The sequence below is a fragment of the Pyxidicoccus caerfyrddinensis genome (assembly GCF_010894405.1).
GTDB classification, from domain to species: Bacteria; Myxococcota; Myxococcia; order Myxococcales; family Myxococcaceae; genus Myxococcus; species Myxococcus caerfyrddinensis.
On record NZ_JAAIYA010000007.1, the window covers coordinates 115,061 to 171,481 of the forward strand.

50 protein-coding genes (2 of these 50 only partly in view) are annotated in these 56,421 nt (G+C 70.5%); 25 read left to right on the forward strand and 25 right to left on the reverse strand.

Annotation, left to right across the window (positions count from 1 at the left end; translation table 11 throughout):
- Together G4D86_RS18235 and G4D86_RS18240 are read right to left on the reverse strand one after the other, a co-directional pair.
- Positions 1-571, reverse strand: the 5' portion of a protein-coding gene (locus G4D86_RS18235; protein WP_163995252.1) for a DUF58 domain-containing protein. Its footprint begins 311 nt before the window's first position; 571 of the gene's 882 nt are visible here — the first part of the coding sequence; the start codon lies at positions 569-571; its stop codon lies beyond the left edge, outside the window.
- Positions 572-599: 28 nt separating this feature from the next.
- Complete coding sequence (locus G4D86_RS18240; RefSeq protein WP_163995253.1) at positions 600-1,589, reverse strand: AAA family ATPase; 990 nt, start codon at positions 1,587-1,589, stop codon at positions 600-602.
- 190 nt (positions 1,590-1,779) lie between these two features.
- On the opposite strand from G4D86_RS18240, the gene G4D86_RS18245 reads away from it, so the two are divergent.
- Positions 1,780-2,709, forward strand: a complete 930-nt coding sequence (locus G4D86_RS18245) for an alpha/beta fold hydrolase (protein ID WP_240360325.1) — start codon at positions 1,780-1,782, stop codon at positions 2,707-2,709.
- Between the two features lie 52 nt (positions 2,710-2,761).
- Here the strand turns inward: G4D86_RS18245 and G4D86_RS18250 are convergent, their stop codons facing one another.
- Positions 2,762-3,865: an ankyrin repeat domain-containing protein gene (locus tag G4D86_RS18250; protein ID WP_163995255.1), complete on the reverse strand. Its 1,104-nt coding sequence runs from the start codon at positions 3,863-3,865 to the stop codon at positions 2,762-2,764.
- 37 nt (positions 3,866-3,902) lie between these two features.
- Positions 3,903-4,526 carry a cysteine hydrolase family protein gene (locus G4D86_RS18255; RefSeq protein WP_163995256.1) on the reverse strand — a complete coding sequence of 208 codons (624 nt, stop codon included), beginning with the start codon at positions 4,524-4,526 and terminating at the stop codon, positions 3,903-3,905.
- A gap of 226 nt (positions 4,527-4,752) precedes the next feature.
- Between G4D86_RS18255 and G4D86_RS18260 the strand changes: the two genes are divergently transcribed.
- Together G4D86_RS18260 and G4D86_RS18265 are read left to right on the forward strand one after the other, a co-directional pair.
- Positions 4,753-5,775, forward strand: coding sequence for a linear amide C-N hydrolase (locus tag G4D86_RS18260; protein ID WP_163995257.1), 1,023 nt, complete (start codon positions 4,753-4,755; stop codon positions 5,773-5,775).
- Positions 5,776-5,922: 147 nt separating this feature from the next.
- The gene (locus tag G4D86_RS18265; protein ID WP_163995258.1) at positions 5,923-7,419 is read left to right on the forward strand and encodes a glycosyltransferase family 4 protein; all 1,497 of its coding nucleotides are present in this window, start codon (positions 5,923-5,925) and stop codon (positions 7,417-7,419) included.
- 101 nt (positions 7,420-7,520) lie between these two features.
- Here the strand turns inward: G4D86_RS18265 and G4D86_RS18270 are convergent, their stop codons facing one another.
- Complete coding sequence (locus tag G4D86_RS18270) at positions 7,521-7,721, reverse strand: hypothetical protein (protein WP_163995259.1); 201 nt, start codon at positions 7,719-7,721, stop codon at positions 7,521-7,523.
- A gap of 115 nt (positions 7,722-7,836) precedes the next feature.
- On the opposite strand from G4D86_RS18270, the gene G4D86_RS18275 reads away from it, so the two are divergent.
- Positions 7,837-8,790: a LysR substrate-binding domain-containing protein gene (locus G4D86_RS18275; protein ID WP_163995260.1), complete on the forward strand. Its 954-nt coding sequence runs from the start codon at positions 7,837-7,839 to the stop codon at positions 8,788-8,790.
- A gap of 9 nt (positions 8,791-8,799) precedes the next feature.
- On the opposite strand, the gene G4D86_RS18280 is transcribed toward G4D86_RS18275, so the two are convergent.
- Positions 8,800-9,834, reverse strand: coding sequence for an NAD-dependent epimerase/dehydratase family protein (locus tag G4D86_RS18280; protein ID WP_163995261.1), 1,035 nt, complete (start codon positions 9,832-9,834; stop codon positions 8,800-8,802).
- Positions 9,835-9,935: 101 nt separating this feature from the next.
- On the opposite strand from G4D86_RS18280, the gene G4D86_RS18285 reads away from it, so the two are divergent.
- On the forward strand, positions 9,936-10,307 hold the full coding sequence (locus tag G4D86_RS18285) for a winged helix-turn-helix transcriptional regulator (RefSeq protein ID WP_163995262.1): 372 nt from the start codon (positions 9,936-9,938) through the stop codon (positions 10,305-10,307).
- A gap of 72 nt (positions 10,308-10,379) precedes the next feature.
- Positions 10,380-11,189 carry an SDR family NAD(P)-dependent oxidoreductase gene (locus tag G4D86_RS18290; RefSeq protein WP_240360326.1) on the forward strand — a complete coding sequence of 270 codons (810 nt, stop codon included), beginning with the start codon at positions 10,380-10,382 and terminating at the stop codon, positions 11,187-11,189.
- A 63-nt stretch (positions 11,190-11,252) separates the two neighbouring features.
- On the opposite strand, the gene G4D86_RS18295 is transcribed toward G4D86_RS18290, so the two are convergent.
- Positions 11,253-12,782 carry a S1 family peptidase gene (locus tag G4D86_RS18295; protein ID WP_240360327.1) on the reverse strand — a complete coding sequence of 510 codons (1,530 nt, stop codon included), beginning with the start codon at positions 12,780-12,782 and terminating at the stop codon, positions 11,253-11,255.
- A gap of 366 nt (positions 12,783-13,148) precedes the next feature.
- Between G4D86_RS18295 and G4D86_RS18300 the strand changes: the two genes are divergently transcribed.
- Both G4D86_RS18300 and G4D86_RS18305 read left to right on the forward strand, forming a co-directional pair.
- Positions 13,149-14,156, forward strand: a complete 1,008-nt coding sequence (locus G4D86_RS18300) for an Ig-like domain-containing protein (protein ID WP_163995263.1) — start codon at positions 13,149-13,151, stop codon at positions 14,154-14,156.
- Positions 14,157-14,349: 193 nt separating this feature from the next.
- A complete protein-coding gene (locus G4D86_RS18305) occupies positions 14,350-16,434 on the forward strand; it encodes a WD40 repeat domain-containing protein (protein WP_240360328.1) in 2,085 nt (694 codons plus the stop codon).
- Between the two features lie 18 nt (positions 16,435-16,452).
- Here G4D86_RS18305 and G4D86_RS18310 read toward each other — a convergent pair whose 3' ends face one another.
- Positions 16,453-17,763, reverse strand: a complete 1,311-nt coding sequence (locus G4D86_RS18310) for a M14 family metallopeptidase (protein WP_163995264.1) — start codon at positions 17,761-17,763, stop codon at positions 16,453-16,455.
- A 159-nt stretch (positions 17,764-17,922) separates the two neighbouring features.
- Between G4D86_RS18310 and G4D86_RS18315 the strand changes: the two genes are divergently transcribed.
- Positions 17,923-18,633 (forward strand): hypothetical protein, encoded by a 711-nt coding sequence (locus tag G4D86_RS18315; RefSeq protein ID WP_163995265.1) that lies wholly within the window; start codon positions 17,923-17,925, stop codon positions 18,631-18,633.
- A gap of 15 nt (positions 18,634-18,648) precedes the next feature.
- A complete protein-coding gene (locus tag G4D86_RS18320) occupies positions 18,649-19,155 on the forward strand; it encodes an ureidoglycolate lyase (RefSeq protein WP_163995266.1) in 507 nt (168 codons plus the stop codon).
- On the opposite strand, the gene G4D86_RS18325 is transcribed toward G4D86_RS18320, so the two are convergent.
- Positions 19,134-19,826, reverse strand: coding sequence for a Type 1 glutamine amidotransferase-like domain-containing protein (locus G4D86_RS18325; protein WP_163995267.1), 693 nt, complete (start codon positions 19,824-19,826; stop codon positions 19,134-19,136). The genes G4D86_RS18320 and G4D86_RS18325 overlap by 22 nt on opposite strands.
- A 215-nt stretch (positions 19,827-20,041) precedes the next feature.
- Between G4D86_RS18325 and G4D86_RS18330 the strand changes: the two genes are divergently transcribed.
- Positions 20,042-21,016, forward strand: coding sequence for a toll/interleukin-1 receptor domain-containing protein (locus tag G4D86_RS18330; protein WP_163995268.1), 975 nt, complete (start codon positions 20,042-20,044; stop codon positions 21,014-21,016).
- A gap of 88 nt (positions 21,017-21,104) precedes the next feature.
- Here G4D86_RS18330 and G4D86_RS18335 read toward each other — a convergent pair whose 3' ends face one another.
- Entirely contained in the window at positions 21,105-21,788 is a 684-nt protein-coding gene (locus G4D86_RS18335) for a fimbrial protein (protein WP_163995269.1), read from the reverse strand.
- 68 nt (positions 21,789-21,856) lie between these two features.
- Between G4D86_RS18335 and G4D86_RS18340 the strand changes: the two genes are divergently transcribed.
- The 5 genes from G4D86_RS18340 to G4D86_RS18360 all read left to right on the forward strand — a co-directional run bounded on the left by G4D86_RS18340 (position 21,857) and on the right by G4D86_RS18360 (position 25,606).
- A complete protein-coding gene (locus G4D86_RS18340; RefSeq protein WP_163995270.1) occupies positions 21,857-22,867 on the forward strand; it encodes a DUF2157 domain-containing protein in 1,011 nt (336 codons plus the stop codon).
- A 1-nt stretch (position 22,868) separates the two neighbouring features.
- The gene (locus G4D86_RS18345) at positions 22,869-23,966 is read left to right on the forward strand and encodes a DUF4401 domain-containing protein (protein ID WP_163995271.1); all 1,098 of its coding nucleotides are present in this window, start codon (positions 22,869-22,871) and stop codon (positions 23,964-23,966) included.
- Positions 23,963-24,460, forward strand: coding sequence for a GDYXXLXY domain-containing protein (locus G4D86_RS18350; protein WP_205519627.1), 498 nt, complete (start codon positions 23,963-23,965; stop codon positions 24,458-24,460). The genes G4D86_RS18345 and G4D86_RS18350 overlap by 4 nt, the downstream gene beginning before the upstream one ends.
- 103 nt (positions 24,461-24,563) lie before the next feature.
- Complete coding sequence (locus G4D86_RS18355; RefSeq protein WP_163995161.1) at positions 24,564-24,803, forward strand: hypothetical protein; 240 nt, start codon at positions 24,564-24,566, stop codon at positions 24,801-24,803.
- Positions 24,800-25,606, forward strand: coding sequence for a biliverdin-producing heme oxygenase (locus G4D86_RS18360; protein WP_163995273.1), 807 nt, complete (start codon positions 24,800-24,802; stop codon positions 25,604-25,606). Before G4D86_RS18355 ends, G4D86_RS18360 begins: the two co-directional genes overlap by 4 nt.
- Before the next feature lie 49 nt (positions 25,607-25,655).
- Here the strand turns inward: G4D86_RS18360 and G4D86_RS18365 are convergent, their stop codons facing one another.
- Positions 25,656-27,404, reverse strand: a complete 1,749-nt coding sequence (locus tag G4D86_RS18365; RefSeq protein ID WP_275899121.1) for a sigma-54-dependent transcriptional regulator — start codon at positions 27,402-27,404, stop codon at positions 25,656-25,658.
- Positions 27,405-27,716: 312 nt separating this feature from the next.
- Here G4D86_RS18365 and G4D86_RS18370 point away from each other — a divergent pair, with 312 nt between their 5' ends.
- From G4D86_RS18370 to G4D86_RS18385, 4 genes are read left to right on the forward strand one after another with little or no spacing between them, the layout of a single operon-like run.
- Complete coding sequence (locus tag G4D86_RS18370; protein WP_163995275.1) at positions 27,717-31,184, forward strand: serine/threonine-protein kinase; 3,468 nt, start codon at positions 27,717-27,719, stop codon at positions 31,182-31,184.
- A 42-nt stretch (positions 31,185-31,226) separates the two neighbouring features.
- Positions 31,227-31,922: a hypothetical protein gene (locus G4D86_RS18375; protein ID WP_163995276.1), complete on the forward strand. Its 696-nt coding sequence runs from the start codon at positions 31,227-31,229 to the stop codon at positions 31,920-31,922.
- On the forward strand, positions 31,922-33,193 hold the full coding sequence (locus tag G4D86_RS18380) for a YcaO-like family protein (RefSeq protein ID WP_163995277.1): 1,272 nt from the start codon (positions 31,922-31,924) through the stop codon (positions 33,191-33,193). Before G4D86_RS18375 ends, G4D86_RS18380 begins: the two co-directional genes overlap by 1 nt.
- A complete protein-coding gene (locus G4D86_RS18385) occupies positions 33,190-34,545 on the forward strand; it encodes a TfuA-like protein (protein WP_163995278.1) in 1,356 nt (451 codons plus the stop codon). The genes G4D86_RS18380 and G4D86_RS18385 overlap by 4 nt, the downstream gene beginning before the upstream one ends.
- Before the next feature lie 21 nt (positions 34,546-34,566).
- On the opposite strand, the gene G4D86_RS18390 is transcribed toward G4D86_RS18385, so the two are convergent.
- Positions 34,567-35,349, reverse strand: a complete 783-nt coding sequence (locus tag G4D86_RS18390) for a class I SAM-dependent methyltransferase (RefSeq protein ID WP_163995279.1) — start codon at positions 35,347-35,349, stop codon at positions 34,567-34,569.
- A 56-nt stretch (positions 35,350-35,405) separates the two neighbouring features.
- Positions 35,406-35,846 (reverse strand): CBS domain-containing protein, encoded by a 441-nt coding sequence (locus tag G4D86_RS18395; protein ID WP_163995280.1) that lies wholly within the window; start codon positions 35,844-35,846, stop codon positions 35,406-35,408.
- 254 nt (positions 35,847-36,100) lie between these two features.
- On the opposite strand from G4D86_RS18395, the gene G4D86_RS18400 reads away from it, so the two are divergent.
- Positions 36,101-36,484, forward strand: coding sequence for a response regulator (locus G4D86_RS18400; protein ID WP_163995281.1), 384 nt, complete (start codon positions 36,101-36,103; stop codon positions 36,482-36,484).
- A 98-nt stretch (positions 36,485-36,582) separates the two neighbouring features.
- On the opposite strand, the gene G4D86_RS18405 is transcribed toward G4D86_RS18400, so the two are convergent.
- The 6 genes from G4D86_RS18405 to G4D86_RS18430 all read right to left on the reverse strand — a co-directional run bounded on the left by G4D86_RS18405 (position 36,583) and on the right by G4D86_RS18430 (position 42,494).
- Positions 36,583-37,362, reverse strand: coding sequence for a ZIP family metal transporter (locus tag G4D86_RS18405; protein ID WP_163995282.1), 780 nt, complete (start codon positions 37,360-37,362; stop codon positions 36,583-36,585).
- Between the two features lie 82 nt (positions 37,363-37,444).
- Positions 37,445-38,695, reverse strand: coding sequence for a COG3014 family protein (locus G4D86_RS18410; RefSeq protein WP_163995283.1), 1,251 nt, complete (start codon positions 38,693-38,695; stop codon positions 37,445-37,447).
- A 4-nt stretch (positions 38,696-38,699) separates the two neighbouring features.
- A complete protein-coding gene (lpoB, locus tag G4D86_RS18415; protein WP_163995284.1) occupies positions 38,700-39,308 on the reverse strand; it encodes a penicillin-binding protein activator LpoB in 609 nt (202 codons plus the stop codon).
- Positions 39,309-39,321: 13 nt separating this feature from the next.
- Complete coding sequence (locus tag G4D86_RS18420) at positions 39,322-40,152, reverse strand: hypothetical protein (protein ID WP_163995285.1); 831 nt, start codon at positions 40,150-40,152, stop codon at positions 39,322-39,324.
- A gap of 12 nt (positions 40,153-40,164) precedes the next feature.
- Positions 40,165-40,731 (reverse strand): hypothetical protein, encoded by a 567-nt coding sequence (locus tag G4D86_RS18425; protein ID WP_163995286.1) that lies wholly within the window; start codon positions 40,729-40,731, stop codon positions 40,165-40,167.
- 125 nt (positions 40,732-40,856) lie between these two features.
- Positions 40,857-42,494 carry a mechanosensitive ion channel family protein gene (locus tag G4D86_RS18430; protein ID WP_163995287.1) on the reverse strand — a complete coding sequence of 546 codons (1,638 nt, stop codon included), beginning with the start codon at positions 42,492-42,494 and terminating at the stop codon, positions 40,857-40,859.
- 181 nt (positions 42,495-42,675) lie between these two features.
- Between G4D86_RS18430 and G4D86_RS18435 the strand changes: the two genes are divergently transcribed.
- The 4 genes from G4D86_RS18435 to G4D86_RS18450 all read left to right on the forward strand — a co-directional run bounded on the left by G4D86_RS18435 (position 42,676) and on the right by G4D86_RS18450 (position 47,759).
- Positions 42,676-43,059 (forward strand): response regulator, encoded by a 384-nt coding sequence (locus tag G4D86_RS18435; protein WP_120202605.1) that lies wholly within the window; start codon positions 42,676-42,678, stop codon positions 43,057-43,059.
- Between the two features lie 5 nt (positions 43,060-43,064).
- Entirely contained in the window at positions 43,065-44,636 is a 1,572-nt protein-coding gene (locus tag G4D86_RS18440) for a cytochrome c family protein (protein WP_163995288.1), read from the forward strand.
- Between the two features lie 208 nt (positions 44,637-44,844).
- Positions 44,845-46,725 (forward strand): LysM peptidoglycan-binding domain-containing protein, encoded by a 1,881-nt coding sequence (locus G4D86_RS18445; RefSeq protein WP_420821860.1) that lies wholly within the window; start codon positions 44,845-44,847, stop codon positions 46,723-46,725.
- A gap of 32 nt (positions 46,726-46,757) precedes the next feature.
- Positions 46,758-47,759: a L,D-transpeptidase family protein gene (locus tag G4D86_RS18450; protein WP_163995290.1), complete on the forward strand. Its 1,002-nt coding sequence runs from the start codon at positions 46,758-46,760 to the stop codon at positions 47,757-47,759.
- A gap of 12 nt (positions 47,760-47,771) precedes the next feature.
- Here G4D86_RS18450 and G4D86_RS18455 read toward each other — a convergent pair whose 3' ends face one another.
- The 6 genes from G4D86_RS18455 to G4D86_RS18480 all read right to left on the reverse strand — a co-directional run.
- A complete protein-coding gene (locus G4D86_RS18455) occupies positions 47,772-49,526 on the reverse strand; it encodes an ATP-binding protein (protein ID WP_163995291.1) in 1,755 nt (584 codons plus the stop codon).
- Positions 49,527-49,596: 70 nt separating this feature from the next.
- Positions 49,597-52,299 carry a serine/threonine protein kinase gene (locus tag G4D86_RS18460; RefSeq protein ID WP_163995292.1) on the reverse strand — a complete coding sequence of 901 codons (2,703 nt, stop codon included), beginning with the start codon at positions 52,297-52,299 and terminating at the stop codon, positions 49,597-49,599.
- Positions 52,300-52,420: 121 nt separating this feature from the next.
- Positions 52,421-53,191, reverse strand: a complete 771-nt coding sequence (locus G4D86_RS18465) for a hypothetical protein (RefSeq protein WP_163995293.1) — start codon at positions 53,189-53,191, stop codon at positions 52,421-52,423.
- Positions 53,188-54,468, reverse strand: coding sequence for an ABC transporter permease (locus G4D86_RS18470; RefSeq protein ID WP_163995294.1), 1,281 nt, complete (start codon positions 54,466-54,468; stop codon positions 53,188-53,190). The genes G4D86_RS18465 and G4D86_RS18470 overlap by 4 nt, the downstream gene beginning before the upstream one ends.
- Positions 54,465-55,166 carry an ABC transporter ATP-binding protein gene (locus G4D86_RS18475; protein ID WP_163995295.1) on the reverse strand — a complete coding sequence of 234 codons (702 nt, stop codon included), beginning with the start codon at positions 55,164-55,166 and terminating at the stop codon, positions 54,465-54,467. Before G4D86_RS18475 ends, G4D86_RS18470 begins: the two co-directional genes overlap by 4 nt.
- Positions 55,163-56,421 carry the 3' portion of a hypothetical protein gene (locus G4D86_RS18480; protein WP_163995296.1) on the reverse strand. 403 nt of this gene lie beyond the right edge of the window, so only the last 1,259 of its 1,662 coding nucleotides appear in the window; the start codon falls outside the window, past its right edge; the stop codon is at positions 55,163-55,165. The genes G4D86_RS18475 and G4D86_RS18480 overlap by 4 nt, the downstream gene beginning before the upstream one ends.

Sequence of the window (56,421 nt, forward strand, 5' to 3'; positions counted from 1 at the left end):
TCTCGTAGTCGCGCGCCTGGAAGTCGGAGATGAGGAACGTCACGGCCTTCCGCTTCGCCACCTGCCTCAGGTACGAGAGCCCCGCGGACAGGTCCGTCCCCTTCCCCTGCGGCTTGAAGGTCAGGATGTCGCTCACCAGCCGCAGCACGTGCGTGCGGCCCTTGCGCGGCGGCACCACCTTCTCCACCCGGTCGGAGAAGAGGATGAGCCCCACGCGGTCGTTGTTCGCAATCGCGCTGAAGGCAATCTGCGCGGCGACCTCGGCGGCAATCTCCGCCTTGGTGCGGTCCTTCGAGCCGAACTCCTTGGACGCGGACACGTCCACCAGGAGCATCACCGTCAGCTCGCGCTCCTCGGTGAAGACCTTGACGTAGGCCTCGTTCATGCGCGCGGTGACGTTCCAGTCGATGATGCGAATCTCGTCACCGGGCTGGTACTGGCGCACCTCGGAGAAGGCCATGCCGCGGCCCTTGAAGACCGAGTGGTACTGACCCGCGAGCATGTCGGAGACCACCTTGCGGGTGCGTATCTCCAGCTTGCGGATGCGGCGGATGAGGTCCTTGGGAAGCACGGGGGCGCCTGCGGTTCGGGAGGGTGCGTCAGGGGACTTCGACGCGGTCGAACACGCGCTGGATGATCTTCTCCGTGGTGAGCTCCTCCGCCTCCGCCTCGTACGTCATGGCGATGCGGTGGCGGAGCACGTCGAAGGCGATGGCCTTCACGTCCTCGGGGGTGACGAAGCCGCGGTGGCGCAGGAAGGCGTGGGCGCGCGCGGCCTGCGCGAGGGAGATGGTGGCGCGCGGCGAGGCGCCGAACTGGATGTAGTCCGCCAGGTCCTTGAGGCCGTACTTGTTGGGCTCACGCGTGGCGAACACCACGTTGAGGATGTACTCCTTCACCTTCTCGTCCATGTAGATGCTGTGGACGAGCTCGCGGGCGCGGACCAGGTGCTCCAGGTTGATGACCTTCTGGGCCCGGGGCATCGTGCCGCCGGACATCCGGTCCATGATGACCTTCTCCTCGTCGCGCGTGGGGTAGCCCACCTTCACCTTGAGCATGAAGCGGTCCACCTGCGCCTCGGGCAGCGGGTAGGTGCCTTCCTGCTCGATGGGGTTCTGGGTGGCCAGCACGAGGAACGGCGAGGGCAGACCGAAGGACTGGTCGCCGATGGTGACCTGGCGCTCGGCCATGGCCTCCAGGAGGGCGGACTGCACCTTGGCGGGGGCGCGGTTGATTTCGTCCGCGAGGACGATGTTCGCGAAGATGGGGCCCTTGCGAACGGTGAAGTTCGCGGCCTGCTGGTTGTAGATCATCGTGCCCACCACGTCCGCGGGCAGCAGGTCCGGGGTGAACTGGATGCGCATGAAGGTAGCGCTGAGCGCGTCCGCCACGGTGCGCACGGTGAGCGTCTTCGCGAGGCCGGGGACACCTTCGAGCAGCACGTGCCCGTTGCAGAGCAGACCGATGAGGATGCGCTCCAGCATGTAGCGCTGGCCGACGATGACCTTGCCGGTCTCCTGGTTGAGGATCTCGACGAAGCTGCTTTCCTGCTGCACGCGTTCGGTGAGCGCGCGGATGTCGGTGTTCAATGTCGCCTCGTGTCGGACTGGCGGCGGCAGCCTAGGGGTTACCGGGTATCGGGCTCAACACCGCAGAAGCCCGGCCATTCCAGTAAGTTGCGCGTCCGACCGCCCCTGCTGGAGCCCCTTTTCCCATGTCCCACCCTGCGCCGTCCCACCCCCGGACGTTCCACTCCCGGTGGAAGCCGGTCCGCCCCGCGTGTCCTGGGGGACGGCCGTGAAGGCCCCGGCGAAGGCTCCGGCGGTGGGGGCCGTCGAGGCGGGGCTGCTGGGACAGCTGGCCCCGGCGGTGACGGCGACGGTGCGCTGGCTGCCGGGGGGCGGGGCCCTGCGGGTGCTGGAGGGGGGCCAGGGCCGCACGGTGGTGCTGCTGCATGGCCGCGGCGGGGCCGCGTCCACCTGGTTCGTCTATCTGACGGCGCTGGCCCGGGGGCACCGGGTGCTGGCGGTGGACCTGCCCGGTTTTGGGATGTCCTCGGCGACGGAGGGGGCGCTGGAGTCGGCGGAGGACGGGGTGCGCTTCTTCACGGAGCCGGTGGAGGAGCTGTTGCTTCAGCTGGGGACGGGGCCGGTGGCGGTGGTGGGCCACTCGCTGGGCGGGCTGGTGGGGCTGGAACTGGCGCTGCGCGGCCGGGTGCCGGTGGAGCGGCTGGCGCTGGTGGATGCGATGGGGCTGGGGCCGGAGATGGTGCGCAAGGCGCGCCTGTTCTTCCGTGCCGGACCGGAGCGGCTGGCACGCTCGCTGGGGCCGTGGGCCTGGTCCCGGCTGATGCCGCCGCCTCCCACGCCGCTGGGCGAGCGACTGGGGGCGCTGGACTATGAGCTGGTCGCGGTGCCGGAAGGCCGGGACGCGGGGGCTCGGGCGTTCAACACGCTGGTGCCGATGACGGGGCCTGTGTTCCACCGGCGTGAACGGCTGGGCGAGGTGAAGGCGCCGGTGCTGCTCGTGTGGGGTGAGAAGGAGGATGTGCTGCCCCCGTCGCTCGCGGAGGAGGCGGCGCGGCTGTTTCCGACGGCGCGGCTGCTGCGCGTGGACGCGGGGCACAGTCCGCACCAGGAGCACCCCGAGCGCGTGCTCCCGGAGCTGAAGTCGTTCCTCGATGAGGGGCTGCCCACTCGCGAGTCGTAGCGACTGGCGGCGGACCCCAGCATCGGTGGAGCCCACGCCATCGTTTCCCACGCTACTTGTCGACTCGCTCCCTGACGTCGAACCGGCCCGCCGTCACCTGATGACGCTCCACCGTCAGCGTGTCGGCCTTCAGCACGCCACGCACCTCCAGGCTGTAGTCGTTGTAGTAGGCGTCGACGGCTCGGGCCCGGAGGTCTCCTCCAATCACCACGGGCCCCTCCGTGTAGAGCGTGTCGCACTCGAAGTCGCCGCCCACGAACAACTGGCGCCCCTGGCGGTTCGCGGCACTCCCCTTCACCGTCAGCCTGCCCGTCACCATCAGCGAGCCCACGCTCAGACTCCCATCCACCTCCAGGTCGCCATGGTGGATGTAGACGTTCTTGGAGACCTTCTTCACCTTCTTGGGCTTGGGCTCACGCGTCGAGACCTGCCGGATGAGGTCGATGCAGGCGAAGACGAAATGGGGCCGCGTACCGCCGTGCTCCTCGATGCTCTCGTAGAGCTGGTCGATGGTGACCGAGTGCTCCTCCACGAAGACGCTGTCCATGAACGCCCGGAGCGCCTCCCACTCACGGGGCTCCAGCGTCCCCGGCGCGGGGCCGGACAGGTAGCGGGTGACGCTCTCCTCGGAGAGTTCCTTCAGCTTCTTCGGAGGCGGCGGCCGCTCCGACTTCGTCTTCTTCAGGAGCTCGACCAGCAGGGGGACGACGTTCTTGCTGTGGCGCGAGCCGCGCGCTGTCGACAGGACGGACCTGCCTCCCGGAGTCCTTCCTCGCGGGTCCATTCCTTGTTCGATGAGGAACCGGACCACCCGGTCGGCGCCGAACTCCGCCGCCCGGTGCAGCGGCGTGTCGTAGCCCACCACCTCGTGGATGTCGGCACCGTGCTCCATCAGGAGCTGAATCAGCTCGACATTGTTGTGGGTCACCGCGACGGCCAGGGGCGTGTGGCCGTTGATGGTCTTGAAGTCGAGGCTCACGCCCTCAGAGAGGAGCTGCCGGATGCGCTCGAGCAGCGAGGCATTGCCGTCCTGGGCCTTGCGCAGGACCGCGAGGTACTCGGCCTCCGCCATCTCCACCCGGTCGTAGGTCTCGATGTAGTGAAGGTCGTTGACCTTCTGCATGAGGTGCGTCAGCTCGTTCTGCTGCTCCGTCATCCCCGGGAGTGTAGGCGACCGCGCGGCCCGTCCTGCATCACTTCGAGTCAGGAGGGCGCTTCACCGGCGTGCGCCGCCGCTTCGCGCTCAGCTTCAGCTCGTCGCTCCGGCAGACGCGCACGCGCAGGAAGCGCTGGAGCTGTGACAGCGCGAGGTCGTGGTCCTCGTCGCTCTCGGCGGCGCAACAGTCGCTCAGCACGGTGAGATTGTACTCGTGCATGTGCGCGTCGTGCGCGCTGAAGAAGATGCAGAGGTTGGTGGCCATCCCCGCGAGGATGAGCTTCTTCGTGCCCAGGTACTCCAGCAGCGGCACCAGCGACGTGGCGAAGAACGCCGAGTGCTTGGGCTTGAGGATGAAGTAGTCATCCGGCCCGGGCTTGAGGGCCCGCGCGACGTCGCGGCCCCGCACGCCCGGATGCGTACAGTGCTTGTAGATGTCGCTGAAGTTGCTGCGCCAGTAGCCGAAGTTGTCGTTGACGTAGATGACCGGCACGCCCGTCTTCCGCATCCGGGCGGCGAAGGGCCCCAGCCGCTCCACCATCTTCAGGGCCCACGGCAGGACCTTCTCGCCCCCGGGAAAGTCCAGGTCGTTGATGACGTCGATGATCAACAACGCGGTGTCGGAGCGCTTCCCGCTTCGCGGCTTCGCCTGCTTCGTCACGTCCACCTCACGCGGAGAAGAATAGTCACGCGGCAACGGGACGCAGGTGCTTCCCAGCAGGACGCAGCCTCCTTCCGTCCACTGCCGTGCCCAACAGCCAACGCCCCGAATTCCCTGGAGCCACTCCCTGGCAGGGAAGCTGGTGCGGCACGTGCACAGGGCCCCGGCATCGTGGACGACCCCGCCCCCGCGGGAAGGTCGGCTCCACGCAGGAGCCCTACACATCATGTGCACCGACTTCCTCATCACCGCCGCGGACAAGAGCGCGGTGAATGGCCGCAGCATGGAGTTTGGCGTGGACCTTCAATCCATGCTCCTGGTCCGCGCGCCCGGTACGAAGTTCCAATCCCTCTCACCGACGGGCCTCAATGGGCTGTCGTGGACGGTGAAGTACGGGTACGTCGGCCTCACCGCGTACTCCGACTTCCCCATGATGGTGGATGGCCTGAACACCCACGGGCTGTCGATTGGCTGTCTCTGGCTGCCCGGCTCCACCTACCAGAAGGTCACCAACACCTCTCTCGCCCTGGCCCTGGAGGACTTCGCCGGGTGGGTGCTCGGCAACTTCAAGGACGTGGACGAGGTGCGGCTCGCGCTCTCCACCGGACAGGTGCAGGTCTGGGAAGGCACCTGGCTCGCCAGGATGCTGCCGCTGCACTTCCCCATCCACGACGCCCGCGGCCAGAGCATCGTCGTGGAGTTCATCGACGGGAAGGCCAACGTCTACTCCAACCCCGTGGCCGTCCTCACCAACGACCCGCCCTTCCCGCAGCAGCTCGAGAACCTCGGCGGCTATTCGAATCTGTCGCCGTGGGATGCCCGGCCCGTGGAGATGGGCGGCAAGTCCTTCGCGCCCTCGGGACATGGCAGCGGCCTGCGCGGCCTGCCCGGTGACTCGACGCCGCCCGCGCGCTTCGTGCGCGCCGCCTACCTCAAGCAGTTCGCCCAGACTCCCGCGAACGCGGCGGACGCGTGCAACCTGGCGTTCCACATCCTCAACGACGTCGACATCCCGCTGGGTACCAGCCGCTCGCTCAGCCTGAAGACAGGCAAGGAGGAGGCCGACTACACGCAGTGGGCCGTGGTGAAGGACCTCACCCACACCGTCCTCAACGTGCGCATGTACGGCAACATGCTCGTGTACTCCGTCGACCTGAAGACGCTCGACTTCGGCAAGGCCGCTGGAAAGACGTTCGCCGTGCCGGCGAGCCCCACCTCCATCGATCTCACCGCGAAGCTGTCCGCCTGAGCTGCCCGAGGGCTCCCCGGCTGAAGGGGCGGGGAGTCCTCGGCGTGCGGGCAACCGACAGGTCCACCCGCCGACACCTTTCCAGCTTCTGTTACTTTGAGGTCACAAGAAGCGCCGGACCGGCATACCATGGGGCGCAATCGTCCCATGCGCATTCTTCTCGCGAATCATCAACTCGATCAGCGACAGGGCTCCGAGCTGTACTGCCTGGAACTGGCGACCGCGCTGACCCAGGCCGGTCACCAGGTGGCTCTCTTCACCTTCCGTCCTGGAGCCATCGCCGAGGCGGTCCGACGCCGCGGCGTCACCGTGTTCACGGCGGCGGAGGCCTCGGCGCTCGAGGCCTTCGATCCGGAGGTGCTCCATGTCCACCACGCGCCCTGTCTCTACTTCCTGGGTGCGCTCCGGCTGCGTGCCCCCGTGGTGTACTCCACGCTGGGCGTGCTGCCTGACCTGGAAGGGGCGCCCATCGTCTGGGCGGGCGTGGCCCATGGGCTCGCCGTCTCCGAGGAGGTGCGCGAGGCGCTGACGCCCACTCCCTATGGCGCGGCGGTGCCCATCTCGCTGTGCCGCAACTGGTTCGATGACACCGGCCTGGAGAAGCCCGCCCCCGCACGGGCGCGCCCGGCGCGGCGCATCGCGGTGGTGAGCAACCACCTGGAAACGCGGCTGGCGGAAGACCTGGACGCGGTGTGCTCGGCGCGCCCGGGGGTTTCGTGGACGCACCTGGGCCTGCCCCATCACTCCACGGAGATAACGCCGGAGCTGCTGCGGGACTTCGACCGGGTGGTGAGCATCGGGCGCACGCCGCTGCTCGCGGCGGCCCTCCAGGTGCCGAGCCTCCTCTACGACCTCCACGGCTGCGACGGCCTGCTGTCCGTGGAGCACTTCGACGCCCAGGCCCGCGTCAACTTCTCCGGCCGCCACACGCGCGCGCGTCCCTCACGCGAGGAGCTGGGCCACCTCCTCTTCGAGGAGGCAGAGCGGCTGGACGTCGCGGCCCTCGCGGACCGCGTCTGGCGCGACCACCGGCTGAGCCGGCGCGCGGAGGAGCTGGTCGCGCTGTATGAGCAGGCCCAGGCGGGGGCAACGGCGATGGGTGACACGACCCGGGTCGCCTACGGCCGCACCGGACGGGCATACGCAGAGGCGGTGGACCCCCGCCATACCGCCCGCCTGGTCCAGTTGGAGAAACAGCTCACGGAGGCGCAGCAGCTCGCCGACGCGCGGCAGGTCCACCTCACCGCGGTAGAGCAGCGTAACGCAGCCCTGGGTTCCGCCCTGGAAGCGGAGGCCGCCAACGCCGTGCAACTTCGCGGCGAGCAGGAGCAGGCACGCGCACGAATCGAGCAGCAGGCCACCGAGCTGGAGCAGGCACGCGCACGAATCGAGCAGCAGGCCACCGAGCTGGAGCAGGCACGCGCACGAATCGAGCAGCAGGCCACCGAGCTGGAGCAGCTCCGGTCCTCCCTGGCGTGGATGGAGACCCACGTTTCCTGGCGACTCTTCACCGCGCTGCGAACAGCGAAGGAAAGGGTTGCGCCGCCCGGGACACGCCGGCTGGCGCTCTACAAGCGGGTGCGCCAGCGGATCCACGTGGCAATCACCGGGGAGTCACCGGACGGACGCCTCTCCTCCGGGTAGACCCACGCAGGGGAGGCGACACCGCGCTTTGCCGCGAAGACGGGAGGCGCCCGTGCCGAAGCTCGGCATGCCTCCTGACATCGTCGCGGTGAAGCAATCCCTCAGCAGCAACCTCCGGCCAGGCAACCCGTCTCCGCGCTGACCGGCTCCGATTCCGGCACGGCGCGCGGTGCGGCCGCCCGCCTGCCACCCGTGGGGCGGGGCTCCGCCGCCCCGGCGCCGCGGCCCCTCGGCTCGTCGTCGACGCGCTCGACAGTGGTCAGATAACCCTCCAACATCAACAGGCCCTTGTAGATGCTCATGTGCTGCCTCCCCAGGCGCTTCGTTGAACTGTCCTCAAGGTACGGACATGCTCCCCGGGGAAAAAGCGATGATTTTGCAACCCTGCTTTGAACTTTCCTCAAGGTGCTGACCGCGATGTCCCGCCCGTCCTTGTACGCCCTGCAGGGCTTCGTCAGTGCCGCCCGCCACGGCAACCTGTCGCGCGCGGCGAAGTCGCTGCACCTCACCGTCAGCGCGCTGAGCCACCAGATTCGAGGCCTGGAGGAGCAGCTCGACCAGCGCCTCTTCGTGCGCAACGCGCGCGGCGTCGAGCTGACCGCCGACGGCCGGCGACTCTTCGAGCACGTCGCCGAGCACCTCGATGCGATTGAGCACGCCATGCGTCCGTACCGCGCCCGGCGCGATGACGTGCTGACGCTCACGCTGCTGCCCTCGCTCGCGACGAGCTGGGTCGTGCCGCGCCTGCCGGGCTTCGTCGCCCTCCATCCACGGCTCGAAATCAACCTGCAGTCGACCGTGGAGGTGGTGGACTTCGAGAAGGAGACGGACATCGATGCCGGACTGCGCTTCGGCCGTGGGCCCTGGCCGGGGCTGCGCACCGTCCACCTGTTCGACGACTGGGTCACCCCATCGGCGAGCCCGGCGCTCCTCGAGCGGCTGGGGCGCCCCACCCTGCGGACCCTGGAGCGCTTTCCGCTGCTGGGCTCCACCGCCACCTGGAGCCCGTGGTTCGAGCGCTTCGGCGGCACCCCACCCCGCCGCTTCGTCGCCAACTTCGACGACACGGAGACGCTGAACCGCGCCGCGGTAGAGGGGCTCGGCATCGCGCTGGGCCGGCTGACGCTGATTCGCCCGCTGGTGAAGGCGGGGCTGCTCGTGCCGCTCTTCACCGAGTGCCTGAAGACAGACCGCGCGCACTACCTCGTGTATCCGCAGCGCTCGGACGACCACGCGGGACTCGCCGCGTTCCGCGAGTGGCTGCTCGCCGAGGCCCGCAGCTACTCCGCGCAGGACTCCGCATCCCCGCCGCCTGTGGAGGCCCCGGCGCCCCCGGTGAAGCGCGGCGGACGGAAGCCGGCCCGTGGGTAGCGGCTCCCGTTACACGAGCCCCTCTCGCACCAGGCTCTCCGCGCAGTCGACAATCGACTCCGCCGCCGGGCGCGCGCGCCAGCCCAGCATCCGCTCGGCCTTCGCGGTGCTGAACTCATTGCGTCTGCCCAGGCTTCCAGTCAGCTGACGCATCTCCGGGTTGAACAGCGCCCCCACGCGCACCAGGAAGTCCGGTGCCAGGCCCGTCGGCACCTTCGCCGCGCGGGCGCCCAGCCGCTCGCGCAGCATACGGGCCATGTCGGTCATCCACAGGAAGTCGCTCGTCCCGGCGAACCGGTGGCCCGCCGCCTCGGGCGTCCGCATCGCCAGCAGGTGCAGGTCCACGAGGTCTCTGACATCCACCACGCTGAACCCGAGCCTCGGAAGGCGGGAGAACTCTCCGCGCAGCATCCGCGCCATCATCTCGATGGAGCCGCCTAGATCCTTCCCGAGGACAGGCCCTTGAATCATGCCGGGCAGCACCGTGGTCAGCGTCATCGGCCCCCCTGACTGCCGCGCGAAGTCCCAGGCAGCCTGCTCGGCCAGCGTCTTCGAGTGCGTGTAGTGATTCACGCCCTTGCCGGTCAGGTCCGTCCACACCGTCTCATCCGTCGGCGTCCGGCCCGACTCGCGCGCCGGTGGCAGCGCGGCCAGCAGCGACGACGTCACCACCACGCGCTTCACGCCCGCCTTCGCACCGGCCTTCAGCACGCGCAGGGTGCCCTCGCGGGCCGGGCGGATGAGGTCCTGGTCCTTGAACTCGCCCACGCCCATGGGCGAGGCGACGTGCAGGATGAAGTCCGCTCCGTCCGCCGCCTGCTCCCACCCCTCGTCCTTCAGGAGGTCGGCGGCGAAGAAGGACAGGCGGTCCTCCGCGTCCACCTGGCGGGCGATGGCGGCGCGAACCTCGCCTTCCCGGCGCAGCGCGCGGACCGTCGTCCGGACCCGGTACCCCTGCTTCAGCAGCGCGACGAGGGTCCAGCCACCCACGTACCCGGTGCCGCCCGTCACCAGCACCACTTCGCCATTCCCGGTTCTGTTCATCGCTCACCCGCCATGTCGGTCCGCGCCCCGCTCGGGACTTGGTATCCAAAGGAGAGTGAGTGAGTATCGGTGACCACTTTTCTCCGCAAGAAGGCACCTGGATGAAACTCGGTAACCTGGACCTCCCCTCCGACGTCTGCCGCTCGGTCGGCGACGTGCTCGCGCGCATCGGCGACAAGTGGTCGGTGCTCGTCATCGTCCTGCTGAAGGACGGCAGCAAGCGGTTCAGCGAGCTGCGGCGCGAGATTGGCACCGTGTCCCAGAAGATGCTGACGGCCACCCTGCGCGGGCTGGAGCGCGACGGCTACGTGAAGCGCACAGTCACTCCCACCATTCCCCCCCGGGTCGACTACGAATTGACGGGGCTGGGGCGCGATGTGCTGACGCCCCTCGACGCCATGGCCCGGTGGGCCCTGTCACGGCGCGAGCAGGTGGAGGCCGCGCGAAAGGCCTACGACAAGCGCAACCGCTGAGGGCCCGCGCTGAGTGGGTTTTGAATCGAAGTCACAGGTGCTGGTCCCCAGAGAGGGTTGCAGGACGGGCCCGTGCGCGACACCTATGGGGGCATGAACCTCCAGCTCGACAACAAGCTTGCCCTCGTCACCGCCTCCACCGGCGGCATCGGTCGGGAAATCGCCACTGCCCTCGCCCGTGAGGGCGCCACGGTCATCATCAATGGACGCACGCTGGCCAGCGTGGAGGGCGCCGTCGCCGACATCCGCGCCCGCGTGCCGGGGGCGAATCTCGAGAAGCTGGCCGCCGACAACGGCACCGCCGAGGGCACCGCCGAGACGGTCCGCCAGTTCCCCGCGGTGGACATCCTCATCAACAACCTGGGCATCTACGAAGCGGTGGGCTTCTTCGACGAGACGGACGAGGCCTGGCAGCGCCTGTTCGAGGTCAACATCCTGAGCGGGGTGCGCCTCGCCCGGCATTACCTCAGGGGAATGCTGGCGAAGAAGAGTGGCCGCGTGCTGTTCATCGCCAGCGAGGCGGCCATCAGCCCCTCGCCCGAGATGGCCCACTACAGCGCGACGAAGACGATGCAGCTCTCCGTGTCGCGCAGCCTCGCGGAGCTGACCAAGGGCACGGCCGTCACCGTCAACACCATCATGCCGGGCTCGACGCGGACAGAAGGCGTCGCGAAGCTCGTCCAGGACATCTTCCCCGGCCTGCCGCTCGCCGAGGCGGAGAGGCGCTTCATGCGGGAGAACCGCCCCACCTCGCTCATCGAGCGCCTCATCGACCCGAAGGAGGTGGCGGACTTCGTCACCTACGTGAGCAGCCCGCTCGCCTCCGCCATCAACGGGGCCGCGCTGCGCATCGACGGCGGGCTCGTGCGCAGCGTGTTCTGAAGCACGGGCCAGGGGCGGGCAGCGCCTCCCCTGGCCCGCGACGTCTTCAGGCCGCCGCGAGGCTCAGCGGTAGTCCCACTTCTGGTTCGCGCCGCCGGTGCAATCCCAGATGATCAGCCGGGCGCCGCTGGCCGAGTTCCAGTCCTTGATGTCCACGCACTTGTTGGCGAGCACGCTGACGAGGTCGCCCGCGCCGCTCAGCACGAACTGCTGGGCCGCGTTGCCATTGCAGTTGGCGAGCTGGATGGTCGTGCCGCCGGCCGTCGAAGCCCCGGCCACGTCCATGCACTTGCCGCCGGCCTGGAGCGTACCGTTGATGAAGGTCCACTTCTGCGCGCTGGTGTTGTTGCAGTCCCACATCTGGAGCGGCACGCCGTCGGAGAAGTTGGAGTTGGGCACGTCGATGCACTTGCCATTCCAGCGCGAGATGAACGACGCGCCGCTGCTGCCGCCGCCCGTCGTGCGGAGCGTGAGGCGGTAGGTGTTCAGGATGGGGTTGATGGGCTGGAAGAACGTCTGCGGAGGGTTGCCGTTGGCACACGTGCCCGCCACGCCGGACGTCACGCCCTGCGCCTGGTTGCCGGAGATGAACGAGCCACCCGAGTCACCGCCGTCCGCGCACGCGTTGCTGCGGCTCAGGCCGTACACGGGGCCGTTGGAGTAGTTGACCGTCACGTTCTTCGCGTCGAGCGTGCCGCAGCGCCAGCCGGTGGTGTAGCCGGAGCGGCAGATGGAGGCGCCCAGCGGGGCCTCCTGCGAGCCCGCCACCGTCACGTTGCCGCCGTTGTAGTTGTAGACCCACGGCTGCGGCGTCCACGAGCCGTTGGTCGCCACCCAGCCGAAGTCGTTGCCTGGGAAGGTGGACGCCTGGATGGTGCCCAGCGCCACGCCGTTGTAGCCGGTGGTGGCGGTGCCCGCGCCGCCACAGTGGCCCGCGGTGACGAAGCCGCCATTCACCGCGAAGCCAATCGAACAGCGGAAGTTGCTGAAGTAGTACGGGTCACCGCCGCGCACGTCGTAGACGACCTGCGGCGCCTGCGTGGAGGGGAGGACGCGAATGGAGCCGTCCTTCGCGCCGCTGCTGCCGGCGACGAAGGCGTCCGCGCGGAGCTTCGTCTGGCTGGATGCGTCCGCGAAGACGACGACGGTGTTGGTGGGCAGGTCGACGTACCAGGAGTGGATGGCGGGAGAGAGCTCCTTCACGTTGAGGTCCAGCTCCGCCTTCACGCGCTCCAGCTGCGCCTGGCTGCGGGCCACGCGCTGGGGCCGCGCACCGGCGAGGCGAGCCTTCGCCGCGCTAGCTTCATCGGTGACACCGACGATGAGCTGGCCACCTTCCGCGTCGAGCCACGCGCCGCCGAACTTCGCGCCGAGTTGCTCACGCAGACTCTTCTCGAGCTGGGGAGCTTTCGCCTCGAAGGCGAGTCGGCGGTGAACCTGCTCCTCGCTGAGGCCCAGGTCACGGCGCATCGCGGAGACGATTTCCGGAGACACGTCCTGCGCGGCCTCGGCGGACGACGGGATACCAGCCACGGCGGCCAGGCCAGCGAACATCGCCGTCACGGAAGAAAGCCAATCGAACTTTCGGGTCATGGTTTGGAGGAATCAGCCCAGAGCAAAGGCAGACGCCAGGGTGAGGGGTTCCCCTGCTCGTGGGCATTGAGGGTGTGCCCTGGCGTTTCGGGTTTTCCCTGAGCAGGGGACATGCCAGCCCTCTCGCGGGACGCGAGGGACGGTGCTTCAGAGGGAAGCGGGCCCTCTTGCCGGGCCTTCACGCCTTCGGCGGGTGGTAACTCGAGAGACCAGCTGGTTACACGGGTTACCACCTACCCAGGGGTACTGGGGTTACAAGAGTTACCACCTTGCCAGGGGATGCGGGGATGGGTGGTGGTGTGGCAACGTCAAGCCCTCGCATCTCGGCGGGCGAATCCACGTCCGGAGGTGAGAGGGGGAACATCCATGCTCGGACTCAAGCGTCTTCCCATCGTCGCCCTCATGCTGGCACTCGTCGCCGGCTGCAGCCCGGAGTCGTCCACGGGCTCGGTGCAGTTCGTCGTCGCCTCGCAGGAGTTCGCGGCGAACGGCAGCTCCGTCGTCCGCATCCAGGTCACCGTGTCCGGCCCGGACTTCGCCAGCATCAGCCAGGACCTGGTGAAGACGAGCGGGACCTGGGGCGGCACCATCAACGGCATTCCCGCGGGCACCGGCCGGAGCTTCCTCGCCACCGGCTTCAGCTCCCAGGGTGGGCGCATCTTCGAGGGCCAGGCGACCAACGTCACCATCGTCTCGGGCGAGACGGCGCTGGTCGCCGTCACGCTGCAGGACCTGAGCGTTCCGGTGACCCCGACCAACGACGTGCCCATCATCGACGCGGTGACGGTGTCGTCCACCACGGTGGAGGCCGGCGGACAGCTCACCCTGAGCGCCACGGCGCATGACCCCGTGGTGAGCGACACGCTGTCCTACGCCTGGACGGCCAGCGCGGGCTCGCTGAGCAGCGCGAACACCGCCAACACCGTCTGGACGGCGCCGTCCACGGCGCAGACCGTCACCCTCACGCTGACCGTCCGCGACGTGCGCGGCGGCGTCAGCACCGCCCGGGTGAGCGTGGAGGTGGTGGCCGCGACGCCCGTGGGGGGCAGCGCCACCATCCAGGTGAGCTTCAACACCCCGCCGATCGTCTCGGTGACGGCGACCGAGGGCCGCGTGCGGCTCGGGACGGACACCACGCTGTCCGCCAACGTCGTGGACGTGGACTTCGAGCCGGTGACGTACCAGTGGACCGCGACCTGCGCGGGCACCTTCTCCACGCCCAACTCCCAGGGCTCGCGCTTCACCCCGTCCGCGCTTCCCTCCGGGAGCTGCAACAACTGCAGCGTCACCATGACGGCCAAGGACGGCCACGGCGGGCAGAACGCCGCCACCCTGAACATCTGCGTGGTGCCGGCCGACTCGCACGCGCCGTAGTGCGACGGAAGGGAAACCGTGGCGGAGCGGCTGCTCCGCCACGGGCTCACCCGGGACGAGGCGCGGTGCCGCATCCCGCACCACCGAGGCGAGGACGGCCCAGAGGCGGTGAATCTTCTGGATGAGCAGCGTGGGCCCGGTTGCAGGCGGATGACCCCACGTGTGGGGCTGGCGTGTCATGGAGGCCCGTACCTTGAGAGTTCCGTCCCTGAGCTGGGGAGTCCTGCTGCTGCTGCTCACCTCCTGTGCGGCGCACCGGTCCTCCACCGGCGCCACGGAGCAGGAGCTGCGCGCGCGCATCTACCTGGCGAGGGGCGACGCGGCCGTTGAATCGAAACAATGGGGCGTGGCGGCGGCCTCCTACGCGGCCGCGCGGGTGTCATCGGATTCTCCAGCGGCACGGTGGGGGCAGGCCTGGGCCACGGACCGTGCCTCCACCCAGCGGTGGACGCAGAAGCTCACGGGTTCCGTCCTCGCGCTCGCATTCTCTCCGGATGGAGAGGTGCTGGCCTCCGCGGGCAGCGACTTCATCGTTCGCCTGTGGAGTGTGAAGCGTGGGGAGCTGCTGACGGAGCTGAAGGGCCACCCGGGTGAGGTGCTCGCCCTCGCCTTCTCTCCGGATGGCGGACGGTTGGCCTCGGCGGGGCTGCCTGGAGAAGTCCGTGTCTGGGACTGGCGCAATGGCAGACAGGTGGCGTTGTTCCAGGGGCATTCCGACGCCGTGCGCGGCCTGGCGTTCTCACCCGATGGGCGCCTGCTGGCGTCCTGTGGCCTGGACAAGACGGTGCGCGTCTGGGACGCCAGCGGGGGGACCGAGCAACTCCGGTTCGAGCACGACGCGTACGCCATCGCCGTGGCCTTCTCTCCCGAGGGCGGACAGCTCCTCTCGACGAGCATGGACCGCAGCGCGCGGGTGTGGGACCTGGGGACGCGCAAGGAGGTCCACCGCCTCGTCGGGCACGAGGAGAAGGTGGAGTCAGGAGCCTTCTCGGCCGATGGACGACTCATCATGACCGCGGCGGGCGACCGCACCGTGCGCCTCTGGAGCGCGCAGTCGGGACAGCTCGTCAACGTCTTGCGAGGCCAGGGTGATGTCTCGGTCGCCGCCATCGACGCCGGGTTCCGGCTCGTCGTGCAGGCGGGATGGGACGGGCGCGTGCAGCTCCTCGATGCTCGCAGCGGCGAGCTCTTGGAGCGACTGGACGCGCATCGCGCGTTCGCGATGAGCGTGGCCCTTTCACCCGACGGGCGCACCTTTGCCTCCGGTGGAAGGGATGGCGTATTGAACGTCTGGTCCCGACCGGTCACGCCCGCGGAGGTGGTCCTCCGTGGACACTCGGAGTGGGTGGAGACGCTCGCGTTCTCCGGGGAGCGCGAGCTCGTCTCGGGCGCCGAGGACGGACTGTGCAGGTGGAGCCTCTCGGACTGGAACGAGCCGGTGTCGCGCGCGGAGGGGACGGAGGCGGTGGCGTCCCTGGCGGTGAGCCCCGACTCCAGGCTCATCGCAGTGGGAACCCTGAAGGGCACGGTGCGGGTGCTGGAGGCGGCTTCAGGACGACAGCTCCTGGAGCTCTCCGGGGTGAAGGGGTCCGTACGGGCACTGGCCTTCAGTCCTGATGGACAGACGCTCGCTGCGGGTGGCGACCCGGACATCCACCTGTGGTCAATCCCTTCGGGTGCGGCCGTGGGTCGGCTCGCGGGCCATACCGGGAAGCTCTGGGCCCTGGCCTTCGATGGGACGGGGAAGCGACTCGCGTCCGGCGGCGCTGACAAGACGGTGCGGCTCTGGGACGTGGACCGGCGTCAGCAGCTCTTCCGGCTCGATGCGGGTGAGCGGGTGCGAGCGGTGACCTTCACCGCATCCGGCGACGCGCTGGTGACGGCCGGGATGCAGCAGCCCATCCGGATGTGGAGTGCCACGGACGGGCGCCTGCTGAAGTCGATGGATGAAGGCACCGTCGGCGTCATGTCCCTCGGCCTGTCACGGGACGGCCGGTTCCTCGCGTCGGCGGGAATGGACATGGTCGTGAAGGTCTGGAGTCTTCCTTCGGGAGCGCTGATGGGAGGCGTCCGCCGGCAGCAGGGCTTCCTGTCCGCCGTGGCCTTCTCGCCGGACGGGTCGGTCCTGGCCTCGGGGGCGTCCGACAGGACCGTCCTGCTGCTCCGGTTCGACGGTGTGGCGCATCCACCTCCGGCAAGGAGGGAGCCCGTGGAGGAGACGCTGCTCCACTACGGGCTCACCTGGGACGAGGCCCGGCTCCTCATCCAACCTCGCTGAGGGACGCTCGCGACCGAATCAGTCGTGGTCGAAGCGGAGGATGCGCTCGACGCGATAGGTGGACGCGGGCTCCAGCGGCTTCAGGAGCAGCAGCTCCCCCGACTGGCCTGTCTCCACCGCGTCCTTCCCGGGCTTCTCCAGGCGCAGGGTGTCGCCCTGCTTCGCGGCATGGCCCGCCAGCGGCACGGCGAAGAGTCCCCGTCCGTCCACCGACTCGATGGCGCCCAGGACGCGCAGGTCTCCCAGCTCCTCCACCTTGCCGACATGCATGAGCGTGAGCTGGCCGCTCTGCTTGCGCACCTCGCGCGTGACGGCGATGCCCACGTCCGCGGTGAAGGGCTTCCCATCCGCGCCGAACAGGCCCACGTCCTTGAGCAGCACCTGCACGAGCCCCGAGCTGAGGTTCTCCGGGATGCAGTCGTAGCGCGCGACGTCCGCCTCCGCGGCCTTCCCGGTGGCCAGCGCGTCCAGCGCCGTGGCCAGCGCGACGAAGTTGAGCCGGACCAGCGGCTCGTCCGGCGGCATCGCGCTCCAGGCGCCCGTCTCGATGAGCACGGAGGGCGTCCCCCAGCGCGTCATGTTGTCGCCGAAGGCGCGCACCTCGAAGGAGTCGTCGTAGCGCCCCACCTGCCCCGGCGCGAGCGTCTCCACCGCGTCGCGAATCACCGCGCACACCTTCTTCGCCAGCAGCCGGCCCGGGTTGTCGCTGCGCTTCTCGTCGAACGCCGCCGCGAGCAGGGAGATGGACGCCGGGCGCCCCGTGCGGCCCACCGCATGGCGCCAGCTCTGGTTGTGGAGGTTGAAGCCGATGAAGGGCTTGAGCCTGTCCCGCAGTCCCTTGAGCGTCCGCGCCTCCGGCGTCTGGAGCGCAAGCGCATCACGGTTGATGTCGATGCCCTGCGCGTTGCGGCGCTGGAAGCGCTCGGCGCCGTCGGGGTTGAGCAGGGGCACGGCGTGGAGGGTGAGCTCGGTGAGCATCCGCGCCACCCACGGCTCCTGACGGTGCGTGCGCACGTACTCGAAGAAGTCCAGCAGGGCCGTGGTGGCGGTGGGCTCGTCGCCGTGCATCTGCGACCAGAGCAGGACGTGTCGCGCGCCCGTGCCCAGCGACAGGTGGTACAGCGCGCGTCCCTCCACCGAGTGCCCCACCACCTCCAACTGGAAAAGGTCCGGTGCGCGCTCGCGCAGGGCCTTCAGGTGCTTCTCCACGTCGCCGTGCCGCACCAGCGGGGCCACGGGGAGCGCCTTCGAGTGCACCTCCGGCCACAGCGCCGCGAGCGCCTTCGGAGGGGGAATCGCCTGGGTGGGGACGGCAGGAGGAGAGCTCATGGGAGTCTGGGGAGACGAGGCGCCCAGCAGAAGAAGGGAGGACAGCAGGAGCAGGAAGCGTCGCGGCCGGGGGTTCTGTCTGACGGAGTCCATCACCGTGTCCTTGTGTCCCCGGGATGCTACCAGCCGCGCCCCCGGGTTGAGGCAAGATGCACGCTCATGGAAAAGCCGCGAGAGCCAGCCCGTCACTTCACCCAACAAGAGGCCGAGCTCATCCTGCGACGTGCGGCGCACCTCGGCACGCGCGAGGCCTCGGCCGAGCTGAGCCTGGAGGAACTGGAGCGCATCGCCGCGGACGCGGGCATCTCGCCGGAGAGCGTCCGCCGCGCCGCCGAGTCCCTGGAGGCTCCGGCCACCCTCGGGACGAAGAGCCTCTTCTTCGGTGAGTCCCTCTCAGTCTCTCTGGAGCGCACCCTCTCCGTGCAGCTCATGCCGAAGAACCTCGAAAGACTGGCCGTAATGATGGATGACCTGATGGGCGGAAAGGGCACCGTCTTCCATTTCCGTGATGAACAACGGCTGACCTGGACGCGGAAGGAACAGGACGGCTCGCTCCCGGAGAAGGTCGCCCTCTGGAGCAACGGCGGGCGCCTGCGCGTGGAGCTGATGGCCTCGCAGGGCGCCCTCGCGGGCGGGCTGTATGGCGGCGTCTGGGGAGGCGTAGGTGGCGGCCTCGGCATTCCCCTTGGGACACTCACCGCCATCTTCACCTCCTCGGTCTTCACGGGACTCGGCGTGTTCCTCGGCGTCGCCGCGGACGGCTACGCGCTGGCCCGGATCCTCTTCACGAGCGCCGCGCGGAACCGGCGCGCCCGGTGGGAGCACAAGATGCGGACCCTCTGCGAGCACATCACCAGCCTGGGCACCTAGGGAGCGAGACGGACCATGCGAGCGCCACTTCGAGCACAACCCCTCACCCGCGAGGCCTTCGCTCCCTTTGGGGACGTCATCGGCCTGGACCTCTCCGGAGGCTCCAGCGCCAACCAGGGCACCGCCACCCGGTTCGACAGGGTGGCCCAGCTCGGCGGCAGCCGGGAGCAGGCCCAGCCCAACCTCGCGGTGTTCCGCTCGGTGGCGAAGACACTGCCCTTCGAGGTGCGGCTGCTCGAACGGCACCCGTGCTCGTCGCAGATGTTCGTGGCCCTGAAGTGCCAGCGTTTCCTCGTCGTCGTGTGCCCGGACGATGCGCGCGGCGAGCCGGACCTGTCGCAATTGCGCGCCTTCGTGTGTGGCCCGGGCCAGGGCGTGAACTACCGCCCGGGACTCTGGCACCACCCCATCATCGCGCTCGACGGGCCGGCGGACCTGCTGATGCTGGCGTGGGAGGACGGCACGGCGCTCGACTGCGAGGAGCGTCCCCTCCCCGAGTCCTACCTGGTCACCAGCGACTGACGGAGCTGCTCGCCTTCATTTTGGAAGGTGGCCACCGGGTGGCGCACAGGCTCCAGCGTCCCATCCGGGTGGACGAGGGCGCCGCCTCCCAGCGGGATGCCGATTCCACGCGCCCCCGGGCCCGCGGCCCGCATGGCGCGCTTCAGTTCCTTCCACTCCGGTGCTTCGTGGACGCCAACGACGAAGGGCGCCAGGCCGAGGACTGGGAACAGGGACAGCTCGCCGGGAGGCGGGTCCTCGCGCCAGGCCCGCGCGCCGAGCTGCATCGCGCCCGCGGAGATGCCCATGAGGATGGCGCCCTCCCGGTAGCGCTCGCGCAGGAGCGACTCCACGCCGTTGCGCTGGAAGGTCTCCCAGCCCAGCAGCGGGTCTCCTCCCGCCAGCAGGATGACGTGCGCACGCGCCAGCCACGCGAGGTCCTCGTCCGAGGGCCGTGAGGGAATCATCCGGCAGTGGGAGATGCCCGCCAGCTCCATGGCGCCGACGAAGAGCTCGTAGAAGGCGGGCTCGTCGCCATTGGACGCGCCCAAGTACGCGGCCTGGAGCGGAGCGGCTCCCGCGTCCGCTCGCATCAACGTGTGGAGACAGTCCAGGAACGGCTTGTCTCCCCTGCGCCAGAACAGGAGCGAGCTATCCGCGAGCAGGAAGAGTGGCTTGGGCGTGGGCTTCATGGGCGGAGAGATGAGAGCCCATCCCTTGTTCGGCGAGAAGCGAGGAACGCGCCGCGGCTGGAGGGATGCACGAAGCAGTGTGCCCCGGCCGTCGCGGCAAGTTGCGTTCTTCGCTCGCAGATGCTGGCCGCCTGCACCACGACCAGGCAGGCCGCCTCTGCTTCCTGGATTGCTCGCCAGTATCTTTTGAGCGGGTTCAACGAGGGCTCCAACTCATGGCGAAGCTCTTCTTCTCCTACAGCCACGCCGATGAGGCGCTCCGCAACGTGCTGGAGGGACACCTCACGATGCTCAAGCGCCAGGGACTCATCGAGCCCTGGCACGACCGTCGAATCACGGCGGGCAGCGAGTTCGACGCAGCCATCAGCACGCATCTCGAGGAGGCGGATGTCATCCTGCTACTCGTCAGCGTTGATTTTCTGGCCTCGGAGTACTGCTACTCCAAGGAAATGATGCGCGCCCTTGAGCGTCATGAGGCCGGCAATGCAAAGGTCATCCCTGTAATTCTGCGTCCGTGTGATTGGCACTCCGCACCGTTCGGCAAGCTGCTGGCTGCTCCTCGAGATGGGAAAGCAGTCACGATGTGGCCCAATCAGGACGAGGCGTTCACGGACGTCGCCGTCAAGGTCCGTGAGGCGGTCAAGGCGCTCGGAGGGACTCCGGCTCGCGGTATCGCTGGGCGGCCAGCAACGCCGAGCGGGTCAACCGCCGGCACGTCCCCCGCCGTGACGGCAGGTCCTGAGCTGCCACGGTCGAGCAACCTGCGCGTGAAGAGGGAATTCTCGCAGCTCGATCGAGATCAGTTCATGCACGACTCTTTCGAGTACATGGCCAGGTTCTTCGAGGGTTCCCTGGACGAGCTTCAGAAGCGAAACGCCGACATCAAGACCCGGTACCAGCGCATCGACGCACGGCGCTTCGTCGCACACATCTACAGGCACGGCCAAAAGGTAACGGAGTGCGCCATCAGCCTGGGTGGTTCAGGCTTGGAGAATGGCATCGCCTTCTCGTACGACGCGTCCGCAAGTGGCGGCTTCAACGAGATGCTGAGGGTCGAGAACGATAGCCAATCGCTCTACCTCAAGGGCTTCGGGATGCAGACCCACGGCCCTCAGCGCAACGAGAAGCTCTCGAACGAAGGCGCTGCCGAACACCTCTGGACGCTGCTCATGGAGCGGTTGCAGCGCTAAGGGCGCCTCCCATACGCGATGCCGATGCCGCCCCTGGACACCAGCAGGGGCGCCCCTAGCGTTTGCCCGCAAACGGGACGTCAGCGCCTCACGTGCGCGTGTCGTCCACGAAGTGCAGGGGGACGCCGGGCTCGGCGGCCTCACCGTCCTCGGCCTGGAGGTCCAGCGGTCCGGTGGAGATGACCCAGACATCCAGCGTCTCGTCGTTGTCTGTGTTCGCCGCGCACGCCATCGTGATGTTGCACTCGGGGCACGTCCCGGAGACGCCGAGCCGCTTCTTCACAGGCGCGGGAAGCGCCTCCAGGTCGACGGCGCGCGACTCCGTGAACCGGAAGGTGTCCACGCCAATCGACACCGCGCCCTCGGGCGTCTCGTTCCGCTCCGTGTCGCGGACCTCCATGGGCCCCGGGCCCACGAAGTACGCGTAGCGGTTGCTCCGCTCGGGCGCGAAGCCCACCTTCGAGAAGACCGGCTCGTAGGTCCGGGTGTCCTGGAAGTGGTACCGCTGCGCCGCGTACCAGCCCTTCAGGTTCGACTTGCACTCCGCCGTTTTGGCGCGCTGGCCGAAGCGGACGAAGTTGGGAATCGTGATGGCGGCGACCGCGCCGATGCACGGACAGGCCAGCAGCCCGAGCGCGAGAAAGAGCCACTTCCGATTGATGCGGGACGGAGCGGTCGTCACGTTGCCACACGGGCAGGTGATGAGGGTGCCCGGCGCAAGCCCCGTCACGTCGAGAGGCCGGTCGCACTTCGGGCAATCCACGGTCGCCATCGGGAGCGTTCCCCTTCCTTCGTGTCCAGCAAGGTTACCCCGGCCCCCGGGACGGCTACACTGCCCCCGTGCCGAAAGACCTGCTCGACCTGGATGCGACGCCCGAGCGCCTGCGCGCGCTCGCGGACGCCGGAGTCCTTCCGCCCGCCGCGATGGAGCGCGCGCTGCACCTGTCCGTGGCCTCGCCGCCCCGGACCGAGTGGCGGAGCTTCCTCTCCACCACCCTGATGGCCCTGGGCACGCTGCTCGTGCTCTCCGGCGTCATCTACTTCTTCGCGTACAACTGGGCGGCCCTGCACCGCTTCGGGAAGCTGGGCCTCATCGCCGCGGCGCTGGTCGGCACCGCGGTGGGAGCGTGGCGGCTGGGCGAGGGGCTCGCCGGCCAGCTCTCGCTGCTGGCCTCGGCTGTGCTCGTGGGGGCGCTGCTGGCCGTGTACGGGCAGGCCTACCAGACGGGCGCGGACCCGTATGAGCTGTTCGTCGGCTGGGCGGTGCTCATCCTCCCGTGGGTGCTCCTGGCCCGCTTCGCGCCGCTGTGGCTGTTCCTGGTCCTGCTGGTGAACACCGGCATCGTCCTCTTCTGGGTACAGGTGCTCGACGGCGACGAGGACACCGCCGCGTGGCTCGCGGTGGTACTGGGCCTGCTCAACGGCTTCGCGTGGGCCACGTACGAGCACTTCGCCAACGCGGGCCTGTCCTGGCTCCAGGGACGGTGGGTGCCCCGCGGGCTCGCGGTGATGACGGTGGCCCCGCTCATGGCGGCGGCGGTGGCCTTCATCGTCGCGCCGTCCGAGGTGGGCCCGGGGGCCGGCGTGGCGCTGCTGCTCGTGCTGGGCTCGCTGGCGGCGGAGTACGCACTGCACCGCCACCTGCGCGGCGAGCTGTTCCTGCTCACCCTGGGCGTGCTGTCCGCGATGACGCTCGCCACCACGTTCGTGGGCCGCCTGCTCATCGTGGACGCGAACGTGGACGAGTTCAGCCTGTTCATCCTGCCCTTCGTCGTCATCGGCGAGGTGGCGCTCGCGGTGTGGTGGCTGCGCAACGAAGCCCGGGCCACGGGCGCGGCGGAGGAGGCCTGACATGGCACGTCCCACACTGCAGGACGTCTTGAATGGCCTCCAGGCCGAGGGCCACCTGGCCCCCGACGCCGGGGAGCGGGCCCGCACCACCATGGAGGTGTACCGGCGCACCGACGTGGCCACGCCGTGGTTCGTGAAGGCGCTCGCCGGCTTCGGCGCATGGGTGGCCGCCGCGTTCCTCCTGAGCTTCTTCGGCTGCGTCGGCCTCTGGAACGAGGAGGCGCTGCTGGCCGTCCTCGGGCTCATCATCGGCGGCGGCGCCACACTGCTGCGGCGGAGCACCCGAGGGGCCTTCATGGAGCAGCTCGCGCTGGCGCTGTGCCTGGCCGGCGTCGCCATGGTGCAGACGGGCATCGCCATGATGACGGAGAGCGAAATCGCGCCCGCCGTCATCCAGCTCGTGCTCGGCGCGGTGCTGCTCGCCCTCTTCCCGGATGCCATCCTCCGCTTCCTCATGGCCCTGGGCATGGCGGGGGCGGCGGTGTTCCTGCTCTGGAAGGGGCTGGGTGAGCTGGGCATGCAGCTGGGGTTGCTCGGCGGCGCCGTGCTCGTCCACTGGCTCCTCCTGGAGCAGGCCCGGCTGCGGCGCGGGCGCTGGGGCGAGCTGGTGGGCCCGGTGGCCTTCGCGCTGGCCTGCGGCGTCATGGGCGCGCTGCTCACGCTCAACTTCGCTGGCGCCTTCGTCCGCGAGCTGCGCATGCACGGCATCTCCACACCGGATGCGGTGCTCACGCTGGGGCTGACGGCGCTGACGCTCTACACCGCGTGGCGGGTGATGAAGGAGCTGGGGCTGGAGGCGTCGGGGGTGGCGGGCGCGGCGGTGTTCGTCGCGCTGGGCGTGACGGCGCTGATGACGCTCCACACGCCCGCCGTCATCACCGCGGTGGGGATGATGGTGCTCGGCTTCCACCGGCGCTCGGCGGTGCTGCTGGGGCTGGCGGTGGCGTTCCTGCTCGCGGCGGGCGGCTGGTACTACTACGACCTGGGGCTCACGCTGCTGGCCAAGGCGCTCGCGCTGACGGGCAGTGGGTTGGTGTTCCTGGGCTTGAGATTGTTCCTCCTGCGGCGCTTCCCCGTCGCGGCGGCGGAGGTGCGGTGATGCGCGCGGCGGTCATCTTCGGCGGGCTGGTGCTCGCGCTGGGAGCCCCCGCGGGGCTCGTCGTCCAGAAGGAATACGTGCTGTCCACCGGGCAGACGGTGCTGCTGGAGCTGGCGCCCAGGGACCCTCGCTCGCTGATGCAGGGCGACTACATGGTGCTGGACTACGCCATCAGCCGCGAGCGGTGGGAGGACCTGGCGCAGCGCCCGAGAGATGGAAACCTGGTGCTGCGCCTGGACGAGCAGGGCGTGGGGCGCTTCGTGCGCTACGACACGCCGGAGACGCCGCTGGCGCCGGGTGAGTTCAAGCTCCGCTACCGCGTCCGCCAGGACCGCGTGCGCCTGGGCGCGGAGTCCTTCTTCTTCCAGGAGGGTCACGCGGACCGGTATGCGCGGGCGCGCTACGGCGAGCTGCGCGTGGCGGGCAGCGGCGCCAGTGTGCTCGTGGGCCTGCGCGACGAGCAGCGTGCCCCCCTGGGCGCCGACGCGCCGTAGTCCCCCATTCCAAAGACGCAACACGATGGCGCTTGCCCTCGGCACGCGCTTCGTGCATCATTCTGTTGATTTCGATAATCAAAATCAAAATCAAGGAGGCACGATGCTCGGGCAGGGATGCGGCAAGACGGTGCTGGCGCGGGGGCCGTGTGCGGAGGTGACGCGGTGCTCCTGTGGGCACATCCACCTGGCGATGGGGCCGGTGACCATCCGTGTCGAGGAGGACGTGCTCCGGGCCATCGGGATGACGCTGGCCGAGGCGCTCCAGCAGCTCGGCGAGCGGGAGGACTCCCCCGTCGAGACGGCGGATCCCGCGCTCACCTCCAGCGGGTGGAAGCAGTGAGCGCCACCGGCACCCTGCGCCTGCCCCGGACGGAGCAGTCCGCGCGCGTGCGGCGCCTGTCCGACGTGGAGTCCGCCGCGCCCGTGCGCGAGCCCGGCGCGGCCCCGCTGTCCGTGCTGCTGGAGGAAGGCACGGCGCAGGCGCTCCAGCAGGGGGAGCGCTCGCTGTTCCTGCAGACGCTCTTCGGGGACGCGTGGGAGGGCGGCGTCTACGGCCAGTTCGTCCGGGCGCAGCACTACGTCAGCTACCTGCGCCAGCTCCACCACCTCTACTCCGCCTTCGAGGCCCTGCTGCCGCGCGTGGTGGACACGCCGCTGACGCCGGTGCTGCTGCTGCCGGAATTGCGCCGTGCGGACGCGCTGGAAGCGGACCTCGTCTACTTCTGCGGCGAGGCACGCTCGGACGCCTTCGCCTGCCTGGAGGCCCGCCTGCACGCGCAGCGGCTGCGCGAAATCGCCGGGGACGCGCCGCACCTGCTCGTGGCCCATGCGTATGCGCGGTGCATGCTGGACGTCTTCACGGCGCCGTCCCGGGCCCGGAGTGTCTCAGAAGCCTTCGAGCTGGAGGACGGCCAGGGCACCCGCTTCTACGACGCGCTCACCGCGCCGGAGCTGGCGGCCTTCCGCGTCCGCCTCCACTCGCGCATCGACGGGCTGGAGCTGGACGCGGACGAGGTCCAGGAAGTCGTCCAGGAGGCACGCATGGCCTTCCGCCTTCACGCGCTGGTGTGCGACGAGCTGGCCCGGGGCGCGCCTGGAATCATGGCGCGGGGTGGCGGCGCGGCGCCCTGCCCTCCCCGCTGAGTGCCGGTGTTCCGGGCGGTGCCTGTATGAGCGGGCACCGCCCCTTCAGTCAGTCGGCCTCGGCCTCCGTCAGCAGGTCGGCGAACGGAGACGCGTCCTCGCCCAGGGCCTTGTAGAGCGACTCCACCTTCTCCAGCTCGCGCTTGAGCGCCTTGTGGTGGTTGCGGTTCTTCACCAGGCTCTCGCGGCCCAGCAGACGGAAGCCCTCGTCGCGGCCCACCTGGCGGATGGCCATGCCCAGCACCAGCCCACGGAAGGCGTCCGCGAGGTCCAGGTCCAGCGGGGCGTTGCGCTTGCGCGCCTCGGCGACGAAGGCCTGCGCCGCCGCGCGCAGCGCCTCCGGCAGCGGCTTGCCACCCGGGGCCTGCTCGTAGTCGAGCGCGCGGGCCACGTGCTTTTCTTGAAGGACCAGCTCCCCGGTGGGCGTGGTCTGCTCCACCATGGCCAGCGTGTAGGCGCGGCGGACGATGTTGTCGAGCTGCCGCAGGTTGCCCGGCCAGTTGCCGCCCACCAGCAGTCGCTCCGCCTCCTGCGTCAGCCGCGCGCTGCCCTCGGGAGAGCGCTCGCGGTGCCGCCGGTTGACCATGTACCGCCCCCACATGGGGATTTCGTCCGTGCGCTCCTGCAGCGCGGGCATGCGCACCGGCAGCACGTTGACGCGGTAGTAGAGGTCCTCGCGGAAGCGGCCCGCGCGCACCTCCGCGTGCAGGTCCGCGTTGGTGCCGATGATGAAGCGCACGTCCGCCTGGCGCTCACCGGTGCCCTCGCCCAGCGGCCGGTAGCTGCGCGACTCCAGCAGGTGCAGCAGGCCCGCCTGCGCCTTGAGGGACAATTTGTCGATTTCGTCGATGAACAGCGTGCCACCGTCGGCCCGCGCCACGCTGCCCGGCGCGTCGCGCACCGCGCCGGTGAAGGCGCCCTTCTTCCAGCCGAAGAGCTCCGCCATCTGGAGGTCCTCGGGCACCGTCACCAGGTCCAACGTCTCGAAGGGCTTGCCCCGGCGGTTGGAGCGCTCGTGGCACCAGCGCGCCAGCCGCGACTTGCCCGCGCCGGTGGCGCCGCTGATGAGGATGGTTTCATCCTGCAGCGCGAAGACGCGGAGGATGGGCAGCAGCTCCGCCATGGAGCGGCCCACCACCGGGAGGAACTCGTCCACCTCCGGCGTGGCCACCGGGCGCTGCGGCAGCCCGGCGAGGTACGGCGCGGCGACGTCCGCGAGCAGCTGCAGCTTGTCCCCCGCCGACAGCCAGACGAACTCCTGGCCCATGGCGGCGAGGCAGTCCGCCTCCAGGGAAATCATCCCCTCGATGCTGCCGCCCGGCGTGCGCAAGGGCAGCACGCACACGTGCGTGGCATGGCGCCCGAGGAAGCGCTGCCGGCTCTCGTTGCTGTGGAAGCCCGCCAGTCCCGGGTCCCCCGTCACGGGGGCGTTGGGCGCGTGCGGCTGCACCGTGCCCACGTTGACGTCGATGGACACCGCGCACCGGTGCTCCACCACCGCGCGCCAGGCCGTGGCCGACGTGAAGAAGGGCGTTCCCACACTCGCATCGGTAATCTCCGAGGCCCCCACATCCAGCGCGGCCAGGCGACGGTAGGCCTCGCCGGGGCGGAGGTGGACGATCCCGCGCAGCACACGGGCCCGGGCTGCGTACCGACTGGACGCAACGGCTTCCTGGGCCAGGGCCAACATCCGGCGAAGCGTGGCCGCCGCGGCGGTCTCGAAGTCCTTCGCCCCCCGCAATGCGGTCAGGAGCTGCGCCATCTCGTCATGCATCCACTCGCCTCCGTCTGGAGCCATCCGAGCCACCCCTCACAGGGCCGAATCGGAAGAAGGACAGAAGTGTAGCGGAGATGGAGATGAAGAACGCGGAAGGAGCGGCCCCTCCTTCCGCGCTCTCGGACCTCCATGACGGCGGGGCGCCCCGGTTTCCCGTGGCGCCACGCCCATTCCTCTTGCGGACTTCGTGCCAACCACCCTGTTTTCAGTGTTTTCAGGGAGTTGGCCCGAAAGGGGCCCCGAAACGACCCCGGGACGCGTCCAGAGGGGACGCGAGCGCGTTCTGACGGGACGCACGTGCGTTCCAGGCGGACGCAGCGGGTAGCGCCCGGTATGCTGCGCCCCCCTATGACGGCTTCAGCGTGGCTCCACTCCCTGCCTGGGGTGGGGGCGACCATCGGTCCCTACCGGCTGCATGAGGTGCTGGGACAGGGCGGCATGGGCGTCGTCTACCGGGGGGAGCACCCGGAGACGGGCGAGGCGGTGGCGGTCAAGACGGTCAGGGCCGCCTCCGAGGTGCCCCTGGCCAGCATCCGCCGGGAGATTCACGCGCTGCGTCGGCTGCGGCACCCGGGCGTCGTCCGCATCGTCGCGGAGGGCGTGACGGACGGGCTGCCCTGGTACGCCATGGAATTGCTGCGCGGGCAGACGCTGCGCGGCGCCAGCGCGGGGCAGGAGCCGGGGCCGGTGTCGCCCGAGCGGCTGCGCTTCGTGCTCACCCTGGTGCGGCGGATGTGCGCGCCGCTGGCCTTCCTGCACGCCAACGGCCTCGTGCACCGGGACCTCAAGCCGGAGAATGTCTTCCTGCGTCCTGACGGCACGCCGGTGCTGGTGGACTTCGGCATCGCCGCGCGCTTCGGCGGCTCGCGGGGGCGCGAGACGCTGGACGTGGGCGGCGCGGTGGTGGGCAGCGACGCGTACATGGCCCCGGAGCAGCTGCGCGGCGGCTTCGTGGACGCGCGCGCGGACCTCTACGCGCTGGGTTGCATCTTCTACGAGTTGCTCACCGGCCGGCCGCCCTTCCTCCCGGGCCGGGAGGGGCCGGTGCCGCACCAGCACATGCACGTGGCGCCGGTGCCTCCGTCGCGGCGGGTGGAGGGCCTGCCGGACGGCGTGGACGCGCTGGCATTGCGGCTGTTGGCGAAGAAGCCCCAGGAGCGGCCGGGCTACGCGGAGGACGTGGCGGCGGCGCTGGACGCGCTCGGCGCGGAAGGCGGTGGCGACGGCGGCGCGGTGCCCCGGACGCCGGCCTACCTCTACCGGCCTGATTTGGCCGGACGCGGCGGCGAGCTGGGGCGCCTCATGGTCGCGCTGGACGCGGCGTCGCGAGGCCAGGGCGGGCGCGTGTTCCTCGGTGGCGAGAGCGGCGCGGGCAAGACGCGACTGGCGCTGGAGCTCGCGTCGGAAGCCACGTGGCAGCGCATGGCGGTGGTGACGGGCGAGTGCGTGCCGCTGGACGCCGGGGGCGCGGACGTCCACGCGGCGCCGCTGCAGCCGCTGCGCCCGCTGCTGCTGGCGGTGGCGGACCGGTGCAACGAGCGGGGCGCGGCGGAGGCGGACCGGCTGCTGGGGCCGCGCGGGCGCGTGCTCGCGGCGTACGAGCCGTCCCTGACGCAGCTCCCCGGCCAACAGGAGCAGCCCGAGCCCCCGCCCCTTCCGGCCCCCGAGGCCCGCGCCCGCGTGCTGGCGGCGCTGCGCGACACGCTGCGGGCCTTCGCGGAGGTGCAGCCGCTGCTGCTGGTGCTGGATGACCTGCAGTGGGCGGACGACCTGACGCTGAGCTTCCTGCAGGAACTGGGCGCCGAGCACCTCGCGTCGCGGCCGGTGCTGCTGGTGGGCACGTACCGGATGGACGAGATGGGCGCGGCCCTGCGCGCGCTCGTGGGCGCGCCGGACGCGGTGCGCGTGGAGGTGGGACGGCTGAACGCGGCGAGCGCGGGGGAGATGGTGCGCGGAATGCTGGCGCTGCGCGAGGTGCCCGCGCCCTTCGTGGACTCGCTGGTGCAGGAGACGAGCGGCAACCCCTTCTTCATCGCCGAGTACCTGCGCGCCGCCATCGACGCGGGCCTGCTCTTCCGCGCGCCTTCCGGAGAGTGGCTCTTCGAGGCGGGAGGCAGCACCGCGCACCGTCCGCTCCCCCTGCCCGGCAGCATCGTCGAGCTCATCGAGCGGCGGCTGGCCGACCTGGGCGCGGAGGGACGCGCGCTGGCGGAAGCCGCCTCGGTGCTGGGACGCGAGCAGGACGCGGAATTGCTGCTCACCATCGCCGCGCTGTCGGAGGCCGCGGGGCAGGAGGCGGTGGAGGAGTTGCGCCGCCGGCAGGTGCTGGAGGAGTCCGGCAGCGGGCGCCTGCGCTTCGTGCACGACAAGCTCCGCGAGGTGGCCTACGCGCGCATCCCCGCCGCGCCCCGGCAGGCGCTGCACCGGCGCTCGGCGGAGTGGCTGGAGCACCGCTACACCGGCACGCCGGAGGTGGAGCGGCACGCCGCGGCGCTGGGCCACCACTGGTCCCGCGCGGGCAGGCCCGGCCGCGCCAGCGGGTGGTTCTCACGCGCGGCGGACAGGGCCCGCGCCGCGTACGCCAACGGCGAGGCCATTGCCTTCTACGAGGCCGCGCTGCGCGAGGCGGCGGCGTCCGCGCAGGACGCGAGCGCGTCCCCGGGGAACGCGGGCGGCGCGGGGGGCCTGGCGCTGGAGCGCGTCTGGGAGGGACTGGGCGAGGTGCTGGCCCTCACCGGCCGGCAGGCCGAGGCGCGCACGGCCTTCATGGAGGCCCTGGCACGCATTCCGCAAAGTGCGCGCGTCCGTCGCGCCAACGTCCTGCGGAAGGTGGGCAAGGCCTTGCAGACGCACCATCTGAACGAGGAGGCGCTGCGCGTCTACGCGCGCGCGGAGGCCGAGCTCGGCCCCGCGCCGGACGCGACCTCCCCCGCATCTGGTGAGTCCGAGGCCTGGTGGCACGAGTGGGTGCAGCTCCAGGGCGAGCGCATCACCGTGCACTACTGGCTGGCGCAGCTCGACGCGATGAAGGCGCTGGTGGACGGCGTGCGGCCCGTGGTGCAGGAGCACGGCTCGCCGCTGCAGCGCGCGCGCTTCTTCAACTCCCTGGTGCAGATGCAACTGCGTAGCGAGCGTTATCAAGCCTCCGCGGAGACGGTGGCGCACGCGCGGGCCTACACGGACGCGGCGCTGGAGGCGGGCGGCGACCTGGAGCGCGCGGGCGCCCGGTGCGTGCTGGCCTCGGTGCTGCTCTTCCACGGCGCGCTCGAAGAAGCACAGGCAGGCATGGAGCTGTCGCTGCGCGAGGCGGAGCGGCTGGGCGACGTGACGCTGCAGACACGCTGCCTCACGTACCTCACCGTCATCCTCCGGCTGCGCGGGCAGGTGGACGCCGCGCGCGAGGCGGCCGGGCGCAGCCTGGAGACCGCCTCCACCGCACGCATGGCGGACTACGTGGGGGCGGCGCACGCCAACCGGGCGTGGGTGGCCCTGCGCTCGGCGGACGGCGCGGCCGCGCGCGAGGCCGGCTCGCAGGCCCTGCGGCTGTGGCAGCCCCTGTCGCTCGTCTACCCCTTCCAGTGGCTGGCGCACTGGCCGCTGCTGGCCGTGGAGCTGGCGGACGGCCGTGTGCCCGAGGCGCTGGGCCACGCGCGTGCCATGCTGGCGCCGAGCCAGCAGCGGCTGCCGGACACACTCTCCGCGCCCCTGTCCGCGGCGCTGGCGGCGGAGCCCGACTCCGCTGCCGCTCGCGAGCACCTCCAGGTAGCGAGCGACGCCGCTCGGCGACTCGGCTACCTGTGACGGTTCGACCTTCCGCCGTTCACCCATAGCCACCGAGGACGCATGGCCGCCAAGAGCCCCAAGGAATACGTCTATCTCTTCTTCCAGCCCAACGAGGTCAACATCCTCGAGGGCTTCACCACCGAGCTGAAGGTGATGGGCGTGCCGAAGGACAACCCGAATGTCCCGGAGAACGTGACGCAGTTCGTGGATTTCAAGGTGAATCCCAAGAAGTCCTCGGAAGAGAAGGAACCGCGCGCCCAGGTGAAGATTGTCAGCCGGACGGACGAGGCCGTCACCGTGAAGGGCGTCAAGCCGAGCGGCGCGCCCGCCGACCTCCTGGCCACGCCCAAGAAGGACTCGCCCCTGCCCCGCGGCCTGGAGGCGCGGGCACGGCTGTGGGTGGACGAGTCGGACCTGCTCCTCTACGCGCCGGACGGCAAGGTCTACTGGCTGCCCACTGAAACGTGGATGAAGGCGAAATCCTTTGATCCCAAGCATCCCCAGGACATGAAGAAGCTCGCGAAGGCCATCCTGCCGCTGCTCAAGAACGAGACGGTGGTGGCCAACATCCCGCACCATGTCGAGCACGAGCGCGCGGGCTCCGCGGGCGCTAACATCTCCGCACCCTCCGTGCCGGCCGAGCCCGTCACCTGCTTCCTGCTCAACCTCAACAGCATCCTGTTGAGCTACACGCCCAGCAAGGACCTGGAAGCGAAAGAGCAGGACGCCTCTCCCTTCGAGTCCCGGAAGTACTGATGCCCCTTCGTCCCGCCCGTCGCACCCCGGAAGCGGCCCTGCCCTCCGGCACCCTCAAGCACTTCCGCCACGGCACGCACCGGGTGGTGACTCCCACCGAGACACTGGAACGAGTACGGCGGCTCATGCCGGTGCTGGGCATCACCCGCATCGCCAACGTCACCGGGCTGGACACGATTGGCATCCCCGTCGTCATGGTGGCGCGGCCCAACGCGCGCTCGCTGGCGGTGTCGCAGGGCAAGGGACTGACGCTGGACGCGGCGAGGGCGTCCGGCCTCATGGAGTCCGTGGAGGGCTACCACGCCGAGCACGTCTCCCTGCCGCTGAAGCTGGCCACGTACAACGAGCTGCGCTTCCGCGAGGCCGTGGTGGACGTGGCCGGCCTGCCCCGGCTGTCGGTGAGCCTGTTCCACGAGAACTGGCGGATGCTCTGGGTGGAGGGCGTGAATCTCATGCAGGGCAGCCCCCTGTGGCTGCCCTTCGACCTGGTGCACACGGACTACACGCTGCCGCTGCCCACCGGCAGCGGTGCGTTCCTGATGAGCAGCAACGGGCTGGCCTCCGGCAACCACGTGGTGGAGGCCACGCTCCACGGGCTGTGCGAGGTGGTGGAGCGCGACGCCACCACGCTCTGGCACGCGCGGGGCGAGCGGGCCCAGGCGCGCACCCGGTTGGACCTGGACTCGGTGGACGACGCCGGGTGCCGGGAGGCGCTGGAGAAGTACGCGCGCGCGGGCATCGCCGTGGGTGCGTGGGAGACGACGAGCGACGTGGGCGTCCCCGCCTTCACCTGCTCCATCATCGACCGCGAGCCGGAGGCCTTCCGGCCCGTGGCGGTGGCCAGCGGCATGGGCTGCCACCCGTCGCGCGAGGTGGCGCTGCTGCGCGCGCTGACGGAGGCGGCGCAGAGCCGGCTCACGCGCATCAGCGGCGCGCGGGACGACCTGCACCGCAAGGCCTACGAGTCCGCCCGGGACGGCGTCGCGGCGGACCGGCTGCGGACGCGGCTGCGCGAGGAGCCCGCCGTGCGCCGCTTCAACGATGCCCCCTCGTATGACGGGGCGACGCTGGAGGACGACCTGGCGTGGGTGCTGGGGAGGCTGGGCGCGGTGGGGGTGAGCCAGGTGGTGGCGGTGGACCTGACGAAGCCGGAACTGGGAGTGCCCGTGGTGCGGGTGGTGGTGCCGGGGCTGGAGCCCACGCACGAGGCCCCGGGCTACATGCCCGGCGCGCGCGCGCAGCGGGCGATGCGGGAGCGCGAAGAGTCATGACGAAGGTGTTCATCTTCACCGGCCCCACGCTGCGACCCGAGGAGGCGCGCGCGGAGCTGGAGGCCGTCTACCTTCCGCCGGTGCAGCAGGGCGACGTGTACCGGGCCGCGCGGGAGGGGCCGGTGGCCATCGGCATCATCGACGGCTTCTTCGAGCACGTGCCGGCGGTGTGGCACAAGGAAATCCTCTGGGCGATGTCGGAGGGCATCCACGTCTTCGGCGCCGCCAGCATGGGCGCGCTCCGCGCGGCGGAGCTGGAGGCCTTCGGCATGGAGGGCGTGGGCGCCATCTTCGACGCCTTCCAGCGGGGCGAGCTGGAGGACGACGATGACGTCGCCGTCGCGCACGGGGGCGAGGAGGACGGCTGGCGCCCGCTGTCCGAGGCGATGGTGAACATCAGCGCCACGCTTTCGGCGGCCTGGGTCGAGCGCGTCGTGAGCCAGGACACCACCAGGACCCTGGAGCAGGTGGCCAAGGGACTCTTCTACGTGGAGCGGGCCTGGCCGGTGCTGCTCGCGCGCGGGGCCCGGGAGGGCGTGCCGGCCTCGCAGCTGAAGGCGTTCGAGGCGTGGCTGCCGACGGGCCGCGTGGACCAGAAGAAGGCGGACGCGCTGGCCCTGCTGCGCACGATGCGCGAGCGACTCGAAGTCGGGCTGTCGCCCAAGACGGTGAGCTTCCCCTTCCAGCACACGGATGCGTGGGAGGAGGCGCGGCGGCGCGCGGGCCGGCTTCCCTTGCGCAAGGACACGCGGCCCCTGGAGGGCGTGGCGCCCGAGTCGCTCCTCGACGAACTGCGGCTGCGTGGCGAGCTGGGCGCGGCGCGGCGCTCGAGCATGGCGCGGGCCCTGGCGGTGGAGCAGGCCCGCCGGCTGGGACGCGAGCCCGGCGAGGACGAGCTGCGCTCCACGGCCGAGGCGCTGCGACAGGAGCGGGGCCTGGAGCCCGAGTCCTTCGAGCGCTGGCAGGCGGAGCAGCAGGTGGATGACCTGGGGCGGCTGCTGCGCGACGAGTCCCACGTGCGCTGGGTGGAGACGCTGTTCGAGCCGGACGTGCTGCGGCACCTCGCGGACCACCTGCGGCTGACGGGCGAGTACGCCGGCCTGCTGGAGCGGGCCCGGGACAAGGAGCGCGTCCTCACGGCGGCGGGGCTGGCGACGCCCCGGCCGGAGGACGCGGGCATCACCGAGGACATGCTGTGGCGCTGGTACTTCGAGGAGCGCCAGGGCCGGATGATGCCGGAGTCCCTCGGCCGGGCCGCGCGCGACGGCGGCTTCTCGGACGTGGACTCCATGCGCCGGGCCGCGCTGCGCGAGCTGTGCTACGTGCTCGCCAAGGCCGAGGCGCCGGAATGAAGGCCCGGCGCCCCGCGCGCATCAGGCCGGCTTGAGGACGAAGACGCGGTCCAGCCGGCGGCTCCCCCGGGGCACGGGCGAGGCCAGGTCGTAGTCGAAGTCGTACGCGGCCACCACGCGCAGGCCGGCGTCCCGGAAGAGCTTGCTGGCCTGGGGCGCGCTGTACGTGCGGAAGAACCACGTCGTCTCGATGAGCCAGTCCTTCCCCGGCCCGGTGACGCGCAGCCGGTTGCGCATGGGGGAGCGGCGCGCGCGGCGCTCGGGCACGCCCTCGTGCGTGTTGCAGACGACCTTGTCCTTGCCCACGTGGCCCACCCAGCGCTCGTGCTCCGGCGTGGTGCGCGCGTAGTCCGTGAGGTGGAAGCCGAGCACGTAGATGCCCTCCGGCTTCAGCAGCTTCCGCGTGCCGATGAGGTGCTCGCGCGCCGCGGCCTCGCTGTCCAGGTAGCGGAAGGTGGAGACGAGGCAGTGCGCCAGGTCCACGCGCCCCTGCAATGACGGCTCGGCGAAGGCCTCCATGCGCGACTGCGACAGCCGCACGCGGCGGCGCTGCGCGGGCGTGAGGCGCTTGCGCGCGTGGGCGAGCATCGCGTCGGAGATGTCGTAGCCCACTACCTGGTGGCCCCGGCCCGCGGCCTCGGCCACCAGTCGCCCGGCACCACAGGCGGGCTCCAGCCACAGCTTGCCGCCGGTGCCATGGCGCTCGCTGAGCGCCTGGAGGAAGTCCACCTCGCGCACCGTGTCGGTGCCGAAGATGGCCTCGTAGTACTCGGGGTGCTCGTACCAGTCGGTGCGCTTTTCCATGAGGGCGCGCGCATCCTCCAGGCGCCCGTGGAGAAAGCAAGAAGAAGCCCGGCGCTTCAGGACGCGGTGACACCCGCTTCCGGCGCCGTGCGTCCCTCCGACTCCGCGGCGTCGAGCAGCCGCGAGGCCAGCCGCATGAAGTCGGACTCGGTGATGATGCCCACCAGCGTGTCGTCGCCGTCCACCACGGGCAGGCAGCCGAAGCGGCCGTCGAGCAACTTGTGGATGGCGTGACGCGCGGGCACGTCCGGCGTCACCGTCTCCAGCCCGCGCGTCATGATGTCCGCGACGGCCACGGGCTGCAGGGTGGACGCGGGGTGGCGGCCCAGCGCGCGAATGAGGTCGCGGTGGCTCACCAGTCCCACCAGCTTCCCGTCCCGCACCACGGGCAGGTGCCGGATGTGGTGGAGCTTCAGCAGGTCATCCCCGTTCAGCAGGCCATCCGTCTCCTGCAGCGTGACGACGTCGCGGGTCATCAGGTCCCCCACGGTGAGCATGGCGCGGCCTCCTCGGTGTCGGCCCGTGGGGTGAGTCGGGGTCCACACGGGCCGGAAGATGCGGACCTCCCCAAGGAGGGTGCACCCGTCTCCCACACCGTGCAGCCGGGAGCGGGCGGGCCACCGGGCGCCCTCGGGCCCCCCTGGACTCACGGTGGGCAGGCGCTGCGCCACCACCCGTTCACATCCGCCGCGGCGGCCCCCCATCCACCAGCACGGCGGCAATGCCGCCCCTACCCGCTTCGAGGAGCGACATGCTGCATAGCGTCCTGCTGGTTGACGATGACCCCACCCTGCTCCGCCTCTACACCCGGGTCCTGGAGAACATGGGCTGCGCCGTCGCGACCGCTCCGGATGGACAGGAGGCGCTGATCATGGCGCCGCACCTGCGCCCCCACCTCATCATCACCGACCTGACGATGCCGAGGATGAACGGGCTCGAGCTGTGCAAGGCCCTGCGCGAGGACGCGTGGCTGCGCGACGTCCCCGTCATCCTCCACAGCGGGCTGGACCTGCTGGTGCCCCCACCGGGCGTCGTCTACCTGCGCAAGACGGGAGACCTGGCGGAGTTCGGCGCCCAGGTCATCCGCAGCCTCTCGGGAGCGCCGACGACGCGACGACTCACCCCAGCCGCCTGAGCCGGTGGGCCGCTCCACCGCCCCCCCTCCGAAGGAGCGGCCCACCGGTCCCGGCGCATGCGCCGGGACGGCGGACGTCAGGAGCGATGGGCCCCGGCTCAGTGTCCGGCCGGGTGCCCCATCATCCGCGCGAGGACGAACATCAGGGCCAGTCCCGCGAAGAGCGCCAGCACGTTGCGCCCCGGGTTGTCCTTGCCGTGCCGGTGCACGTGCGGCAGCAAGTCGCTCACGGCGATGTAGAGGAACGTCCCCGCGGAGAAGGCCAGCGCCTTGGAGGCGAGGCTCTCGAAGTTCAGCACCGCGTCGAAGAGGAAGTAGAGCGCCGCGCCCGCCGGCACCATCGCCCCGTAGAGCGTGGACATGAGCAGGATGGAGCCCCGCGAGCGCCCCTCCGTCTTGAGGATGGAGGCGAGCGACAGCGCGGACGGCACCTTGTGCGCGACGATGGCCAGCATCGCCATGAAGCCCACGCCCTCCTCCACCGCCGAGCCCAGGGCAATCCCGTCGAACAGCGTGTGCGTGGACAGCCCGAGGAACGCCGTGAAGCCCAGCAACTGCCCGGGCGCCGCCGGCTCCCCGGTGCCGGACATGTGGTCTCCCGGCAAATCCTCCCCCGCGTGCGCCACCAGGTAGCGCTCCAGCACGAGGAGGAAGGCGAAGCCCGCCGGCACCAGCGCGAAGGCCCACCACCCGCCGCCGGTGTACGCCTCCGGCAGCATGTGGAAGAAGGCCGCGCCCAGCATCACCCCCGCCGCGAAGGCCAGGAAGCGCACCAGGTGCGTGGGCCGCTCGGTCCACACCACCCCCACCGCACCCAGGAGGGCGCCGAGGACGATGATGAGCGAGTAGAGGGCCACCGTGGCCAGGACTGGCGACATGGGGCGCGCACCCTACCTCAATCGGATTCCAGATTCGCGAATCTGGAATCCGACCGCCGGGCCGTGCTTCGTGAAGCGCCGCTCAGTAGCGCCGGACGACGATGACCCCGACCCGGCCGGGCTTCACGTCCACCGTGTGCTCCGTCGTCCGGCCATGCGCCTCCACACGCACCGTGTGGCTGCCGCCCTTCACCCGGAAGCGCGCCACCTGGAACTCCGCGGGCAGGGACAACCAGGAACGCAGGTCTGGCGCGTTCACCGCGTTGAGCAGCAGGAAGGTGAGCACCCCCGCCTCGTCGCTCTTCGTCAGCGCGCCGATGCCCGCCGCCAGGCCGGCCTTCACCGCCACGCCCGCGAGCTGCTTCGCCAGCATCCGGCCGAGGCGCTCGTTGAGGTGCACGCGCGCCACGTTCGCAATCGACGTCACCGTCACCGCCCGCTGCGACTCCTCGCCCAGCGACACCCGCACCACCGGTGCGCTGCCGCGGTCCCGGTACGCGGGCACCTCAATCAGGTTGCCGCCGTCGGAGTCACGCGAGGCGCTCTGCTTCTCCGGCGACAGGCCCGCCTCCACCACCACGACGAGCTGCGACTCGCCCGGCGCCAGCGGCGCGTGCGGCACGTCCGGGTACTTCTGCAAGAGCTCCGCGTACGCGTCGTCCCGGCCCGCCTGCTTCGCCACCCTCAACAGCGGCTCCACCAGCGCGCCGGGCCAGGACTCCAGCGCGTACGCCTTCGCGTAGTCGATGTAGGCCCCGTCCCAGTCGCGCTGGTCCTCGCGGAGGACGCCGCCGAGGTAGCGCGCAATCGCGAGCTGCTCGTACGATTTCTTCTCGTCGGAGACCATCTTCTCCAGGCGGTCATTGACCTGGCGGACCTCCACCATCGCGCTCTCGTCCTCGCCCAGCTCGGCGTAGTTGAGCGCCTGGAGGACGGAGATCATCAGCTTCTCGAAGTCCTCCCCGCGGTAGGCACGCTGGCGCTCGTTGGTGAGGAGCGCCCCGGCCTCCTCGCTGACGGAGACGGCGTCGAGCTGCTCGCTGAGCCGCTCGGCCTGCTCCAGCACGGTGTTGCTCTCCGTCCACTGCCCGGCGGAGTGCAGCACCATGCCCTTGTCCAGGAGCACCAGCAGCCGGTCCTTCTCCACGCCCGCCTTCGCGGCGGCCTCCAGCGCGTCCAGCGCGCGCGCGTAGTCCTCGGACTGGTACGCCATGCGGACGCCGCGCGTGCGCGCGACGTAGTCACCCGCGCAGCCGGACAGGAGCACCAGGCTCAATAGCACCAACCCGCCCCACCGGATGCGGTGGGACGGGCCAGGAGTGAAGAAGCTCATGGAGTTACCAGCTGACGCCTTGCTTCTCGAACTTCTTGCGGATCTGCTTCTCGTCCGTCCACTCGATGAGGCCGGTGCGCACGTTGCTCAGCTTCGCCGTCATCTTGTAATAGACGAGCTTGTCGTTGCCGACCTCCTGGATGATGGAGGCGAGGTCGCCCGTCATCAGGAAGTCCACCGACGTCTGCTGCCCCGGGCCCTTGGCGGCGTTCGGGTCCACGTAGCCGGACTGCTGGTACTCATACTCCTCGGCGATGTCCTGGCGCGCCGCCTGGTCCACCAGCGCGAAGCGGCCCGTCTGCGCGAGGGCCGTTTGAATCTTGTCACCCAGCGAGCGCATGTCGATGTGCTCGGAGGTGCTGTTCTTCAGCTTGCCCACGAGGACGATGGGCAGCGAGCCGTCCTGCCGGGGCTGCTGGAAGCGCGCGGACTCGGCCAGGGAGTTGGCCATCTTCTTGGCGATGAGCTGCAGGTCGTTCTCGTTGAAGCGGTCCGACAGCATCTCGATGGTATTCGGGTCCTCGTACGTGCCACGCGTATAGGCGCGCGGGCCGTAGCACGCGGAGAGCGTGAGGGCGAGGCAGGCGGACAGAAGCAGGCGGTGGGGGTTCATGGTGCGTTGACTCCTAGTTCCATTCGCATTCGAAGCGGCTGCCTTCGAAGTTCCACTTGTAGTTGAGCACCGCGTCGCGGCGGTAGCCGGCCGTCAGGCGGCAGAGGCTCTGCAGCGAGGCGCGCGGGTAGTCGAAGGTGTAGGTCTGCGACTTCGCCCGCTCCTGGTCATTGAGCTGCGAGGGGTGCGTGAGCGTGGGGCTGCCGCTGGCGGCCACCAGCACCTTGTGCGGGCCGTACGTCTTGAGCTGCACCTTGCCCGCCAGCTGCACGCGGCGCACGGTGCGGGCGATGACGATGTCGCTGCGGTCCACCATCGTCTCGTGGCTGTTGCGGCGCTGCAGCAGCTCCGGGATGTTGGCGGTGAAGACGCGGGTGACGTCGCCGTCGTCCACGAAGAAGTAGAGGAACGCCTCGCGCGCGACGCGGCTCTCGCCCGTGAAGTCGAGCGTCACCAGCAGGTCCAGCGCCCGGTTGGGCGCCAGCCCGTGCCGGGACACCGCCGCCAGCACGTTCTTGTCCACGCCCGCCTTCTTCAGGCGGATGAGGCCGTCGGCGCTGGCGTCGCAGGCGCAGCGGCGCTCTTCAATCATCTTCACCAGCTGCGCGGGCTCGAAGCCGGCCTGCGACAGCTTGGTCAGCTCCTCGTCGGTGAGCGGGAGCTGGTCGGAGCGCTCGTAGATGCGCGGGAGCTGGTTCGGGTCCCACTGGATGATGTTGTAGGTCTGCACGTCGCCCGTGGGGAACGGCAGGGCAATCTGCGGACTTCCGCGGCCGGCGGGAGCCACGACGGGGGCCTGGCTGGCGGCCACCGCGAGGGTGGCGGCGAGGATGTGGGCAAGCATGGTGGACCCCCTCTAGAACTTGTAGCCGACGGACATACCCATGCGGTGCGTGACGCCGCCGCCGCCAATGGGGATGTCCGGCATGTAGTTGAGGCCGAGGAGGATGTGGTTCTCGTCGCCCAGGAAGAACTCGGCGCCCACGTTCGGCTCGATGCCGAAGCGCAGCCCCTCGCCCTCGGGAATCACGATGGCGCCCGCCTTCAGGCCCGCCGTGAAGACGACGGGCCAGCCCCAGGTGCGGAAGCGCGGGCCCACCATGCCGATGAAGCGGCCGCCGTCGAAGACGTAGGCGCCGCTCATGTCGAGCTGGAACCAGTCATCGCCCCACAGCGACAGGGTGGCGCCCACGTACAGCGGCGGCCCCTCGGGGGCGCCCCGGGGCGACTCCACGGAGTTGACGGCGGCGCCCCAGTCCAGCTGGAGCGAGACGCCCCGGCCACCCGGGTCGTCGTAACCACCCTTGCCGTACTCCGACTCCTCGGGACCATCCGTGCGGCCGCGCTCCTGCGCGCCGGCGGTGAGTGGCGCGGCGGCGGCCAGCAACGCGAGGGCCCCGCACAACCTGGCATGACGCTTCATCTCGAAGACTCCCCCGAGCAGTAGGTGCGTGAATTCGTGCGCTCTGACGGCGCGCTGCGCCGAATATTCAAGGGCCCCTGCCCGGCAGGCAAGGACTCCCTGCACCTCGTGCCCCGGACCCTCCCTCAGGCCCGGGGGGGCGTCGAGGGAGCGGGGGGCGTCTTGCCCTCCGCCGAGGGCTGCGGTGAGGGCACCTGGCGGGCCTCGGTGCGCGTAATCGGCAGCCACTGCGGGTTGCCGCGGAGGAACTCCACCAGTCGCTCCCGTACCAGGGCGCGCAGGTCGAAGAGCAGGTCCGAGTTGGCCACGCTCACCAGGGCCCGGACGGTGAGCGTCCGGTCCTCCACCTCCAGCACCACCACGTTGCCCACCCGGCCATCCCACATCTGCCGCCCATCGGTCTCCAGGATGCGCGTCAGCTCCGCGCGCAGGGCGTTGATGTCGGTGAAGTAGTCCACCTGGAGGGTGACGGCGCCGAGCATCTCCGAGCTCCCCTTGCTCCAGTTCTGGAAGGGCTTGTCCAGGAACTGGGTGATGGGGATGACCATGCGGCGCTGGTCCCACACGCGCAGCACCACGTAGGTGAGGGTGATTTCCTCCACGGTGCCGAACTCGTTCTCCACCACCACCTGGTCGCCAATGCGGATGGGCTGGGTGATGGAGAGCTGGATGCCGGCCAGCAGCGTGGAGATGGACTTCTGCGCCGCGAGGCCGAGCACCAGGCCGGCGATGCCGGCGGAGGCCAGCAGCGACACGCCCACACTGCGCACCACCTCGAACTGGATGAGCAGCAGCGCGGCGGCGATGACGTAGGTGGCCACCTCGAAGATGGAGCGCAGCACCACCAGCTGGGTGCTGACGCTGCGCGCGCGCGAGGCGTCCTTCATCTCCACCGACACCCGCTTCTGCACGAAGGCAGCGGACACCCGGAGGAAGCGCAGGATGAACCACGCCAGGGAGGTGACGCCCAGCGAGTAGCCCACCCGGTTGAAGAACGTCTGCACCGGCTGTGGCAGACGCAGGAAGGAGGTGCCGGCGGCGAGCAGCGCCGCGAAGACGACCAGCTTGAGGGGCCCCTTGCCCGCGGCCACCAGGTCGTCGTCCCAGGTGAAGCGCGTCCAGTGCGCCAGCCGCAGGGCGAACGCCAGCATGAGCCGCTCCACCACCACCGCCAGCACCAGGGCGCCCAGCAGCGTCACCAGCAGGCCCAGCCACTGCCAGAGCTCCAACCCCAGCACCGGGTTGGAGAAGAAGACGGGCGGCAGGAACTCGGCGACGCGGGGGCCGTACTCCGCGAAGAGCGGGTCCACCTGCCGCACCGTGGACTCGCTGAACACCCACACCAGCGCGCCTTCCGACGTCACCCGCTGGACGCGGATGGAGACGTTGGCGCCCTCCAGGGGGATGGTGCCCAGCTGCTGCGTCCGGGAGTTGGGCGGCTCCCCCTCGGGGGCCTTGCTGAGGGAGGACAGGTCCACCGGCAGCTTCCGGTCCAGCACGAACTTCAGCCGGCGGGCGAGCTGGGCGCCGCGCACCGGCTGTTCGGCGCGGGGGATGAAGTCCAGGTCCAGGTAGTGGGCGGCCAGCGCATAGTTCCCCCGATGGGCGGCGGCCAGGAAGCCCTGCACGGTGGCATGGGGCGTCTGCCGGTCCACCTCGGGCGGAGGCTGCCCCAGGCCATTGTTGAGCGCGGCGGCGGGCAGGCTCCACAGGACGCAGACGAGGACGAGGGCTCTCAGGCCCCGACTGTCACGGTGCATCATGGGGTCCTTCCATACTCCTTTTCGGGCGTCACGCCGGAAGAACCGGGTCCTACCCCTCGGGCGGCCGAGCGTGCGACGGTGGACAGGCCAACCTGGGAGCATGCGGCCTCATCTCAGGGCTTGGGAAACCGTTGGTGCGCCGGGTGGGGGTAGGATAGAAACGGCCCCAAGGAAGGTCGCCGTGTCCGAGAAGCGAAGAATCCTCCTGATTGACGACAGCGAAATCACGCTCGCCATGGAGAAGGCGGTGCTCGAGGCGCGGGGCTATGAGGTCGTCGCCACCTCGACCCTGATGGAGTTCGAGAAGACACTCCAGAGCTGGCGGCCGGACCTCATCCTCACCGACATCCACATGCCCGAGGCCAAGGGCACGGACATCTGCCGCACGCTCAAGAACGAGTACGGCACGCAGGACATCCCCATCGTCCTGTTCTCCAGCCTCCCCGACGACGAGCTGTCCAAGCTGGCCGAGCAGGTCGGCGCCGACGGCTCCCTGTCCAAGGTGAACGGGCTGGAGGCGATGGGCGAGAAGATCGACGAACTGGTGCAGAGCATCCTCTGGTGAACCCCATGCGCCGCGTCCTCGTCGCCGCGCTGCTGGGCGCGTCGCTCGCCGGGTGCATGCGCAAGGAGTCGGCGTCGCCCGCCGCACCCGAAGCCGGCACGACCGCGGCGACACCGAGCGCGGCGGCCCCGGCGTCCAACAGCGCCCCGGGCGCCATCCTCTTCGTCTCCGCGGACACGCGCGGCTACCTGGGCCCGTGCGGCTGCAGTGAGAACATGCGCGGCGGCATCGCCCGCGCGGCCTCGCAGGTGCTGGAGGCGCGCAAGGGCCCCCTGCCCGTCCTCTACATCGACGGCGGCAACAGCCTCTTCGGCGAACCCGAATTGAAGCCCGGCCAGGTGCCCCAGGAGGAGCGCAAGGCCAAGGCCCTGTCGGACGCCATGCGGCTGATGGGCCTGGCCGTGCGCGCCACCGGCCCGCTGGACGAGACGCGCGGCGTGCAGTTCCGCCAGGGCCTGGGGCTCCCGGAATTGGCGCCCGGCGCGGTGAAGGTGCTGCCCGCGGGAGCGCGCAAGGTGGGCGTGGTGGCGGCCGAGACTCCGGAGCAATTGGTGGAGGCCAGCGCCCGGGCCCGCGCGGAAGGGGCGGACTTCGTGCTGGCCCTGCTGGACGCCACGCTGGACGCGGCGCAGGCCGCGGTGGACCGGCCGGGCCTGAAGGCGGACGTGGTGGTGGCCACCCGCACCGCCACGGAGTTCAGCGGCGAGCAGAACAAGCTGGTGCGCGCCACGGTGCCGGTGGTGGCCTTGCAGAGCAAGGGACGCTCGCTGTTGCGCGTGGACCTGGGCTACGCGCCGCAGCCGGGCGCTTTCACCCTGCTGAAGGGCCAGGGCGACACCGAGCGCGAGGTGGCGGCGTTGGACCAGCGGCTCGCGCTGCTGGACAAGGACATCAACCTCCCCGGCGTGGACCCGAAGCTGAAGGCGCTGAAGCAGGGCAAGCGGGACGAATTGGTGGCGCGCAAGCAGGCGCTCCTGACGGCGCCCTCCGCGCCCCCCGGCGACACCAACGGCTTCACGCTGCGCTTCGTCCCGCTGGAGTCCGGCCTGCCCTCGAATCCGGACGCGCAGGCGCTGGTGGCGGCGTACGACGCGGACGTGGGGAAGATGAACCTCGCGTGGGCGAAGGAGCACGGCCAGGACTGCCCCGCACCGAAGAAGGGCCAGGCGGCCTTCGTGGGCAGCGACACGTGCCGCACCTGCCACGAGGAGGCCTTCCCCGTCTGGGAGAAGTCCAAGCACTCCCACGCGTGGGACACGCTGGAGGCGCAGGGCAAGCAGTTCCACCTCAACTGCGTGAGCTGCCACGTGACGGGCTGGGAGCAGCCCGGCGGCGTGTGCCGCCTGGACAAGGTGGCCGGCCGCGAGGACGTGGGCTGCGAGAGCTGCCACGGCCCGGGCTCGGAGCACGCGGACGCGCCGTCCAAGGACACCATCATCGCCTCGCCGGGCCAGTCGGTGTGCATCACCTGCCACAACCCGGAGAACTCGCCCCACTTCGACTTCGCGACCTACCTGCCGCGAATCCTCGGGCCGGGGCACGGAAAGCCGGTGGGGAGCGGGAAGTCCACGCCGTAGGTCGTGCTCGCCTGGACGCTTGCTCCCACGCGGCGTCCACGAATGAGCCACACGGCGCGACTCGTTGTTTGACTGTCAAGAAAAAGCGCGAATACTTCGGCCTCCGCCTGCTTCTGGGCGCTTCTGGGTTCGCGACTCCATGCCGCCTCTTCCGCTCCTGCTGCTCGCCCTGGCCTCGCTCCCAGCCTCGGAGGGCGCCCCTCCTCCCATGCCCCCGCCTCCTCCCGGCATGCGGGTGCTGGCCGCGGATGAGAAGCGCCTGCTGACGGGCGAGGCCCCTCCCGCGGGCGGTGAGCCCACCGCCGCCGAGGAGCCCGCGCCCGAAGAAGAAGAGGCCACCAGCGAAGAGGTGGAAGCCGAGTCCGCGGAGCTGGAGGAGATGCGCGCGCTGGAGGGCGCCGCGTTGGACCCGCAGGCGCGTCCCAACGCGGAGGTCATGCAGTCGCTGCGGCGGCTGGGGCTGGCCAACCCGCTGCGGATGCGGATGCTGGACGCGCTGGACGAGCCGACGTTCCGCGAGGACGACACGCCCGCGGAGCTGCCGCTCATCACCGACCTGGCCAACTTCGACGTCGCGCAGATTCAGGACCGCTACGACATCCCGGTGGAGATGCAGCCGCTGGTGGCCCAGTACATCCAGTTCTTCCAGGGCCCGGGCCGGCGCTGGTTCCGCAAGTGGATGTCGCGCGGCGCGCGGTACATGCCGGTGATGCAGCCCATCCTGGAGCAGTACGGGCTGCCGAAGGACACGGTGTACCTGGCGATGATTGAGAGCGGCTTCTCGGCCAACGCGTACTCGTGGGCGCACGCGGCGGGGCCGTGGCAGTTCATCTCCAGCACGGGCAAGCAGTACGGGCTGAAGCAGGACTTCTGGGTGGACGAGCGCAGAGACCCCATCAAGGCCACGCGCGCGGCGGCGTCGTACCTGAAGGACCTCAAGCGGGAGCTGGGGCACTGGTACCTGGCGTGGGCCGGGTACAACACGGGCTCCGGGCGCGTGCGGCGGATGGTGGAGCGGCACGGCACGAGCGACTTCTGGGTGCTCTCCGAGGAGCGCGGGCTGGCGAAGGAGACGAAGCACTACGTGCCCAAGCTCATCGCCGCGGCGCTGGTGGCGAAGAACCCGAGCGCGTTCGGCTTCGCCGAGGAGGAGTTCGAGCCCGAGCCGGTGCTCGAGTTCGACGAGGTGGAGCTGACGGACGCGGCGGACCTGGACGTGGTGGCGCGGGCGGCGGGGGTGAGCGTCAAGCTGGTGCAGGACCTGAACCCGGAGCTGCGCCGCTGGTGCACGCCGCCGGCGAGCACGAAGAACCCGTACCAGCTGCGGGTGCCCCGGGGCGCGGGGACGACCTTCGCGGAGAACTACAAGAAGATGGCCCCCGCCGAGCGGCTGGCCTTCCGCGTCCACAAGGTGAAGCGCGGGGACACGCTGTCGCAGATTGCCGAGAAGTACGGCACCGCGTCCGAGGCCGTCCTCCAGATGAACCAGCTCAAGTCGGCGCGCACGCTGAAGCTGGGCCAGGAGCTGGTGATTCCGGTGCCCACGGGCAAGGGCGGCGGAGGCGGCACGACGGGCGGCGCGCTGGCGAGCAAGGTGGCGCAGGCGCGGCGCAGCGGCGTGGTGGTGCGGCCCGAGGACGAGGTGCCGGCGGGCGCGCCCAAGGGGCCCGTGGCCGCGGGTCCGGTGAAGACGGAGAAGCTGAACGGCCGCACGCGGGTGACGTACGGCGTGCAGTCCGGCGACAGCCTCTGGGTGGTGGCGACGAAGTTCAACGTGTCGGTGGACGACCTCAAGAAGTGGAACAACCTGACGCGGCGCAACCCGACGCTGCAGGTGGGCTCGCTGCTGTACGTGTGGCCGGAGGGGAATGCGGCCACGGCGCAGGTGCAGGAGCGCTCCGGCACGGTGGTGGCGAAGACGGTGGCGGCGAAGGCGGCCGGCCGGACGCACGCGCTGGCCGAGGGTGAGACGCTCTGGTCCGTGGCGCAGCGCTACGGCGTCTCCGTCGAGGACATCATGCGGTGGAACAACATCAAGGACCACCGCACCATCCCCACGGGCAAGCTGCTCAACCTGAGCGCGCCCTGACGCCGGGCGGGTGATTTGCACTGCGGCGGGGGATGACCACCACCCTTCCGCCGCAGGACGCTCGCTCGCTGCTTCCCCTTCCCGCCTCGCAGGACGTGCCTCCGACGGAAGGCGTCGCGCCCGTCGCGCCCAGGCCGCCTCCGCGTCAGGCGAACGCCAGCCAACCGCTGGATGGCCGTCCGTCGTACGGGATGCCGCCGCAAGCCCGCGCGCTGGAGTCCTCGGGAGCCAACCTCGCTGCCGCCCTGCCCCGCCTGCCGGAGCCGCCGTCCAACGCCCGCTTCACCGGCCTGCCGCAGCTCGCGGACGTGGCCTCGGGGCAACAGGTATTGGGGCCGGGCACGAAGGGAGACGGCCTGCGCGCCGTGCAGTCGGCGCTGCTCGACCTGGGCTTCTCGCTCCACGGCGGCGCGGATGGCCGCTATGGCCAGCAGACCGAGCGGGCGCTCCGCAACTTCCAGGTCCACGCCTCGCGCACCTTCCCCACCGTGCGGCCCACGGGCTCGCTGGACGCCGCCACCCTGCGCGCGCTGGACGCCCTGGCCCCCGCTCCGGGCGCACGTGGCCAGTCCCGCAGCCTGCCCTCCGCCTTCTACGACGGCCAGCCCGTCCGCGTGGTGGTGGCCCTGCGCGAGCACCGCACCTTCCTCTTCGACCCGGAGGGGCGCCTCGTGGACATCTTCCCCAACGCCACCGGCACCGCCGCCACGCCCACGCGCACGGGGCTCAAGGTCGTGCGCTCGAAGCTTGACCAGGCCGCCGCTGAGTCCGCGGGCGCGCGGCTCTGGAACGACCGGCACGTCTTCGGCGCGCGCATCCTCGATTTGTCCTGGGCGGACGGGCGCCACTCGGGAGAGGAGCTGCATGGAACCAACGCCCCCGCCCTGCTGGGCTCGGACGTGTCCCACGGCTGCATCCGTCACTCGAATGAGGCGGTGCTCGTGCTCCACGACGCGCTCTCCGCGGGGGACCGCGTGGCCATCGTGGAGCACGTGGACGACCCGCACCTGGGTGTCCCGGTGCCGGTGTCCTGAGGCTCGCTCCGGCTACCCTTCGAGCAGCGCTTTCAGCTCGCGCACGCGGCGGGTGATGAAGTCGCGGTCCAGCTTGCGGAAGCCCTCGGGCAGCAGCTCGCGGCTGGTGCACTCCTGCACCGCCACCAGGTTCTGCAGCTCGATTTCGAGCGGGTAGCTGGGGGGCACGAAGTCCGCCAGCACCGCCGCCACGTCGTCCTTGCCCACCGACTCGCGGCCCGCCGCCAGCGCGCGGAACTTCGAGCGCACCATGACGGCCTCGATGTCCGCGCCGCTGAAGGCGCGGATGCCTTCCGGAATCAGCGCGGCGAACGAGTCCACGCCCTCCACCGCCACGCCCGTCTTCTTGGACATGACCCGGAAGAGCTCGTCCCGCTCCGCGTCCGACTGCGGGTAGAAGAGCGCGATGTGCTCCTCCGCGCGGCCCTGACGCTTGAGGTCGATGGGCAGCAGGTCCGGGCGGGCCGTCATCAGGAACCAGACAATCTTGCCGCGGTACTGCGTGTTGCCCATGAAGGAGGCGATGGAGCCGAACACGCGGCTGCTCGTCCCCGAGTCACCGCCGGAGTCGCGGTTGCCCAGGAAGGTGTCCGCCTCGTCGATCATCACCGCCACCGGCCACAGGGCCTTGAGCAGGTTGAAGATCTTCTCCAGGTTGGACTCGGTGACGCCCTGCCACTGGCTGCGGAAGTTGAGGAACTTCACCACGGGGATGCCAATCTCCCCGGCGAAGCAGCTCACCATGAACGTCTTGCCCGTGCCCACCGGTCCGGTGAGCAGGTAGCCCATGGGCATCACCTCCATGCGTCCCTTCTTCAGGGCGCTGGCGGCCTGCCGCAGCATCTCCTTGGCCTTGGTGTGCCCGGCCACCGAGTCCAGCGAGTGCGACGGCTCGATGAACTCCAGCAGGCCGTGGCACTCCGCCTGGATGATTTCCTTCTTCTTCTCCTTGAGGAGCTCCGGAGTAATCCGAATCTCGCGCTCCAGCGCTTCGGTGAGGACGCGGTCCAGGTTGATGCGGGACAGGCCCGCCGTCATCTTCGCCAGGCCCGCCAGCGGCACGTCCGACAGCGACTGCAGCCGCTTGCCCTCCAGCTTGTAGCGCACGTACTCCAGCCGCTCCTCCTCGTTGGGGAGGGGCAGCTCGATCGGCGCCGCGTAGGGGTTGCGGCTGATGCGCGGGGAGATGTCCGCCAGGTTCTCCGCGAGCAGGACGACGGAGACGTCGCCCGCGAGGAACTGCGGGTCATGCGCCCACTTGTCCAGCGTGGCCAGCACGAAGCGGTCCTCGGTGGAGAGGTGCGAAATCTCCCCGCCCGGCACCAGCGTCTCCGCGAAGTCGATGATGAGCGCCAGGGACTTGCCCTCGCTCACGCGCATGCGGAGGAAGTTCTCCAGAATCTGGAGCGCCCGGCCCGGATCTCTCGGCATGACCTTGGCGTAGTCCGTGCCGTACATGGCGTCGTAGCCGGACATCGTCCGCATCAGGTCCTTCTGCGTCTCCGGGGTGGCGGAGCGGACGCCGGACGAGCGGTCGTAGAAGAGGACGTGGTCCCGGCCGCCGAAGAGCTCCTCGGAGAGGAACGTCTTCAGGGTGCCGAAGCCGCGGCTGCCGTCCTCCATCTGCAGGGGCTGCAAGTCGCGCACGGCCCCGTACAGCAGGAAGGTGCTGACCGTCTTCGTGTAGTACTTCCGGGCCAGCTGCTGCGCCCAGCGGGGCAGATCCGCCAGCGGATCCGCCTTGTTGACCTTGCGCACCTTGCTCACACACGCCTCCTCTGGCTCCGCCGTTTGCGGGGAGCCGGCCCGCCCGCTCCCGAGGGGAGCGGGCGTGGGGCTAACGGCAGCCGCGCTGCCGCTTGAGGGAAGCCCGCGCGGTCGCCGGTCCCTGCCCCGACTGCGACTCTGTCACGTCCGCCTCGGCCTCGTCGTGGCACTTCAGCTTCAGCTGGAGCTGCCGGGTGCTGGCCGGCACCTGGACGACCGCCGGGGTGACCGCTCCCAGGTCCTGGCCATCCACGAAGATGGTGGCGCCGGTCGGCTTGGAGTCGACCTTGACGGACACCTTCTCCACCCTGGGCTTCAGCTTGAGGCTCACCTCGGCCGGGCCATCTTCCGAGACGGCGACCTTCTGCGACGCCGTCTTGTACTCCGGAGCGCTGACCTCCACAGTCCACTCCTGACCGGTGATGGGCACGCTCTTGATGAAGCGGTCCTTGCGGCCTCGCGGGCGCACCACAATGCCGTTCACCGTCACCTCGGCGTCCTCGGGCTCGGTGTCGAGCATCAGGGACCCCGTGCGCGACAGGCTCTCCAGCACCACCTGGACGGGGGTGACGTCCTTGCCCTTGGCGACGTCCACCGTCTTCGTGAAGGGCTTGAAGTTCTCCGCGCTCACCACGACCATCACCTGGCCGGCGGGGACCTCGCGCAGGAGCGCCGTGTCCTTGCCCACGGTCACCTGCTGCGTGTCCAGCAGCACCTTCACCGAGCCCCGGGCGTCCACCGGGACGCCCTGCAGGTCCACCAGGATGTAGCCGGTGCCCGGCCGCGAGACGGCCCAGCCGACCCCGACCAGCAGGAGCAGCGCCAGCACGCCCAGCGCGCCGAAGAGCGCCACGCGCTTGTCCAGGCCCCGGCCCGCCAGCGCGGGCACCGCGGCCGTCGGCCGCTCCTGGTCGTCGTCCTCGTCCTCCTGCCGGGCGGCGCCGCGAGCACCCGGGCCCATGACGGGCGGCGGCGGACGCGACATGCCCTGGCCCAGGTCCGGCGGCAGCGCCGAGCGCGGAATGCCCTGCGACACGTCCGGCGGCAGCGCCGAGCGCGGAATGCCCTGCGACACGTCCGGCGGCAGCGACGTGCGCACCATGCCCTGCGACATGTCCGGCGGCGGCACGTCGCGAACGATGCGCGGCAGGCCCTGGCTCTCGGGGCCGCGGCCGGGCCGCAGCGTGGGCGGCGGCGCGTCCACCGGCGACAGCGTGGGCACGCTCATGGACGCGCGCGGCGGCATGGCGGGCGAGAGCGGCGGCGACACCGTGACCGGCATGTTCGCCTGGGACAGACGCGGCGCCGAGGGCGGCAGCACGGCCGTCTTGCCGGTGATGGACTCCTCGTCCTCGCGCGCGGGCACGGCCCGCGTCTCCAGCGGGGTGACGGCACGGCCGACGTTGGCGCCCGGCTGCGTGGTGGGCTCGGGGCTGTCGTCGAAGACGTGGTCGCTGGACACCAGCTGCGTGGCCAGGTGCTCGTCCTCCTTGGGCGCGGGCGCGGCGGTGGCGGCCGTCAGCTTGGGCAGCGCGGCCAGCGTGGGCGAGCGGCGCACGCCGTTGTTCGCGTTGTTCCCGCTGGACGTCACCGCGCCCATGGCGGCCGTCGCACGCGGCGGCTGCGGGGCCACCTGCGGTACCACCGGAAGCGCCGCGGGGGGCGGCGCTGCGGCGGCCGCGGCGGCGGCGGCGGCGGCGGAATTGGCGGCAGCGGCGGCGGCGGACTGGCCCGGCGTGCTGTTGAAGGACGCGGCCTCCAGGGCGGCCAGCATGCCGTCGGGCGGCTTGATGTCGGCGTACTCGATGAGGCGCTGCTTCTCGCGCTCCACCTCTTCCGCGAAGGTGGACTTCATGTACTGCATGAGGTCCTTGCGGCTGAAGATGGTCTCGCTGGTGATGAGGAAGCGCTGCAGGTCGTCGCCCAGCTCGCTGGCGTACTGGTAGCGCTCGTCCACGTCCTTCGCGAGCGCCCTGAGGACGATCTTCTCCAGCGCCTCGGGGATGCGCCGGTTGTACGTGGAGGGCGGCGGCACCTCGGCCTTGCGCACCTTCTCCAGGACGCTGAAGTCGCTGTCGCCCACGAAGAGGCGCTCACCGGTCAGCATCTCGTAGAGGCACACGCCGATGGCGAACACGTCCGAGCGCCGGTCCAACGGCAGGCCGCGGATCTGCTCCGGGCTCATGTAGCCGAACTTGCCCTTGAGGATGCCCGCCTGCGTCTTGGTGGCCTTGCCCGCCGCCTTGGCGATGCCGAAGTCGATGACCTTCACCTCCCCCTCGTAGGAGATGAGGATGTTCTGCGGCGAGATGTCGCGGTGGACGATGTTCATGTCCCGCCCCATCCCGTCCTTCTTCCGGTGGGCGTAGTCCAGGCCCTCGCACATCTTGGACACGCAGAAGGCCACCAGCGGCACCGGCGCGGGCTCGCCCTTCTTCCGGCAGCGGTCGAAGATCGCCCGCATGTCCTTGCCGGGGATGTACTCCATCGAGATGAAGTAGCTGCTGGTGATGTGGCCCAGCTCGTAGATGCTCGCGATGTTGGCGTGGGTCAGCTGGACGCTGATCTTCGCCTCGTCGATGAACATCGAGATGAACTCTTCGTCCTCCGCGATGTTCGGGAGGATGCGCTTGATGGCCACGAGCCGCTCGAAGCCGCTCGCGCCGAACTGCTTCCCGCGCCACACCTCCGCCATGCCGCCGATGTTGATGCGGTCGAGAAGGAGGTACTTCCCAAACGGGATGGGCTGCCGCTTCGGTTGAGTGGTCGTCACGTGGGGGAGGGTCCGTTCGCAGGGAGCCTAGCGATCGCCACTCCACAGGGTCAACCACGGGTGCGACTCCCGCACCCGGGCAGGCAGGCTGGCCGCCCCCCCTCCGTCCGGCCGTGGCGGCTCAGGGGGAGACGCTGGAGGTCCCCGCGTCGGCGTCAGCGGGCTGCGCTGCTACATCCCCGTCGCGGAAGGCGCCAGTCTGTTCCTCGTCCGGAGGCGTGGGCCGCACCAGCAGGAAGCGCGCCTCGCCCCGGGCGGACACCACCGCGGGCACGCCGAAGCGGTGCTCCGCCGGCAGCCCCACCAGCGTCACCCAGGCGCCCTTTCGCTCCGGGGCGACGCAATACAGCAATGTCCCCGGGAGAACACCCGGGGCCTCGCGCACGGGGCCCTCGCAGTCCTTGCGCACCTGCAGCGTGTAGGCCGCCACCGGCTCGCCCCGGACGAGGTACGGCGGCTTGCCGAGCTGCTCCAGCAGCGGCTGGAGGATGCGCGGGTCGTCCGGGACGGCCTGCTCCGTGGCCAGCTCCTGCGCCAGCTGGTGGAAGCGCTGGAGCGACACGGAGGCCACGTCCAGCGAGGACAGGGGCACGCGGCTCTCCGCCAGCACCAGGTCCACGAAGAGCGAGCCCACCAGCAGGATGGGCAGCAGCCGGTAGCCCTTGAAGCCCTCCGCCCTGTTTCCGACGATGCCGCCTACCACGACGAGTGTGGCCAGCACGGTCAGTGCGAGCACCACCGCGGGCCCCACGGGCGAGGGCAGCGAGGTGAAGGCGGCCACCTCCGCGCTCCGGGCGCGCACGGCGTCCGCGAGGTCGCCGCCGTAGATCCAGGCGAGGGCGGCCAGGCTCAGCACGTTGCCGAGCAGCGTCTTGCGCGAGGGGAGCGTCATCCGGCGAGCGTGCGCGCCGGGTCGGTGGCGGCCGCGCGGCGGGCGGGGAAGTAGGCGCCGGCGAGCGCGGCGAGCAGGCCCAGCAGCACGCCTCCCACCACCACCGGCCAGGGGAAGGAGAAGAAGCTGTCGGGCTTGAAGGGGAAGTTGGGCAGGTAGCCCGCGGCCAGCCGGTTCACGAGGAAGGCCAGCAGCAGGGCGATGGCGGTACCGGCGGCGCCGCCGAAGAGGCCCACCACGGCGGCCTCGGCCAGGACGATGCCGCGCACGTCCGCGCGCGACGCGCCCACCGCCTGCATGACGCCAATCTCCTTGGCGCGCGCCCGCACGGAGGCCGACAGCGCGTGGGCGATGTTCACCGCCGCCAGCAGGCAGATGAGGATGGACAGCAGCGCCAGCGCGGAAGTGACGAGCGCCACCGCCGCGCCCGTGTTCTCCGCCATGCGGCGCTCCTGGTCGTCGATTTCCAGCCCCATGCCCTTCACCGCGTCCACGATGCCGGGCACCTGCGAGGGGTCCTTCGCCACCAGGGTGACGCCGGTGAAGCTCTCCGCGTCCACGCCGGCCTCGCGGTTGATGCGCACCGCCGTCTCCAGCGGAATGGTGATGCCGGCGAGCATGGCCCTGTCGGACGCACCCACCACCTGCGTCGTCGCGGTGCGCGTGGGCCCCCCGCCGGTGGCCGCCACGTAGGAGCGGTTGAACTCCACCGGGAAGCCGAAGCCCACGAGCATGTTCGCGGACAGCTGCGGCAGCTTGCGCGCCGGGGCGAACGTCTTGTTGTACAGCTCCAAGAGCCGCGTGGACACGAGCGCCGGAATCGGCTGGCCCTCGCCCGGGTCCTTGAACTCACCGAGCTGCACGTCGCCCTTCACCAGGCCCGGCTCCACACCCACGGCGAGGACTTCCATGCCCATGCGCAGCTTCGTGCCGAAGAAGACGCCGTCGTAGCGAGTCACCGCGGGCACGCGGACGTTCATCTTCCGGTACGCGTCCTCCACGCCGGGCAGCGCGCGCAGGCGGTCCACGGTGGCCGCGTCCAGCTTGCCACCGCCGAGCAGCGAGCCCAGCGACACCGCCGCGGGCACCACGTCCACCAGCCGCGCGTCGGTGGGGAAGATCTTCTCGCGGATGACGCGGCCCACGCCCAGGCCCATGCCCACGAAGAAGACGAGCGCGCCCACGCCCATGGCCACGCCGAAGGCGGAGAAGAAGGCGCCCTTGCGCTCACGCGCGAGGCTCAGCCGCACCAGCCGGGACAGCGCGTCCAGCCTCACGGGGCACCTCGGGTGGCCAGGTGCAGGTCGGCGCGCTCCTCCACGAGCCGCCCCTCCTTCAGTCTCAGCACGCGGCGGGCCGCGGCGCTCATGCGCTCCTCGTGGGTGACGGCCAGCACGGTGAGCCCCTCGCGGTGCAGTTCCTTGAACAGCTGGATGACGCCCTCGCCGGTGGCCGAGTCCAGGTTGCCCGTGGGCTCGTCGCACAACAGCAGCTTGGGCCCGCTGTAGAGAGCGCGGGCGATGGCCACGCGCTGGCGCTCGCCGCCGGACAGGCGCACCGGCGCGCGGTCCTTCTTCGCGCCCAGGCCCACGCGCTCCAGCATGGCCTCCGCGCGCTTGCGGCCGTCCGCCTGCGGCGCGCCGAAGTGCGAGGGCAGCAGCACGTTCTCCAGCGCGGAGAGGTTGGGGATGAGGTGGAAGGACTGGAAGACGAAGCCCACGTGCGTGTTGCGGAAGCGCGCCAGCGCCTTGTCGTCCAGGCCGCGCAGCTTCACGCCGCCCACTTCGACCTCGCCCTGGTAGTGCACGTCCAGCCCGCCCAGGAGGTGCAGCAGCGTGGACTTGCCGCTGCCGGACGGGCCGACCACCGCGACGAAGTCCCCGTCCTCCACGTCCAGGGACATGCCGTCGAGGACGCGCACCATCGTGCCGTCCCCGTCCACGTACTCCTTCACGATGTCGCGAGCGCGAATCACGGTGTGGCCGGCTGGGTGGTGGTGGCGGCCGCCGCGGCCGGCGTCAGGCGCAGGGACAACTCCGCCTGCAGCGCCTTCTCCTTGCGCGACACCGCAAGCGTCACCGCGCGCAGGTCATCCGTGGCCTCCAGCCAGCGCACGGTGGTGGCCTTGATGGCGAAGCCACCGATGCCCCAGGCCTCGGAAGGCAGGTTCTTCACCGCGTCCGACAGGCGGCGCAAATCGAGCACCAGCGTGAGAGCGGCGTCCTTGCCGGCGTCCTTCAGGTCCGCGGCCACCGGGCCCTCACCGGCGGGCTTCGCGAGCGAGGCCAGCGTGGACTCCATCTGCACCTTCGGGGCGGCGACCACCAGTCGCCCGTTGGGAGCGAGCGCGAAGTGGGCACCCTCGCCCGCGCGGTAGGACGTGAGGTAGACCTTCTGCCCCTTGAGGTCGGCCGGCTCCACCTTCGCGCCGAAGTCCTCGGCCATGGCCGGCAGCTTCTCCAGCGTGGCCTGCGTCTTCGCGGCGTCCTCGGTGTCCGCCAGCGCGACGAGGTGCACGAAGCGGAAGGGGTTGGTGCGGCGGAAGTCCAGCGCGGGCATGCCCGAGCCGAGATTCACCGTGGGCGACAGCGACATGCCCAGCACCATGCCGGGCTTGAGGTTGTCGAGCACCTCCGTCTTCATGTCGAGCCCGCTCTTCTGCACCGCGCGGGTGATGTAGCCACCCAGCAGGTACGGCCACGCGCCGTCGAGGTGCGACGGGTCACCCCGGAAGCGCGCCACGAGGAAGCTGTCCGCGGGCAGCGCGCCCGTGAGGTCGGAGGCATCCTTCATCGGGTCCAATGCCGCGAGCGACGCCTGCGTGTCCGGCCACGGCGCGTCCGCGTGCACCGTCACCGCGCGCTCTTCGATGCGGCCCGTGAGGGTGATGCCCTGGACGGTGCCAGCGGGCACGAGCAGGCCGCTGCCGCCGGGCAGCCACACGTGGAAGTCGCGCTCGGACGGGAGGCGCTTGAGGGACGCGGCCAGCACGGGCTCGGTGGCAAGCGACTGCTCCGGGGGCATCGTGGCCAGCGTGCGCAGCGTGGCCACCGAGGAGCCCGCGCCCAGCAGCGCGTAGTCGGTGCCCTTCAGGAAGAGGATGCCCAGCGCGGGCTCTGTGGAGCCAGGGCGGCTGAAGGTGACGAGGTTGCCGCCATCCACAGAGGTCTTCTGCGTTTCCGAGGCACCCAGCCGGCTGCCAGCGAACTTCGCGAAGGTCGCCTGGAGCG

Bases quoted from the DNA above. Each gene is read 5' to 3' on its own strand.
- G4D86_RS18405 (WP_163995282.1), bottom strand. From the start codon at position 37,362: ATGTCGCCAGTCCTGGCCACGGTGGCCCTCTACTCGCTCATCATCGTC.
- G4D86_RS18345 (WP_163995271.1), top strand. From the start codon at position 22,869: ATGGCACGTCCCACACTGCAGGACGTCTTGAATGGCCTCCAGGCCGAG.
- G4D86_RS18400 (WP_163995281.1), top strand. From the start codon at position 36,101: ATGCTGCATAGCGTCCTGCTGGTTGACGATGACCCCACCCTGCTCCGC.
- G4D86_RS18450 (WP_163995290.1), top strand. From the start codon at position 46,758: ATGACCACCACCCTTCCGCCGCAGGACGCTCGCTCGCTGCTTCCCCTT.
- G4D86_RS18425 (WP_163995286.1), bottom strand. From the start codon at position 40,731: ATGAAGCGTCATGCCAGGTTGTGCGGGGCCCTCGCGTTGCTGGCCGCC.
- G4D86_RS18315 (WP_163995265.1), top strand. From the start codon at position 17,923: ATGGAAAAGCCGCGAGAGCCAGCCCGTCACTTCACCCAACAAGAGGCC.
- G4D86_RS18330 (WP_163995268.1), top strand. From the start codon at position 20,042: ATGGCGAAGCTCTTCTTCTCCTACAGCCACGCCGATGAGGCGCTCCGC.
- G4D86_RS18445 (WP_420821860.1), top strand. From the start codon at position 44,845: ATGCCCCCGCCTCCTCCCGGCATGCGGGTGCTGGCCGCGGATGAGAAG.
- G4D86_RS18260 (WP_163995257.1), top strand. From the start codon at position 4,753: ATGTGCACCGACTTCCTCATCACCGCCGCGGACAAGAGCGCGGTGAAT.
- G4D86_RS18285 (WP_163995262.1), top strand. From the start codon at position 9,936: ATGAAACTCGGTAACCTGGACCTCCCCTCCGACGTCTGCCGCTCGGTC.
- G4D86_RS18440 (WP_163995288.1), top strand. From the start codon at position 43,065: ATGCGCCGCGTCCTCGTCGCCGCGCTGCTGGGCGCGTCGCTCGCCGGG.
- lpoB (WP_163995284.1), bottom strand. From the start codon at position 39,308: ATGAACCCCCACCGCCTGCTTCTGTCCGCCTGCCTCGCCCTCACGCTC.
- G4D86_RS18335 (WP_163995269.1), bottom strand. From the start codon at position 21,788: ATGGCGACCGTGGATTGCCCGAAGTGCGACCGGCCTCTCGACGTGACG.
- G4D86_RS18365 (WP_275899121.1), bottom strand. From the start codon at position 27,404: ATGGCTCCAGACGGAGGCGAGTGGATGCATGACGAGATGGCGCAGCTC.
- G4D86_RS18420 (WP_163995285.1), bottom strand. From the start codon at position 40,152: ATGCTTGCCCACATCCTCGCCGCCACCCTCGCGGTGGCCGCCAGCCAG.
- G4D86_RS18385 (WP_163995278.1), top strand. From the start codon at position 33,190: ATGACGAAGGTGTTCATCTTCACCGGCCCCACGCTGCGACCCGAGGAG.
- G4D86_RS18320 (WP_163995266.1), top strand. From the start codon at position 18,649: ATGCGAGCGCCACTTCGAGCACAACCCCTCACCCGCGAGGCCTTCGCT.
- G4D86_RS18430 (WP_163995287.1), bottom strand. From the start codon at position 42,494: ATGATGCACCGTGACAGTCGGGGCCTGAGAGCCCTCGTCCTCGTCTGC.
- G4D86_RS18465 (WP_163995293.1), bottom strand. From the start codon at position 53,191: ATGACGCTCCCCTCGCGCAAGACGCTGCTCGGCAACGTGCTGAGCCTG.
- G4D86_RS18310 (WP_163995264.1), bottom strand. From the start codon at position 17,763: ATGAGCTCTCCTCCTGCCGTCCCCACCCAGGCGATTCCCCCTCCGAAG.
- G4D86_RS18410 (WP_163995283.1), bottom strand. From the start codon at position 38,695: ATGAGCTTCTTCACTCCTGGCCCGTCCCACCGCATCCGGTGGGGCGGG.
- G4D86_RS18375 (WP_163995276.1), top strand. From the start codon at position 31,227: ATGGCCGCCAAGAGCCCCAAGGAATACGTCTATCTCTTCTTCCAGCCC.
- G4D86_RS18370 (WP_163995275.1), top strand. From the start codon at position 27,717: ATGCTGCGCCCCCCTATGACGGCTTCAGCGTGGCTCCACTCCCTGCCT.
- G4D86_RS18280 (WP_163995261.1), bottom strand. From the start codon at position 9,834: ATGAACAGAACCGGGAATGGCGAAGTGGTGCTGGTGACGGGCGGCACC.
- G4D86_RS18265 (WP_163995258.1), top strand. From the start codon at position 5,923: ATGCGCATTCTTCTCGCGAATCATCAACTCGATCAGCGACAGGGCTCC.
- G4D86_RS18395 (WP_163995280.1), bottom strand. From the start codon at position 35,846: ATGCTCACCGTGGGGGACCTGATGACCCGCGACGTCGTCACGCTGCAG.
- G4D86_RS18295 (WP_240360327.1), bottom strand. From the start codon at position 12,782: ATGACCCGAAAGTTCGATTGGCTTTCTTCCGTGACGGCGATGTTCGCT.
- G4D86_RS18300 (WP_163995263.1), top strand. From the start codon at position 13,149: ATGCTCGGACTCAAGCGTCTTCCCATCGTCGCCCTCATGCTGGCACTC.
- G4D86_RS18270 (WP_163995259.1), bottom strand. From the start codon at position 7,721: ATGAGCATCTACAAGGGCCTGTTGATGTTGGAGGGTTATCTGACCACT.
- G4D86_RS18325 (WP_163995267.1), bottom strand. From the start codon at position 19,826: ATGAAGCCCACGCCCAAGCCACTCTTCCTGCTCGCGGATAGCTCGCTC.
- G4D86_RS18355 (WP_163995161.1), top strand. From the start codon at position 24,564: ATGCTCGGGCAGGGATGCGGCAAGACGGTGCTGGCGCGGGGGCCGTGT.
- G4D86_RS18390 (WP_163995279.1), bottom strand. From the start codon at position 35,349: ATGGAAAAGCGCACCGACTGGTACGAGCACCCCGAGTACTACGAGGCC.
- G4D86_RS18380 (WP_163995277.1), top strand. From the start codon at position 31,922: ATGCCCCTTCGTCCCGCCCGTCGCACCCCGGAAGCGGCCCTGCCCTCC.
- G4D86_RS18250 (WP_163995255.1), bottom strand. From the start codon at position 3,865: ATGACGGAGCAGCAGAACGAGCTGACGCACCTCATGCAGAAGGTCAAC.
- G4D86_RS18275 (WP_163995260.1), top strand. From the start codon at position 7,837: ATGTCCCGCCCGTCCTTGTACGCCCTGCAGGGCTTCGTCAGTGCCGCC.